The sequence below is a fragment of the Pseudonocardia nantongensis genome (assembly GCF_046546495.1).
In the GTDB taxonomy this organism is placed as follows: Bacteria; Actinomycetota; Actinomycetes; order Mycobacteriales; family Pseudonocardiaceae; genus Pseudonocardia; species Pseudonocardia nantongensis.
Genome location: NZ_JBKGXT010000024.1, coordinates 1 through 55,436 on the forward strand (window position 1 = coordinate 1; position 55,436 = coordinate 55,436).

60 protein-coding genes and 1 tRNA gene (1 of these 61 running past the window's edge) are annotated in these 55,436 nt (G+C 72.9%); 26 read left to right on the forward strand and 35 right to left on the reverse strand.

Going from position 1 to position 55,436, the window contains the following annotated elements; genetic code table 11:
• Positions 1 to 423: 423 nt before the first annotated feature.
• Positions 424 to 771, forward strand: a complete 348-nt coding sequence (locus tag ACLFMI_RS22340; RefSeq protein ID WP_410949894.1) for a tyrosine-type recombinase/integrase — start codon at positions 424 to 426, stop codon at positions 769 to 771.
• 146 nt (positions 772 to 917) lie between these two features.
• On the opposite strand, the gene ACLFMI_RS22345 is transcribed toward ACLFMI_RS22340, so the two are convergent.
• The 7 genes from ACLFMI_RS22345 to ACLFMI_RS22375 form a co-directional block, all read right to left on the reverse strand.
• Positions 918 to 1,292, reverse strand: a complete 375-nt coding sequence (locus tag ACLFMI_RS22345; RefSeq protein WP_410949895.1) for a hypothetical protein — start codon at positions 1,290 to 1,292, stop codon at positions 918 to 920.
• Between the two features lie 719 nt (positions 1,293 to 2,011).
• A complete protein-coding gene (locus tag ACLFMI_RS22350; protein ID WP_410949896.1) occupies positions 2,012 to 3,232 on the reverse strand; it encodes an APC family permease in 1,221 nt (406 codons plus the stop codon).
• A 56-nt stretch (positions 3,233 to 3,288) separates the two neighbouring features.
• Positions 3,289 to 3,693: an arsenate reductase ArsC gene (locus tag ACLFMI_RS22355; protein ID WP_410949897.1), complete on the reverse strand. Its 405-nt coding sequence runs from the start codon at positions 3,691 to 3,693 to the stop codon at positions 3,289 to 3,291.
• Positions 3,694 to 3,718: 25 nt separating this feature from the next.
• A complete protein-coding gene (gene arsB, locus ACLFMI_RS22360) occupies positions 3,719 to 4,825 on the reverse strand; it encodes an ACR3 family arsenite efflux transporter (RefSeq protein ID WP_410949898.1) in 1,107 nt (368 codons plus the stop codon).
• Between the two features lie 15 nt (positions 4,826 to 4,840).
• Positions 4,841 to 5,179 carry an ArsR/SmtB family transcription factor gene (locus ACLFMI_RS22365; RefSeq protein ID WP_410949899.1) on the reverse strand — a complete coding sequence of 113 codons (339 nt, stop codon included), beginning with the start codon at positions 5,177 to 5,179 and terminating at the stop codon, positions 4,841 to 4,843.
• A gap of 107 nt (positions 5,180 to 5,286) precedes the next feature.
• Positions 5,287 to 6,459 (reverse strand): MFS transporter, encoded by a 1,173-nt coding sequence (locus tag ACLFMI_RS22370; protein ID WP_410949984.1) that lies wholly within the window; start codon positions 6,457 to 6,459, stop codon positions 5,287 to 5,289.
• Between the two features lie 89 nt (positions 6,460 to 6,548).
• The gene (locus tag ACLFMI_RS22375; protein ID WP_410949900.1) at positions 6,549 to 7,892 is read right to left on the reverse strand and encodes an FAD-dependent oxidoreductase; all 1,344 of its coding nucleotides are present in this window, start codon (positions 7,890 to 7,892) and stop codon (positions 6,549 to 6,551) included.
• A gap of 95 nt (positions 7,893 to 7,987) precedes the next feature.
• On the opposite strand from ACLFMI_RS22375, the gene ACLFMI_RS22380 reads away from it, so the two are divergent.
• From ACLFMI_RS22380 to ACLFMI_RS22425, 10 genes are all read left to right on the forward strand, one after another.
• A complete protein-coding gene (locus ACLFMI_RS22380) occupies positions 7,988 to 8,869 on the forward strand; it encodes a helix-turn-helix domain-containing GNAT family N-acetyltransferase (protein ID WP_410949901.1) in 882 nt (293 codons plus the stop codon).
• 40 nt (positions 8,870 to 8,909) lie between these two features.
• A complete protein-coding gene (locus ACLFMI_RS22385; protein ID WP_410949902.1) occupies positions 8,910 to 10,115 on the forward strand; it encodes a helix-turn-helix domain-containing protein in 1,206 nt (401 codons plus the stop codon).
• Between the two features lie 5 nt (positions 10,116 to 10,120).
• Positions 10,121 to 10,678: a flavoprotein gene (locus ACLFMI_RS22390; RefSeq protein ID WP_410949903.1), complete on the forward strand. Its 558-nt coding sequence runs from the start codon at positions 10,121 to 10,123 to the stop codon at positions 10,676 to 10,678.
• Positions 10,679 to 10,813: 135 nt separating this feature from the next.
• The gene (locus ACLFMI_RS22395) at positions 10,814 to 11,137 is read left to right on the forward strand and encodes a hypothetical protein (protein ID WP_410949904.1); all 324 of its coding nucleotides are present in this window, start codon (positions 10,814 to 10,816) and stop codon (positions 11,135 to 11,137) included.
• A gap of 113 nt (positions 11,138 to 11,250) precedes the next feature.
• Entirely contained in the window at positions 11,251 to 12,060 is an 810-nt protein-coding gene (locus ACLFMI_RS22400; protein ID WP_410949905.1) for a hypothetical protein, read from the forward strand.
• A gap of 13 nt (positions 12,061 to 12,073) precedes the next feature.
• The gene (locus ACLFMI_RS22405; RefSeq protein ID WP_410949906.1) at positions 12,074 to 13,015 is read left to right on the forward strand and encodes an FtsK/SpoIIIE domain-containing protein; all 942 of its coding nucleotides are present in this window, start codon (positions 12,074 to 12,076) and stop codon (positions 13,013 to 13,015) included.
• Positions 13,012 to 13,344 (forward strand): hypothetical protein, encoded by a 333-nt coding sequence (locus ACLFMI_RS22410; protein ID WP_410949907.1) that lies wholly within the window; start codon positions 13,012 to 13,014, stop codon positions 13,342 to 13,344. The genes ACLFMI_RS22405 and ACLFMI_RS22410 overlap by 4 nt, the downstream gene beginning before the upstream one ends.
• Positions 13,344 to 14,876, forward strand: a complete 1,533-nt coding sequence (locus ACLFMI_RS22415; RefSeq protein WP_410949908.1) for a replication initiator — start codon at positions 13,344 to 13,346, stop codon at positions 14,874 to 14,876. Before ACLFMI_RS22410 ends, ACLFMI_RS22415 begins: the two co-directional genes overlap by 1 nt.
• A gap of 59 nt (positions 14,877 to 14,935) precedes the next feature.
• Entirely contained in the window at positions 14,936 to 15,127 is a 192-nt protein-coding gene (locus ACLFMI_RS22420; RefSeq protein WP_410949909.1) for a helix-turn-helix transcriptional regulator, read from the forward strand.
• A 56-nt stretch (positions 15,128 to 15,183) separates the two neighbouring features.
• On the forward strand, positions 15,184 to 16,335 hold the full coding sequence (locus ACLFMI_RS22425) for a tyrosine-type recombinase/integrase (protein ID WP_410949910.1): 1,152 nt from the start codon (positions 15,184 to 15,186) through the stop codon (positions 16,333 to 16,335).
• 56 nt (positions 16,336 to 16,391) lie between these two features.
• On the opposite strand, the gene ACLFMI_RS22430 is transcribed toward ACLFMI_RS22425, so the two are convergent.
• A tRNA-Asn gene (locus tag ACLFMI_RS22430) sits at positions 16,392 to 16,463 on the reverse strand.
• Between the two features lie 179 nt (positions 16,464 to 16,642).
• Here ACLFMI_RS22430 and ACLFMI_RS22435 point away from each other — a divergent pair.
• Positions 16,643 to 16,840: a hypothetical protein gene (locus ACLFMI_RS22435; protein WP_410949911.1), complete on the forward strand. Its 198-nt coding sequence runs from the start codon at positions 16,643 to 16,645 to the stop codon at positions 16,838 to 16,840.
• A gap of 3 nt (positions 16,841 to 16,843) precedes the next feature.
• On the opposite strand, the gene ACLFMI_RS22440 is transcribed toward ACLFMI_RS22435, so the two are convergent.
• The 7 genes from ACLFMI_RS22440 to ACLFMI_RS22470 all read right to left on the reverse strand — a co-directional run bounded on the left by ACLFMI_RS22440 (position 16,844) and on the right by ACLFMI_RS22470 (position 24,242).
• A complete protein-coding gene (locus tag ACLFMI_RS22440) occupies positions 16,844 to 17,617 on the reverse strand; it encodes a trans-aconitate 2-methyltransferase (RefSeq protein WP_410949985.1) in 774 nt (257 codons plus the stop codon).
• Positions 17,614 to 18,132, reverse strand: a complete 519-nt coding sequence (locus ACLFMI_RS22445; protein WP_410949912.1) for a hypothetical protein — start codon at positions 18,130 to 18,132, stop codon at positions 17,614 to 17,616. The genes ACLFMI_RS22440 and ACLFMI_RS22445 overlap by 4 nt, the downstream gene beginning before the upstream one ends.
• Positions 18,129 to 19,994 carry a DNA primase gene (gene dnaG, locus ACLFMI_RS22450; protein WP_410949913.1) on the reverse strand — a complete coding sequence of 622 codons (1,866 nt, stop codon included), beginning with the start codon at positions 19,992 to 19,994 and terminating at the stop codon, positions 18,129 to 18,131. The genes ACLFMI_RS22445 and dnaG overlap by 4 nt, the downstream gene beginning before the upstream one ends.
• Before the next feature lie 10 nt (positions 19,995 to 20,004).
• Entirely contained in the window at positions 20,005 to 20,982 is a 978-nt protein-coding gene (locus ACLFMI_RS22455) for a DMT family transporter (RefSeq protein ID WP_410949914.1), read from the reverse strand.
• Positions 20,983 to 21,184: 202 nt separating this feature from the next.
• The gene (locus ACLFMI_RS22460) at positions 21,185 to 22,486 is read right to left on the reverse strand and encodes a deoxyguanosinetriphosphate triphosphohydrolase (RefSeq protein ID WP_410949915.1); all 1,302 of its coding nucleotides are present in this window, start codon (positions 22,484 to 22,486) and stop codon (positions 21,185 to 21,187) included.
• A 14-nt stretch (positions 22,487 to 22,500) separates the two neighbouring features.
• Positions 22,501 to 23,118 (reverse strand): YdcF family protein, encoded by a 618-nt coding sequence (locus tag ACLFMI_RS22465; RefSeq protein WP_410949986.1) that lies wholly within the window; start codon positions 23,116 to 23,118, stop codon positions 22,501 to 22,503.
• 83 nt (positions 23,119 to 23,201) lie between these two features.
• Entirely contained in the window at positions 23,202 to 24,242 is a 1,041-nt protein-coding gene (locus tag ACLFMI_RS22470) for an XdhC family protein (protein WP_410949916.1), read from the reverse strand.
• A gap of 290 nt (positions 24,243 to 24,532) precedes the next feature.
• On the opposite strand from ACLFMI_RS22470, the gene ACLFMI_RS22475 reads away from it, so the two are divergent.
• The 3 genes from ACLFMI_RS22475 (at position 24,533) to ACLFMI_RS22485 (ending at position 27,257) form a co-directional block, all read left to right on the forward strand.
• Positions 24,533 to 25,975, forward strand: coding sequence for a hemolysin family protein (locus ACLFMI_RS22475; protein ID WP_410949917.1), 1,443 nt, complete (start codon positions 24,533 to 24,535; stop codon positions 25,973 to 25,975).
• A complete protein-coding gene (locus tag ACLFMI_RS22480) occupies positions 25,972 to 26,961 on the forward strand; it encodes a hemolysin family protein (protein ID WP_410949918.1) in 990 nt (329 codons plus the stop codon). The genes ACLFMI_RS22475 and ACLFMI_RS22480 overlap by 4 nt, the downstream gene beginning before the upstream one ends.
• 95 nt (positions 26,962 to 27,056) lie before the next feature.
• Positions 27,057 to 27,257 (forward strand): hypothetical protein, encoded by a 201-nt coding sequence (locus tag ACLFMI_RS22485; protein ID WP_410949919.1) that lies wholly within the window; start codon positions 27,057 to 27,059, stop codon positions 27,255 to 27,257.
• Between the two features lie 107 nt (positions 27,258 to 27,364).
• Here ACLFMI_RS22485 and ACLFMI_RS22490 read toward each other — a convergent pair whose 3' ends face one another.
• From ACLFMI_RS22490 to ACLFMI_RS22500, 3 genes are all read right to left on the reverse strand, one after another.
• Positions 27,365 to 28,771: a glycine--tRNA ligase gene (locus ACLFMI_RS22490; protein ID WP_410949920.1), complete on the reverse strand. Its 1,407-nt coding sequence runs from the start codon at positions 28,769 to 28,771 to the stop codon at positions 27,365 to 27,367.
• Positions 28,772 to 29,020: 249 nt separating this feature from the next.
• Positions 29,021 to 29,557, reverse strand: coding sequence for a hypothetical protein (locus tag ACLFMI_RS22495; RefSeq protein ID WP_410949921.1), 537 nt, complete (start codon positions 29,555 to 29,557; stop codon positions 29,021 to 29,023).
• A 550-nt stretch (positions 29,558 to 30,107) separates the two neighbouring features.
• Complete coding sequence (locus ACLFMI_RS22500; RefSeq protein ID WP_410949922.1) at positions 30,108 to 30,458, reverse strand: antibiotic biosynthesis monooxygenase; 351 nt, start codon at positions 30,456 to 30,458, stop codon at positions 30,108 to 30,110.
• Between the two features lie 81 nt (positions 30,459 to 30,539).
• Between ACLFMI_RS22500 and ACLFMI_RS22505 the strand changes: the two genes are divergently transcribed.
• Both ACLFMI_RS22505 and ACLFMI_RS22510 read left to right on the forward strand, forming a co-directional pair.
• Complete coding sequence (locus tag ACLFMI_RS22505; RefSeq protein ID WP_410949923.1) at positions 30,540 to 30,905, forward strand: ArsR/SmtB family transcription factor; 366 nt, start codon at positions 30,540 to 30,542, stop codon at positions 30,903 to 30,905.
• A gap of 11 nt (positions 30,906 to 30,916) precedes the next feature.
• The gene (locus ACLFMI_RS22510; RefSeq protein WP_410949987.1) at positions 30,917 to 31,345 is read left to right on the forward strand and encodes a Fur family transcriptional regulator; all 429 of its coding nucleotides are present in this window, start codon (positions 30,917 to 30,919) and stop codon (positions 31,343 to 31,345) included.
• Here ACLFMI_RS22510 and ACLFMI_RS22515 read toward each other — a convergent pair.
• Positions 31,279 to 31,533, reverse strand: a complete 255-nt coding sequence (locus ACLFMI_RS22515) for an aminotransferase class V-fold PLP-dependent enzyme (protein WP_410949988.1) — start codon at positions 31,531 to 31,533, stop codon at positions 31,279 to 31,281. The genes ACLFMI_RS22510 and ACLFMI_RS22515 overlap by 67 nt on opposite strands.
• Before the next feature lie 85 nt (positions 31,534 to 31,618).
• On the opposite strand from ACLFMI_RS22515, the gene ACLFMI_RS22520 reads away from it, so the two are divergent.
• Together ACLFMI_RS22520 and ACLFMI_RS22525 are read left to right on the forward strand one after the other, a co-directional pair.
• Positions 31,619 to 32,290: a hypothetical protein gene (locus ACLFMI_RS22520; protein WP_410949924.1), complete on the forward strand. Its 672-nt coding sequence runs from the start codon at positions 31,619 to 31,621 to the stop codon at positions 32,288 to 32,290.
• Between the two features lie 86 nt (positions 32,291 to 32,376).
• Entirely contained in the window at positions 32,377 to 32,712 is a 336-nt protein-coding gene (locus tag ACLFMI_RS22525; protein WP_410949925.1) for a DUF2795 domain-containing protein, read from the forward strand.
• Positions 32,713 to 32,792: 80 nt separating this feature from the next.
• Here ACLFMI_RS22525 and ACLFMI_RS22530 read toward each other — a convergent pair whose 3' ends face one another.
• The 14 genes from ACLFMI_RS22530 to hemW all read right to left on the reverse strand — a co-directional run bounded on the left by ACLFMI_RS22530 (position 32,793) and on the right by hemW (position 45,966).
• Entirely contained in the window at positions 32,793 to 33,170 is a 378-nt protein-coding gene (locus tag ACLFMI_RS22530; RefSeq protein ID WP_410949989.1) for a hypothetical protein, read from the reverse strand.
• Between the two features lie 17 nt (positions 33,171 to 33,187).
• Positions 33,188 to 33,994 (reverse strand): isoprenyl transferase, encoded by an 807-nt coding sequence (locus ACLFMI_RS22535; protein WP_410949926.1) that lies wholly within the window; start codon positions 33,992 to 33,994, stop codon positions 33,188 to 33,190.
• 70 nt (positions 33,995 to 34,064) lie between these two features.
• Positions 34,065 to 34,439 carry a hypothetical protein gene (locus ACLFMI_RS22540; protein ID WP_410949927.1) on the reverse strand — a complete coding sequence of 125 codons (375 nt, stop codon included), beginning with the start codon at positions 34,437 to 34,439 and terminating at the stop codon, positions 34,065 to 34,067.
• Between the two features lie 85 nt (positions 34,440 to 34,524).
• A complete protein-coding gene (recO, locus tag ACLFMI_RS22545; RefSeq protein WP_410949928.1) occupies positions 34,525 to 35,427 on the reverse strand; it encodes a DNA repair protein RecO in 903 nt (300 codons plus the stop codon).
• Positions 35,428 to 35,492: 65 nt separating this feature from the next.
• Positions 35,493 to 36,410 (reverse strand): GTPase Era, encoded by a 918-nt coding sequence (era, locus tag ACLFMI_RS22550; RefSeq protein WP_410949929.1) that lies wholly within the window; start codon positions 36,408 to 36,410, stop codon positions 35,493 to 35,495.
• Positions 36,407 to 37,699: an L-2-hydroxyglutarate oxidase gene (gene lhgO, locus ACLFMI_RS22555; protein WP_410949930.1), complete on the reverse strand. Its 1,293-nt coding sequence runs from the start codon at positions 37,697 to 37,699 to the stop codon at positions 36,407 to 36,409. Before lhgO ends, era begins: the two co-directional genes overlap by 4 nt.
• Positions 37,686 to 39,143 (reverse strand): hemolysin family protein, encoded by a 1,458-nt coding sequence (locus ACLFMI_RS22560; protein WP_410949931.1) that lies wholly within the window; start codon positions 39,141 to 39,143, stop codon positions 37,686 to 37,688. The genes lhgO and ACLFMI_RS22560 overlap by 14 nt, the downstream gene beginning before the upstream one ends.
• A 46-nt stretch (positions 39,144 to 39,189) precedes the next feature.
• Entirely contained in the window at positions 39,190 to 39,735 is a 546-nt protein-coding gene (gene ybeY, locus ACLFMI_RS22565) for an rRNA maturation RNase YbeY (RefSeq protein WP_410949932.1), read from the reverse strand.
• A 71-nt stretch (positions 39,736 to 39,806) separates the two neighbouring features.
• Complete coding sequence (locus tag ACLFMI_RS22570; protein ID WP_410949933.1) at positions 39,807 to 40,931, reverse strand: PhoH family protein; 1,125 nt, start codon at positions 40,929 to 40,931, stop codon at positions 39,807 to 39,809.
• Between the two features lie 176 nt (positions 40,932 to 41,107).
• Entirely contained in the window at positions 41,108 to 41,857 is a 750-nt protein-coding gene (locus ACLFMI_RS22575) for a 16S rRNA (uracil(1498)-N(3))-methyltransferase (RefSeq protein ID WP_410949934.1), read from the reverse strand.
• 112 nt (positions 41,858 to 41,969) lie between these two features.
• On the reverse strand, positions 41,970 to 43,148 hold the full coding sequence (gene dnaJ / locus ACLFMI_RS22580) for a molecular chaperone DnaJ (RefSeq protein WP_410949935.1): 1,179 nt from the start codon (positions 43,146 to 43,148) through the stop codon (positions 41,970 to 41,972).
• 120 nt (positions 43,149 to 43,268) lie between these two features.
• Positions 43,269 to 44,288 (reverse strand): heat-inducible transcriptional repressor HrcA, encoded by a 1,020-nt coding sequence (gene hrcA / locus ACLFMI_RS22585; RefSeq protein ID WP_410949936.1) that lies wholly within the window; start codon positions 44,286 to 44,288, stop codon positions 43,269 to 43,271.
• A 365-nt stretch (positions 44,289 to 44,653) separates the two neighbouring features.
• Positions 44,654 to 44,797, reverse strand: a complete 144-nt coding sequence (locus ACLFMI_RS22590) for a hypothetical protein (RefSeq protein WP_410949937.1) — start codon at positions 44,795 to 44,797, stop codon at positions 44,654 to 44,656.
• The gene (hemW, locus tag ACLFMI_RS22595; protein ID WP_410949938.1) at positions 44,794 to 45,966 is read right to left on the reverse strand and encodes a radical SAM family heme chaperone HemW; all 1,173 of its coding nucleotides are present in this window, start codon (positions 45,964 to 45,966) and stop codon (positions 44,794 to 44,796) included. The genes ACLFMI_RS22590 and hemW overlap by 4 nt, the downstream gene beginning before the upstream one ends.
• A gap of 304 nt (positions 45,967 to 46,270) precedes the next feature.
• On the opposite strand from hemW, the gene ACLFMI_RS22600 reads away from it, so the two are divergent.
• From ACLFMI_RS22600 to ACLFMI_RS22625, 6 genes are all read left to right on the forward strand, one after another.
• Positions 46,271 to 47,938 carry a nitrite/sulfite reductase gene (locus tag ACLFMI_RS22600; protein WP_410949939.1) on the forward strand — a complete coding sequence of 556 codons (1,668 nt, stop codon included), beginning with the start codon at positions 46,271 to 46,273 and terminating at the stop codon, positions 47,936 to 47,938.
• A complete protein-coding gene (locus ACLFMI_RS22605) occupies positions 47,935 to 48,114 on the forward strand; it encodes an Insertion element protein (protein ID WP_410949940.1) in 180 nt (59 codons plus the stop codon). Before ACLFMI_RS22600 ends, ACLFMI_RS22605 begins: the two co-directional genes overlap by 4 nt.
• Positions 48,111 to 48,815 carry a phosphoadenylyl-sulfate reductase gene (locus ACLFMI_RS22610; protein WP_410949941.1) on the forward strand — a complete coding sequence of 235 codons (705 nt, stop codon included), beginning with the start codon at positions 48,111 to 48,113 and terminating at the stop codon, positions 48,813 to 48,815. Before ACLFMI_RS22605 ends, ACLFMI_RS22610 begins: the two co-directional genes overlap by 4 nt.
• Positions 48,812 to 49,738, forward strand: a complete 927-nt coding sequence (cysD, locus tag ACLFMI_RS22615; protein ID WP_410949942.1) for a sulfate adenylyltransferase subunit CysD — start codon at positions 48,812 to 48,814, stop codon at positions 49,736 to 49,738. Before ACLFMI_RS22610 ends, cysD begins: the two co-directional genes overlap by 4 nt.
• Positions 49,738 to 51,051 carry a sulfate adenylyltransferase subunit 1 gene (locus ACLFMI_RS22620; RefSeq protein WP_410949943.1) on the forward strand — a complete coding sequence of 438 codons (1,314 nt, stop codon included), beginning with the start codon at positions 49,738 to 49,740 and terminating at the stop codon, positions 51,049 to 51,051. The genes cysD and ACLFMI_RS22620 overlap by 1 nt, the downstream gene beginning before the upstream one ends.
• A 602-nt stretch (positions 51,052 to 51,653) precedes the next feature.
• A complete protein-coding gene (locus ACLFMI_RS22625; protein WP_410949944.1) occupies positions 51,654 to 52,568 on the forward strand; it encodes a sulfite exporter TauE/SafE family protein in 915 nt (304 codons plus the stop codon).
• 40 nt (positions 52,569 to 52,608) lie between these two features.
• Here ACLFMI_RS22625 and ACLFMI_RS22630 read toward each other — a convergent pair whose 3' ends face one another.
• Positions 52,609 to 54,573 carry an FAD/NAD(P)-binding protein gene (locus ACLFMI_RS22630; protein ID WP_410949945.1) on the reverse strand — a complete coding sequence of 655 codons (1,965 nt, stop codon included), beginning with the start codon at positions 54,571 to 54,573 and terminating at the stop codon, positions 52,609 to 52,611.
• 497 nt (positions 54,574 to 55,070) lie between these two features.
• Here ACLFMI_RS22630 and ACLFMI_RS22635 point away from each other — a divergent pair, with 497 nt between their 5' ends.
• Positions 55,071 to 55,328: a hypothetical protein gene (locus ACLFMI_RS22635; RefSeq protein WP_410949946.1), complete on the forward strand. Its 258-nt coding sequence runs from the start codon at positions 55,071 to 55,073 to the stop codon at positions 55,326 to 55,328.
• Positions 55,329 to 55,334: 6 nt separating this feature from the next.
• Here ACLFMI_RS22635 and ACLFMI_RS22640 read toward each other — a convergent pair whose 3' ends face one another.
• Positions 55,335 to 55,436, reverse strand: the end of a protein-coding gene (locus ACLFMI_RS22640) for an LLM class F420-dependent oxidoreductase (protein WP_410949947.1). It continues 759 nt past the right edge of the window; 102 of the gene's 861 nt are visible here — the last part of the coding sequence; its start codon lies off the right edge, out of view — the gene reads right to left on this strand; the stop codon is at positions 55,335 to 55,337.

The window sequence follows — 55,436 nt, forward strand, 5'->3', positions numbered from 1 at the left end:
CCGCGCCGCCACCGACCCCGACACAACCGCTGAGGAGGCCATCTCGGCCCCGAGCATCCCGGCGCTGGGCGCCTGAACCAGAACGATCACGCGTCAGCCGTCACACACCACGCCACAGGACTTGACCAGGACCGACGTGCAGGTCGCTCGGTCCTGAACCGAATCTCCTGCACCGTTCGGGGGTATCGAAGGTGCAGGCGCGGCCGAGGCCACCCCGTGGCTCGGTCGCAGTCGAGGCGGTGAGACGGGGCGACTCCTCGGGGGAGCAGCGTCCCTCTCACCGCCCCGACGCCAGCCGCGCGCAGTGATTCGCGCGGCCCGTTGTTCCCGGACTCGCTCGGCGGCTGGCGTGACCCCTCGAACACCTCGCGGGACTTGCGCGATACGCGCGGTTCCGACGGGTTCGCGTGGGTCACGAGCCACGTGTTCCGCAAGAGCGCGGCGACCTGGATGGAACGGGCCGGCCTGTCCGCGCGGGACGTTGCCGACCAGCTCGGGCACGCCAGGGTGTCGATGACCCCGGACGTCTACTGCGGCCGTCGGATCCTCAACGATGGCGCCGCCGACGCCCTGGACGACGTCTACCAGGCCGCCCGCGGGGGCCCGAACGACGATGAGGGAGGTGCACCGGTAGGCGTTCCCGTCCACCAAACGGTGTCCGATCGTGGCCGGGCGACCTACCACGAGCCCCTGACCTGGGAAAAGTGCTCCTCCGACTGGACTCGAACCAGTAACCACCCGACTCTCTGTCCACGTTGGCAGCATTCGTGAGCGGTGGCGAAAACCAGCCATGACCTGCAGGAGAAGCATCTCGGGCCCCGTGACGGCGCGGGGCGTTCGTGGGCGTTGGCGACGGGTAGCGGGAGGTAAGCGGTGGCCGGACCAGACGATGTACGCCTGGCCGACCCGCTCGGTGCCTACAGCGCTGCGCGGTACCGGCCGAGGTCCACGAAGTCCGGACGGTGGGTTGCGACCCAGTCGACCATCGCGGCGTACTCGCACCGGACGGCCTCGGTGCGCTGATTCATAGCGCGGCCGACCTCGTCCCAGGTGGCTCCGCGGTTCCGGGCCTCAGTGATGATGTCCCAGCGCCCGGCGTGCAGGGACTCGATCAGCTCGAACGTGGTCCGCAGGACGTGGAGCGGGTCGACGGTGCGGGCGTCGCGGAACGCGCGGTGATCCTGGGCGGTGCTGTGGCGTCCCTCGGCCTCGGCGACTCGGCCGCCGTAGTCGGCCCCGTTCCAGGCGTTCCAGCTGCGCATGGTGTCGAACATCTGCGAGTAGGTGGGCATGATGCTGGCCTCCGCGACGGTCGTGGGCCTGTCGGCCCCGAGCTGAGGGGGGCGGGGTGCGTTCCCCCGCCACCGCGCGGAGCGCCTGTCATGGCCTCGGAGGCTCGATCTCAAGGGCGGCCGTCAGGCCGTCGGCGCTAGCCGATGCGCAGCACCCTTGAAATTGAGGGAGGCCGTGTGACGCTTCGGGGCCGTCAGGACCCCGCCGGAGGCGGTCCACCCGATGTCTCGGCCCGCCCCGGCCTTGAGGGGCATAGCCCCTGCGTCGTGGTAGCCGGCCCGGCTCGTTGATGGCGTTCTGCTCGGGCGCCTGGCCTCTGCTCGTGGCCGCACTTCCTGTCCCTCCCGGCGGTACGACCTTCTCACCTTCGAGCTGGTCCGCGGTGGCGGGCGTGCGCGCGCCGGTCGCCGGGCCGGAGGCAGGAGGCGGCCGGCAGCGACGCCGCCCGTCCGGCCCGTCAGGGCCGGCTTGAAGACGTAAAGAAAGTCCTCACCAACCGGACGGAGACGGCTCCATCAGGCGTGAGCGCCAACCTGGCGGTAATCCCCGCAAGCCGTGCCGAGCACCTGCGAGCGGGCCCGTCATTGACGGAACAGTCGTGGCTGGTCCTCCGAGGTGCACGGCGTAGCGAGCCGGAGCCCCTGAGGCAAGATCGAGATCGTTCGTCCGCGCCTGGCCGCGGTCGTTGAATACTGCTGCGCGCTATCGCAGGTAGACGTCACGCCTCGGACTGTCGGCGACGGTGCTCGATCACGATGCGAGTGGCCCGCAGGAGAGCTCCGCTGGCGAACACGGCCGTCCCGGCGAGTACCGACTGCCACGGCAGGGTGAGCGCCAGCACACCGCATCCGATCATGCCCACCAGTTGCAGTGCTCGCGGATAACGCCGATGGTGCCCGTCCTGCGACCACGCTGCCAGGTTCGCGACCAGGTAGTAGGCCAGGACGCCGAACGAGGAGAACCCGATCGCGTCGCGCAGATCCACGACGAGCAGGAGCCCGCAGACCATGGCGGCGACGGCGATCTCGGCGCGGTGCGGGACCCGGAACCGCTCGTGCACGGCGGCCAGAACCACCGGGAGATCACGCGCGCGTGCCATCGCCAGGGTCGTCCGCCCGACACCCGCGATCAGGGCGAGCAGTGCACCGAGTGAGGCCAGTGCCCCACCGGCCGCGACGAGCGGGACGGCCCAGCCGTGGTCACCGGCTCGCACCATGTCCGAGAGCGGCGAGACCGCCGTGGCCAGCCGGTCGGGACCGAGCACCGCCAGCACGGTCGCACCGACGACCGCGTACACCACGACCGCGCCGCCCAACGCCACGACGATCGCGCGCGGGATCGTCCGCGCCGGCTCGCGCACCTCCTCGCCCAACGTGGCGAGCCGCGCGTAACCGGCGAAGGCGAAGAACAACAACCCGGCCGACTGCAGTACCCCGTACCCCGACACCGGCCGTGCGGGCACCGCCGGCGACGATGCCCCGCCCGCAACCGCCGAGAGTCCCAACCCGACGGTGACGGCGAGGATGACCAGCACGATCACGACGAGCACCCGGGTCAGGAACGCGGTTCGCGTCACGCCGCGGTAGTTGACCGCAGCGAGGAACACGACGGCCGCGATCGCCGACGGACGCTGCCATGGCTCCGGCACCGCGTAGGTGGCGAAAGTCAACGCCATCGCGGCGCAACTCGCCGTCTTGCCGATGAGGAACCCCCAGCCGGCGAGAAAGCCCCACCACGGCCCCAGACGTTCGCGCGCGTAGACGTAGGTCCCACCCGAACGCGGGTACTGCGCGGCCAGTTGCGCCGAGGCCGTCGCATTGGCGTAGGCGACCACGGCGGCGATCACCAGCCCGACGAGCAGCCACGAACCGGCCGCTTGCGCCGCGGGGGCGAAGACGGCGAAGACTCCCGCCCCGATCATCGACCCGAGGCCGATCATGACAGCGTCCGGCGTTCCCAGACGCCGGGTCAGTCCCGGCTGGTTCACGCTTCCCCTTACCCGGCTGTCAGCTCGCCGAGCAGGGTGCGGACGCGAGCATCGATGTCATTGCGGATGGGGCGGATCTCCTCGGCGGTCTTCCCGGCGGGGTCCGCGAGGTGCCAGTCGAGGTAGCGCTTACCGGGGAAGACCGGGCACGCGTCGCCGCACCCCATCGTGATCACGACGTCGGCTGCCCCGACCGCGTCGGTGGTGAGACGTTTCGGGAATTCGGTGCCGAGGTCGAGACCGATCTCGGCCATGACCTCGCGGACCGCGGGGTTGATGCTCTCCGCCGGCGCCGATCCGGCCGAGCTGACCCGCACGGCGCCGCCTGCGTGGCGGGCGAGCAGAGCGGCAGCCATCTGGCTGCGGCCGGCGTTGTGGACGCAGACGAACAGGACTTCGGGGACCGCGGTCACGGTGGCTCCTTGGGGGTGGACGGGATCATCGCGTGCTGTGCCGACGTGCTGTGGCAGCGCCAGGGAACAGCCTGCGACGCAACCACAGCGACACGTAGACCAGCGCGACGAGCACCGGCACCTCGATCAGCGGCCCCACCACCCCGGCCAGCGCCTGCCCGGAGGTGACACCGAAGGCGCCGATCGCGACCGCGATGGCGAGCTCGAAGTTGTTGCCCGCGGCGGTGAACGCAAGCGTGGTCGTGCGTTCGTAGCCCATCCCGACCGCCCGGCCGAGCGCGTACGAGCCGGCCCACATCAGGGCAAAGTAGGCCAGCAGCGGCAGCGCGATCCGGGCGACGTCGAGCGGCTGGGAGGTGATCGCGTCGCCCTGCAGGGCGAACAGCAGCACGATGGTGAACAGCAGCCCGTAAAGCGCGAACGGCCCGATCCGCGGGAGGAACGTCTCCTCGTACCAGGCCCGGCCCTTGGCCTTCTCCCCGAACCGGCGCGTGAGATACCCGGCCAGCAGCGGGATCCCGAGGAACACCAGTACCGACGTCACGATGTCCCAGGTGGAGAACGACACGTCGGTGACGGGCAGGCCGAGCCAGCCGGGCAGCACGACGAGATAGAACCAGCCGAGCACGCCGAACATGACGACCTGGAACACCGAGTTTAGCGCGATCAGCACGGCGGCGGCCTCCCGGTCGCCGCAGGCCAGGTCGTTCCAGATGATCACCATGGCGATGCAGCGGGCCAGGCCGACGATGATCAGCCCGGTCCGGTACTCGGGCAGGTCGGGCAGCATCAGCCAGGCCAGCGCGAACATCAGTGCCGGGCCGAGGACCCAGTTGAGCACCAGCGAGGTGATCAGGAGCCTGCGGTCGCCGGTGACGGTGTCGAGGCGGTCGTAGCGGACCTTCGCCAGCACCGGGTACATCATGATCAGCAGGCCGAGCGCGATCGGCAGCGAGACACCGTCGACGGCCAGGGTGTCCAGCGCCGGGGCGAGTCCGGGGACCAGGCGGCCGAGCAGCAGTCCGGCGATCATCGCGGCGATGATCCAGACCGGGAGGAACCGGTCGAGGGTCGACAGGCGGGCGACGACGGCGCCGTCGTCCGCGTCCGTGGTGGTGTTCCGGGTGGTCACGTCGTTCCTCGTACGTCAGTTCGCGGGTGCGGTGGCCGCAGGGATGTCGTTGCCGGCGGCGGGGGTGAGCAGGCCGGCGAGGCGGCCGAGCGCGGCCGGAACGGCGCGGTAGTAGATCCAGGTCCCGCGTCGCTCGCCGGTGATGAGCCCTGCCTCGCGCAGCACCCTGAGGTGGTGGGAGATCGTCGGGCCGGACACCTCGAAGACTCCGGACAGGTCGCACACGCAGGCTTCGCCGCCGGCGTGCGAGGCGATCAGCGACAGCAGCCGCAACCGGACCGGATCGCCCATCGCCTTGAACACCCGCGCCAGCTCGACCGACTCCGGCCCGTCGAGAGGATGCTCGACAAGCATGGAGCCACAGACCGACTCTTGATTCGACACACCTCTAGTTTGACTAGCGTCGAAACTTACGTCAAATGGGCAGATCAGGGACCCACGGCCGCTCCATGGCAACGGGCTCACGACGCTCGGCGTGGCAGCGTGCCACTCGCCAGTGCGGCGGCAACCGCCGCAGCTCCGGCCAGTAGGAGAAATACTTCAGGATAGCCGCCCAGCGGACCGGCCAAGGCGCTCCCAGCCCACGGGGAGATCGCAACCGCGATCATGACGGGAGCGGACAGGATGCCGTTGAGCCGACCGTAGACACGCGGATGCCAGCGATCGGACAGAGCGGTGGCCTGCAACAGGGTGAAGATCCCGCGGGCCGCGCCGGCGAGCATCGCTCCCGCAATCAGTGCCCACACCGGGCCGGGCAGCACGGCGAGCAGGACGGTGGTCACGGCCAGCGCGGCCATCACCGCCACGGCACGGCCACGAACGGTGCTGCGTCGCACGAGTGGTCCGTAGGCGAGGCGACCGAGGACCTGACCGAGCCCGCCGAGTCCGAGAGCCCAGGCAGCGAGGTCGGTGGACATGCCGCGGTCGAGCAGCAACGGAACCTGATTGACGGTGACGGCGAACCCGGTGAACGCCCCGAGAGTGATCACGACGACCAGCAACACGAACGCCCGGCTGCGCCGGATCCGGTCCGGGTCGCCGTCGACCACCGCGGGCGAGGTGCCGTGAGGCGTGGGGTCGGCGACCGGGTCGGGCCAGGGCCCACGTAGCCCGAACAGGTGTGCCGGGATCGTGATCACGCCGAGGACGACGGCAAGCACGACGTAGGTGCCGCGCCATCCGAACGGCCCCAGCAGCGCTGCGGCCAGCGGAGCGAACACCGTGCTGGCCAGTCCAGCGACCAGGGTCAGCCCGGTCAGGGCACGGACGCGGTCGGAGCCCCACCAACGGGTCAGTGCCGCGAACGCCGGCGGGTAGAACGTCGCGGCCTGCGCGACCCCGGCCAGCAGCCACGCCGCCACGAACGCCGGGAACGAGCCGGCCGCGGCGATCAGCAGTGTCGCGGGCACGGCGACGACCGATCCGGCGGTCATCAGCCAGCGCGGGCCGTGCCGGTCCAGCAGCCGCCCGACCGGGATCCCGACCAGCGCGGAGACCACCAGCCCGGCGGAGAACGCCGCGGTGACCGCCGGGACCGACCAGCCGGTGTCGGCCGCGATCGTCGGCGCCAGCACCGGGAAGGCGTAGTAGAGCACCCCCCAGCTGGTGATCTCCGTGACGCACAGGACGACCAGGACCCGCCACCGTCCTCGTGGCGTGAGGCCTGCCGCGCCGTTCCGCCTCTCCTCGCGACAGGCGGGACGGGTACGCGGTTCGTCGGAGGTCACGACGAGGAGGCTCCCCCAGCCGGTTCCTCGCCCGGAACCGCGGGGCCGCAGCAGCCGCTGCCCGACTCCGTCTCGACGGTCGAGTCGGTGGCGTCGAACAGGCCGGCACCCCCGCAGACGCCGGTTTCGTTGAGCACCAGCTCGACCCGCGCGGCGGCCTCGTGATCACCGGTCAGGGCATCGGCGATCGAGCGGACCTGCTCGTAGCCGGTGCGGGCCAGGAACGTCGGCGCGCGCCCGTAGCTCTTCATCCCGGCCAGGTAGAAGCCCGGCTCGGGGTGGGTGAGCTCGGCCGCGCCGTGCGGGTACACGGTGCCGCAGGAGTGCACGTTCGGATCGATCAGCGGCGCCAGCCGGGCCGGGGCCTGCAGGGTCGGGTCCAGCTCGGTGCGCACCTCCGAGAGCCACCCCAGCTCGGGGCGGAAACCGGTCAGCACCAGCACCTCGTCGACGTCATCGATCTTGTGGCCCTCGTCCGAGATCAGGACCACCGGCCCGTCCGCGACCTGCTCGACGCGTTCGGTGCGGAACCCGAACACCGGCTCCACCAGACCGACCTCGACCGCCTCGGACGCCCGAACCCCCAACGCCCCACGAGCGGGGAGCTGATCGGCGTCGCCCCCGCCGAACACCTGCCCGAATCCCGACCGGCGCAGCACCCACGAGATCCGGGTGCCCGGCACCTCACGAGCCAGAGCCGCGAGCCCGGCCAGCGCGGTCAGCGCCGAATGCCCGGACCCGGCGACGACGACGTGCCGGCCGCCGTAGCGGGCCCGCTCCCCCGCATCGCTCAGATCCGGGATCGCCGCCCGCACCCGCCGCCCGGCCTGCAGCTCGCCGCTCGCGGGCAGGCCGTCGCCGCCGAGCGGGTTCGCGGTCGTCCAGGTGCCGGACGCGTCGATCACCGCCCGCGCCGTGATCCGCTCCCCGCCGTCGGTCCGCACGATCAGCGGCTCGCTGTCACGGCCGGCCTCGACCACGCGGTCCCGTCCGCGACGGGTCACCCCGACCACCCGCACGCCCGTCCGTACCCGGTTTCCCAGCGCCGCGGCCAGCGGTGCGAGGTAGTCGGCCACCCACTCCGCTCCGGTCGGATAGGCATCGGAGTCCGGGGCCGTCCAGCCGGACCGGGCGAGCAGGCGCTCCGCGGCCGGGTCGGTCAGCCAGCCCCAGGGCGAGAACAGCCGCACGTGACCCCACTGCCGCACCGACGCGGCCGGGGCCGCCCCGGCCTCCAGGACCAGTGGCTCCATCCCTCGCTCGGCCAGCTCCGCCGCGGCGGCCAAGCCCACCGGCCCGGCTCCGACCACCACGACCGGCAGCTCCACGTTCACGTCCATCATGCCTCCATCGACGTCTATCGATTGATAGAAGCCGGAATCTATCGCCCCGTATCGATGGACGCAACCATCAATCGTCGTCGATACTGAACGGCATGAGCGTGCTCGTGACCGACCCGCAGCCGGCGCAGCTCCCCGGCGACGACGCCGCCACCTACGCGCACTGGTTCGCCTGCCTCGCCGAACCGGTCCGGGTCCGACTGCTGCACGCCGTCGCCACCGCCGGACACCCGGTCCCGGTCGGCCGCCTGGCCGAGCTGGTCGGCATCAGCCAAGCCACCTGCTCCCATCACCTGCGCAAGCTCGCCGAGACCGGCTTCGTCGCCCTCCGCAAGGAGGGCACCACCACCCAGGTCACGGTCAACCCGAACTGCTGCACCGGACTCCCACACGCCGCCGACGCCGTCATGGGGCTGCTCGCACCCGGACCCTGCTGCCCCGACGACGTCCCCGAGGACGTCACCGTTCGCGCCATGACCGACGCCGACTGGGACGACGTCCTGCGCATCTACGCCGAGGGCATCGCCACCGGGCACGCGACCTTCGAGACCGAGGTCCCCGACCGCACAGACCTGGACGCCGACTGGCTACCCGGCCACCTCTGGGTCGCCGAACTCGACGGCGAGGTCGTCGGATGGGCTGCCGCCCGTCCCGTCTCGGCCCGGCCGGTCTACCGGGGCGTGGCCGAGACCTCGATCTACGTGACCGATGGTCACCGGGGTCGCGGCATCGGCCGGGCACTGATCCGCCACCAGGTCTGCGCGGCCGACGACGCAGGCCTCTGGACCCTGCAGACGTCGATCTTCCCCGAGAACCGGGCGAGTCTGGCCCTCCACCACTCAGCCGGTTTCCGCACCCTCGGCGTGCGCGAACGGATCGGACAGCACCACGGCCAGTGGCGGGACACCGTGTTCCTCGAACGACGTGCCGACGACCGCAGCCAGTCCACAATTTCCGCTAAGGCGAATCAACACTGAACGACTGAGATGATCATACACTTCGTGGGAGAATAGGTGAATGGCCGACGACTCGATAGGCAAGCGCATCGCCACCTACCGGCGCCGTCGTGGACTCAGCCAGGCCGCGCTCGCAGGGCTCGTCGGACGCTCCGAGTCCTGGCTCTCACAGGTCGAGCGTGGCGTCCGGTCGGTCGACCGAATGTCTGTGTTGCTTGATCTCTCGCGCATCCTGCATGTCGAGGTCCAGGCCCTGACCGGCGCGCCGTGGCAACTCGCTCCCAACGGTGGTCCACGTGCCGAGGGGATCGAGAACGTCCGCAGTGCGCTGAACCAGTACACCGGCCTGCTCGGCGGGGACACACCGCCGCCGAACCTCGCAGAATTGCGGGGCGAGGCGTCTGCCTCACATTTCGACTATCAGGCCGCGAAATACGCGAATGTCATCCGGGCTATTCCACAGCTCGTGACCGATGCCGACTCGGCATTGACGAATGCCGGCTCGGACGATCGCGAGGCGGCTCTGTCGTACGTCGATGCCTACGTCGTCGCCTCCAAGCTCCTGACGAAGCTGGGAGTTGGGGAGCTGGGCGCCGTGGCTGCCGACCGGGCGGCGATGGCCGCCGGCCGCGCCGATTCACCCGCGGCGCAGGGCATGGCCATCTACCAGGTAGTGACCGCGCTTCTGCGCTCCGACCAGGTCGACCAGGCCGAGCAACTCGCAATGCGGATGGCACAGCAGCTCCGCCCTCTGGCGCGCTCCGATGATCCGGCGCTCGTGTCCGTCACGGGTGCGCTGTGGCTGATCGCGGCCGTGATCGCCGCGCGCCGGACCGACAGGTGGGAGGCCGACCGGCGGCTTGCCGAAGCGTCCATACTCGCCGGGCTTCTCGGCCACGACGCGAACTACGCCTGGACGGCGTTCGGACCGACCAACGTTGCGATCCACCGGGTATCCGTTGCGGCCGAGCTGGGGGACCCGGCTGCAGCACTCGACGCGGCCGCCGAGGTGGACCTTGATGCACTTCCGGCTGGCCTGCTCTCGCGGCGGGCTCAGGTGAACCTCGACCTCGCGTGGGCGCAGGCCCAGCGTCGACGGGATGCCGAAGCCACGCTGAATCTGCTGGCCGCGGAGAAGGCAGCGCCAGAGGCTGTCGCGCAGAACGTCATGGCCCGCGAGATCATGCGGGAGATGCTGGCCCGCGCCAAGCGCGGCAACGGGAACGCACTGCAGGCGCTCGCGACCCGGGCCGGTGTGCTGGACTAGATGCCATGACGGCACCGCTCGGGTTCGTGGTCTGCGGCGCACCGCTGGCAGCCCGCGCGATCGACGTCGCTCGGGCCCTGACCGATGAGGGCTGGACTCTCTCGATCGGAGTCAGCGAGGCCGGGGCCGAGTGGGTCGATCCGGACAAGCTCGCCGTCATCGGGGAGCACGCCGTCGCGACTCGTCGACGCCATGCCACAGAGCGGCGTCGAACACCACGGCCGGAACAGGTCGTCGCATTCCCGTTGACGTTCAACACCGCCAACAAGATCGCCGCCGGCATCATGGACAATCACGTGACCGGAACTCTGTGCGATGCCCTCGGCACCGGCGCCTCCGTCCTGGCCACGCTCATGGTCAACGACCGGCTCTGGGGCCACCCGACCTGGGACGGCACTCTCGACTGGCTCACCGCGGCCGGTGTCCGGTTCCTGGACCCGCGTGTCGGCGACGTCACCCGGCCCGAGCCCCTGCCTTCTGGTATCGGTGAACAGGTCGTCGACGGCTTCGATCCACGCTGGATCGTCGACGCCGTTGCCGCCCTTCCCGGCGACGACTCCTGACCCTGGAAGCTGTGCGACCCGTACGTCTGTGCGGGTCGCATTTTTGTGCGGGTTGAGGCTCTGAACTGCGGTTTTCCTAGGTAGGCGCTCCCCGAGAGGTCGGGACGACAGGGCGCGAGTCCCAGGAGGACCGTCATGGCGATGATCAAGGTCGACACCACCGGCACCCGCTTCACGGTGGGTGCCGCTCCTCGGCCGAAGAACGATATGGAAGGCCGCCAGCGCCAGGACCGGCAGACTGGGGCGCCGCTGTTCACCACGCAGCTGGTGAAGGTCGACGACGAGGGCGCCGAGATCCTTTCGATCACCACGTCGGGCGCCCCGCAGGTGGAGCAGGGCGCCGAGGTGCGTCCGGTCGGGCTGATCGCGATCCCGTGGCAGCAGGGCCAGCGCTCCGGTGTGGCGTTCAAGGCCGACCGGATCGAGCCGGCGCACGCCCCGGCCTCCAAGGCGTCCTGACGCCTGGTCGGTGGAGAGGGCCGGGACTCACTTCCCCGGAGCCCCGGTTCTCTCCGCCGGCACTGCTCGCGCTCCCCGCCTCCCGCTGCCCTGCGCCTGGAAGGCCGATCTACATGCCTCGCAACGCCTCGCCCGCCCGGACGTTCGGCGTCGGCAAATCCCGCGTCGACTCCTTCGAGATCATCTCCGCACCGCCCCGCAACCCCGTCGTCCGTATCCTCGCGCTGCTGCTGCGGCTGCGCGCAGAGCTGTTCGTCCTCGCCCTGCTACTCACGGTGTGGGTGGCGCTCGCCCCGGACCATGCGCCCGGCCCGGACGACACCACGGTCGAAATCCCCGGCACCGGCCTGGCCACGACCACCCGCGCCGGCCTGTTCGTTGTCATCGCGCTGCTGCTCGTGGCTCTGCCGTGGACGCGCCGGTTCCTGTTCCACCGCGCCCAGTCCGTCATCACCCGCCACCGGGTCCGGCAGGCCCTTCTCGAGTGTCGCGTGCTCAACTCCCGCTCTCGCGCCTGCCCGCTCACCCTCTGGGCTCGCCCGACCCGCGTAGGCGAGGTCGTGTGGCTGTTCCTGCGTGCCGGCATCGGTCCACACACCGTGGAAGATCAGGCCGAGGAACTGGCCGCGACCTGCTTCGCCCGCGAATGCCGAATCACAGCCTGGCCCTCATCGATCAACGTCGTCCGGGTCGAGATCATCCGCCGCGACCCCCTGGCTCCGAACCTGATCCGCTCCGACTTGTTCCGCTGGGCCTCGGGCGATCCCCGCGGCGAGGGCTGGTCGATCGACAACGCCGACGTTCCGGTCGTCCCGGTCCCGCGGCCGGAGCCGGCCCGACCGGTGCTCCCGTCGGCGCCACGCTCGGCGATCGACGGCCCGCAGCCCGAGGCCCGTGATGGGGATTGGTCGGACTATGTCTGAGCACCCGCACACGATGCCCCTGCCCGTCGATCCGATCGCAGGCCCGAAGCCCGGCCGCTTGGTGCGCCCGCTGCTGGTGCTCGCCCGCTGGGCCGACGAGTACGCGGCCCGCCGCCGTGAGCGCCGCGCGACCGCAGGGCCGTCGATTTGGGAGCCGATCCACCTCGGCGTCGGCGAGGACGGCCGTCCCCTCCGCCTCCCGTTGATCTACCGCAACATGCTGCTCGCCGGGGAGCCCGGCGCCGGCAAGTCCGTCGGGTTGAACAACATCGTCGCCCACGCCGCCCTGTCGACCGACTGTCGGTTGTGGCTGTTCGACGGCAAGATCGTCGAACTCGGACTCTGGCGCTCCTGCGCAGAGCGGTTCGTCGCCAACAGCCTCGATGACGCGATCCAAGCCCTGCTGGATCTGCAGTCGGAGATGGACTCCCGGTACGCGGTCCTGGACGACGAGCGGCGCCGCAAGATCGCCCCGGACGACGGTGTCTCGCCGATCGTGGTGGTGCTCGATGAGCTGGCGTACTTCGCCGCGACCGTCGGCACCAAACGCGAGCAAGAATCCTTTTCGGTCCTGGTCCGTGACCTGGTGGCCCGCGGCCGCGCGGCCGGGATCATCGTCGTCGCGGCCACGCAGCGCCCGTCCGCGGACATCATCCCCACCTCGCTGCGGGACCTGTTCGGCTACCGGTGGGCGTTTCGCTGCACCACCGACACCAGCTCGGACATCGTCCTCGGCCACGGCTGGGCGGGTCGCGGTTACACCGCCGCGTCGGTGGCCCCGGAGGCCAAGGGGATCGGGTTCCTGCTCGCCGAGGGCGGTATTCCGCGGCGGGTCAAGGCCGCCTACCTCTCCGACGACGAGGTTTACGCTCTCGCCGACCGCGCGACCCTGCACCGCCGCGCCCATCACGGCACCGACGGCCAGGACGTCGACGACGCCCGGAGCCGGTCATGACCGCCACCGGAGACCGGCCGTCGGTGCCGGAGATGGTGGAGGCCGGGCTCGGCCGCACCGGCGCGGCGATGTGGCACGCCGACGCGCGCTACGAGCGCGGAAAGATCACTCTCGATCACCACTGGCGGATCCTGGCCGCGCTGCACGCCCGCCGGGTGCGGTGGTGGGCGGTGCTCGAACGCCACGTCCTCGACGACCGAACCACCCCGCTCGTGTTCTACCGCGCTGTGCTCGGCGCCCGCGAGAACGCTCACCGCGTCGCCCGCTACTGGCACCAGCAGGCCGCCACCGTCACCGCCGTCGCCGAGCACGAGACCGGGACCGCGTGATGAGCACGGCCGGTCGGGACCACGCCACCGTCGACGCCCTCGCGGCCCGACGGCTGTCCCGCCTGGCCGCAGACACCCCCGGAGCCGAACTCGTCGCCTCCGCCAGCCGACGGGACAACCACACGGCCTGGCTCAACCACGTCGCCCCCGCCGCCGGGTGCGCGCACCCGGTCAAGCTCTCCGGCACCGTCTACCGGCTCGAACAGTCCACCGGCCGGATCGCCAGTGAGCGGCACACCGCCGAGATGCCCGACGGGCTGATCTACACCGCCTGCGGCAACCGCCGCGCCTCGGTCTGCCCGTCCTGTGCCGAGACGTATCGGGCGGACACGTTCCAGCTCGTCACCGCCGGCTTGGTGGGCGGCAAGGGCACCCCCGTCACGGTCGCCGGGCACCCGTGCGTGTTCCTGACCGTCACCGCGCCCTCCTTCGGCCCGGTCCACGCCCACCGCACCGACTCCCGCGGCCGGCTTCTCCCCTGCCGCCCGCGCCGGGACGAGACGGTGTGCGCGCACGACGTGCCGCACGCCTGCTGGGAGCGCCACCCGGAGGACGACCCGCGGGCCGGGCAGCCGCTGTGCCTGGACTGCTACGACCACCCGCACCAGGCGGTGTGGAACATGCACGTCGGCGAACTCTGGCGCCGCACGATGATCGCCGCCAACCGCGGACTGCGCCATCTCGAAAAGCTCACCAAAGCGAAGCTGCGCCTGAGCTACACCAAGGTCGCCGAGTTCCAAGCCCGTGGAGCCGTGCACCTACACGCCCTGGTCCGGCTCGACGGCCGCGACCCGGATCCGAACCTGTCCCACCTGACCCTGCCGCCACCGCCCGGCGTCTCCGCCGCACAGGTGGCACTGCTGCTGCGCTCCGCAGTGTCCGGGACCGGGTTCCTGACCGAGCCGCACCCCTACCGGCCCTCGGGCTGGTGGATCGAGTGGGGCGCCCAGGTCGACCCCCGCCCCGTCCGGCTCGCACCGACCGATCTCGACAACCGCGCCGAGATCACCACGACCGCCGTCGCCGCCTACCTCGCCAAGTACGCCACCAAGGCCACCGAGACCGCCGGGCACCTCTCCACCCGGCTACGGCCGGACACAGTCCGCTCGTACACGAACCTGGCCACGCACACCGGCCGTCAGATCGATGCCTGCTGGCGTCTCGGCCAGCGTCCCGGCGGCTGGGATCCCGAGGAGTGGGCGACGTCCTGGGGCCGGCTGTGGCGGTGGGCGCACATGCTCGGCTTCGCCGGCCACTTCTCCACCCGCTCCCGGCGGTACTCGACGACGCTGACCGCGCTCCGGCAGGCTCGCCGCGACTGGCAGCGTCAACACTCGACGGCAGGACCCGTACCCGACGATGGGGAACGACTCGACGACGACGAGGACACCACCGAGGTCGTCATCTCCTCGCTGCAGTACGCGGGTATCGGCTGGCACACCACCGCTGACGCGCTCCTGGCGAACACCGCTGCGGCCCAGGCCAGAGCCAGGAGGCGGACCGCGCGTGAGGAGCTGACCACCGCCATCTGAGAGGCATACCGATGAAGGGCACCAGCGCTACGCAGGACGAGATCCACGGAGGGACCGCGATGGAGCGAGCTGCAGGACGGCTGTGGGGTGTGCAGGACGTCGCGACGTACCTGGGCGTTCCCGTGATGACGATCTACCACTGGCGCCGGACCGGCTACGGGCCCAAGGGCACCCGCGTCGGCCGGTACGTCCGGTACCGCCCGGACGACGTGCGCGCCTGGTTCGATCAGCAGTACAGGGAGGCCGGCTGATGCCTCGCCCTCCTCTGCCGATCGGCACCTACGGTGCAATCCACACGACCACGCTCGTGACCAGCGAGATCCGCGCCTCGACCCGGTTCCGGGACCTCGACGGCGTCACCCGCAAAGTCGAACGCACCGGACCGACCGCGGCCATCGCCAAGAACCGGCTGCGGGAGCACCTGCGGGACCGCGCGCAGCAGGGACCGCGTGAGGGCCTGAACGGCGATTCCCGGCTCCGTGAGGCTGCCGAGCTGTGGATGACCCGGGTCGACCAGCTCGTCACCACCGGGCAGCGCTCGCCGAACACCGCCCAGCTCTACCGGCTCACGCTGGACACCCATGTCCTGCCGGCGCTCGGTGAGCTGCGGCTGCGTGAGGTCACCGTCCCGCGCCTGGATCACGTCATCCAGACCATGCAGCTCCACAAAGGCACCGGGACGGCGAAGGTCTCGCGGACGGTGCTGTCCGGGCTGCTCGGCCTGGCGGTGCGCTACGGCGCGATCCCGAGCAACCCGGCCCGTGACGTCGGGCGGATCAGCGGACCGGCCCGCCGGTCGCCGCGGGCGCTCACGGTGGAGGAGCGGCAGCGCTGGGTGCGCCGGCTGGCCGCCGATCCAGCCGCCCACCGTAAGGACCTGCCGGACCTGTGCGAGTTCATGCTGGCGACCGGAGTCCGGATCGGCGAGGCTCTGGCCGTCACCTGGGACGACGTCGATCTGACCGAGCGCCTGGTCGTCGTCGAGCACACGATCATCCGCCGCAAAGGGGTCGGCCTGATCCGCAAGGCGACCAAGACCGAGTCCGGGGAAAGGACGCTGCGGCTCCCGCGATTCGCTGTTGCGATGCTGCGCCGGCGGAAGCTGGAAGCGGGCTCGCACGGCCCGTTGTTCCCGGACTCGTTCGGTGGCTGGCGCGATCCGTCGAACACCTCGCGGGATCTGCGCACCGCGCGCGGGTCTGACGAGTTCGGCTGGGTCACGAGCCACGTGTTCCGCAAGAGCGCGGCGACCTGGATGGAGCGGGCGGGCCTCTCGGCGCGGGACGTTGCCGATCAGCTCGGGCACGCGCGGGTGTCGATGACGCAGGACGTCTACTTCGGCCGTCGCATTCTCAACGAGGACGCCGCGGATGCCCTGGACGAGGCCTACCGCTCGGCCCGCGAGGATGACACAGGCGATGACGACGGAGGGCCGCCGATGGACGTTTCCGCCGGGTAAGCGCCGGGTGATCGTGAAATGGAAATCCCGATCATGTTTCTGACCTGGGGAATGTGCTCCTCCGACTGGACTCGAACCAGTAACCACCCGATTAACAGTCGGGTGCTCTGCCATTGAGCTACGGAGGACTGTTCACGCTGCCCAGACCGTCGGCCCGGCAACAAGAAAAACTCTACAACACCCTCCGGAGCGCTGCGGCAACCCCCCGTTCGGACGCCGTCCGTGCTGGTCGCGGCGGTGCACGGGTGCCGGAGGGCGGGCCGCGGCCACCCGGTACGGTCGGCCTCGGACCGAGGAGGTGAGGGGCATGGTCAGGTTCCTCGTGGGTGTCGCCGTCGGGTACGTGCTCGGCACCCGGGCCGGGCACGAGCGATACGAGCAGCTGGTGCGGGCCTACCACCGTGCCGTGGACCATCCGGCGGTGCAGGGCGCGGCCGGTGTCGCGCAGGCCGGTGTGGAGAACGTGATCGGCCGGGCCCGGGGCGAGCGCTCCCGCGGCGCCTAGCCTTCAGCGCTTGCGGGCGACCGCGAACACCCGGCGGAACGGGAACCAGGTGCTGCCGTCCGCGGACGGCGGGTACGCGGCCCGCAGCCGCGGCGCCAGCTCGGCCACGAACGCGGCGTGGGCGTCGTCGTCGAGCGCGTCGCGGACCGGGCGCAGCGCGGTGCCGGAGATCCAGCGCAGGACCGGGTCGTCGCCGTCGAGCCGCTGCAGGTAGGTCGTCGCCCAGGCGTCGACCTCGGCCCCGGCCGTGGTCAGCAGGTCGGCGTAGCCGAGCGGATCGAGCACGCTCTCGGTGCCGCGCAGCAGGATCCGCTCGCGCCACCGCGGCTGGGCCGCGACCTCGCGGGTGAGCACGTGCGACGGCGCGTCGAAGTTCCCGGGCACCTGAACCGCCAGCCACGCGCCCGGCGCCAGCGACGCCATCCAGCGGCGCAGCAGGCCGGGGTGCTCAGGGACCCAGTGCAGCACCGCATTGCTGACGACGACACCGGTGTTCCGCGGCGGCGTCCAGTCCCGGATGTCGGCCTGCGCGGCGTCCACCCCGGCGGCCCGGGCCGTGGCGACCATGTCCGGGGACGAGTCGAACGCCTCGACCGTCGCGGCAGGCCAGCGCCGTGCCAGCAGCCCGGTGAGGTGCCCGGGGCCGCAGCCGGCGTCGACCACCCGCGGCAGCTCCGGCGCCGGCTCCCCGATCCGGGCGAGCAGGTCGAGGAACGGGCGGGTGCGGTGGTCGTCGAACGCCCGGTACAGCACCGGATCCCAGCTCGGCACCCTCAGTTCTCCGGCAGCCGGGCCGCGATCCCCTCGGCCAGCCGGCGGGCGGCGATCGGGTCGGTGCCGACGTCCGGCCGGACCTGGACGACCAGGCCGTCCCGGCCGGGCACCTTGCGCTGCAGCACCCAGGCCCCGCCGCCGGGCAGCTCACGGTGATTGCGGGACCGGATCGACCCGGTCACCCGTTCCTGCACGGCCTGCGGCACCTTCCCCGGTTCGGCCAGCCGAAACCGGCGCGGCCCGGCATCGGCCAGCAGCTCGGTGCCGGGGGCGATCTCCTCGGCGACGGTCGGGATCACCACGAGGGCGGACTTGTCCCAGGCGGCCTTGCCGATCTCGTGCCAGCCGACCCGCTCGGGCGGTTCGCCGGGCGGCCAGATCCCCCACGACGTGACGACCAGGATCCCGCCACCGTTGGCGGTCGCCGTCGCGACGACCGCCTCCTCGGCGGCGAGGTGCTCGGCCACCGTCGCCGGCACGGGATCGCGGCCCAGCAGCCGCCCGAGGAAGCCCTTCATCCGGCCGTCCCGGCGGCCTGCTGCCGCAACTGGATCTTGTACTGCTCCAGCGGGACCAGCACGCCGAAGAGCTCGTTGTACTCCTCGAAGTCGGTGGTCATGTTGGTCCGCTGCAGCTGCGACTTCAGGTCGGCGATCTCGCGCTCCACCAGCGCGAGCCGGACCCCGGCGAGCACGCCACCGACGTAGGAGACCTCGTCGGGATTGCGCCTCGGCAGCTCCAGTCCCTCCACCGCCAGCTCGCTGACCAGGCGCTTCGCCTCGTCCCCGGCGACCTCGGCGGCGACGGCGTCCAGCCACTCCGGGCCCTCCAGCCCGGCCTGCACCCCGCCGGCGACCATGATCGCGCGCCGGACCGCGGCGAACTGCGGGTGCGTGAACCCGGACTCGGGCAGCTCGTCGAACCCGGGCCCGGCGACGCCGGGGATCTGCAGCGCGGCCTTGAGCGCCTCCCGCTGCAGGTGCAGCCGGGCGTCGTCGCGGGGCGGCGCGGGCGGGGCCGCGCGGCGCCGGGACCGGCCCTCGACCGGCGCACCCGCGGTCTCCCGCACCCGGCGGACGACGACCGCGATGTCCTCCCATCCGACCCAGCCGGCGAGCCGGCGGGCGTACTCGTCACGCAGGTCCTCGCGCTTGATCCGGGCCACCAGCGGCACCGTGCGCTGCAGCGCCGCCACCCGGCCCTCCGCGGACTCCAGCCGGTGGTTGCGCAGCTCGGTCCGGATCGCGAACTCGAACAGCGGCTCGCGGCGGGCGACCAGGTCGCGCACGGCGGCGTCACCGTGGTTGTTCCGCAGGTCGCAGGGGTCCTGGTTGTCCGGCGCGATCGCGACGTAGGTCTGGGTCGCGAAGCTCTGGTCGCCCTCGAACGCCTTCTGCGCGGCCTTCTGGCCTGCGTCGTCACCGTCGAAGGTGAAGATCACCTCGCCGCGGTCGAACGAGTCGTCGCCGATCAGCCGGCGGATCACCGAGATGTGCTCGGAACCGAACGCCGTGCCGCAGGAGGCCACCGCCGTCGTCACCCCGGCCAGGTGCATCGCCATCACGTCGGTGTACCCCTCGACGACGACGACCTGGCGGGTCCTCGCGATCTCCCGCTTGGCCTGGTCCAGGCCGAACAGCACGTGCGTCTTGCGGTAGACCGGCGTCTCGGAGGTGTTGAGGTACTTGGCCTCGATGCCGTCGTCGTCGAACAGCCGGCGCGCGCCGAACCCGACGACGTCGCCGCCCAGGTCCCGGATCGGCCACATCAGCCGGCGGTGGAACCGGTCGATCGCGCCGCGCCTGCCCTCCTTGGCGATCCCGGACTTGATCAGCTCGTCGAGCTGGTAGCCCAGCCCGAGCAGGTGCTTGGTGACGGTGTCCCAGCCCGCGGGCGCGTAACCGCAGCCGAACTTCTCGGCCGCGGCCTCGTCGAACCCGCGGTCGGCGAGGAACTGCGCGGCGGGCCGCCCGGCCGGCGTGCGGAGCTGCTCGGCGTAGAACTCGGCGGCGCGTCTGTTGATCTCCAGCAACCGGGAGCGGGTGCCGCGGTCGCGCTGCACCGAGGAGCCGCCGCCCTCGTAGGTCAACCGGACGCCGACCCGCTCGGCGAGGCGCTCGACCGCCTCCGGGAAGCCGATGACCTCCATCTTCATCACGAAGTCGATGACACTGCCGTGCTCGCCGCAGCCGAAGCAGTGGAACGTGCCGTGCGAGGGCCGGACGTTGAACGACGGGGTCTTCTCGTCGTGGAACGGGCAGAGCCCCTTCAGCGAGCCCGCGCCGGCGCGGCGCAGCGCCACGTACTCCTCGACGATCTCCTCGATGCGGCAGCGGTCACGGACCTCGGTGATGTCCGCGTCCCGGATCCGTCCCGCCACGGGGCCCAGTCTAGGTCTCGCGACCGACGGCGCCGACGGCCGCGTCCGGCGGGGCTCCGGCCGGGCCGTCCGGCGGCTCCGCCGGACGACGGCGCCGGCGCACCAGGCCGAGGCCGACGTACATGCCGACCAGCGCGATCCCCAGGCCGAGCAGCGCCTGCACGGTCAGCGGCTCGCCGAGCACCGGGACCGCGACCAGCGCGGTCGTCGCGGGGACCAGGTTCAGCAGCGCCGAGACGTGCACGGTGTGCCGCCAGCGCAGCAGCAGGAACATCAGCGCGAACGCGGCCGCCGAGTTGAAGATCCCCAGCCAGCCGACGGCGAGCCAGCCGCCGAACCCGGACGGCCACGGGCTCGCCCCCAGGAACGGCCACGCCGCCAGGGTGGCGACCAGCGACGTCGCCATCTGCACGATCACGCTCGTGACGACGGGCGTCTCGTCGTTGAACCGCTTCTGGTAGAGCGTGCCGGCCGTCAGCGAGACCATGCCCAGCACCGGGAGGACGACCGCGGCGCCGAACCCGCCGCCCAGCTCGTCGGAGAGCACCACGTAGACGCCGACCGCCCCGATCAGCAGGCCGAACACCGGTGCCGGGCCGAGCCGGGCCTTCAGCAGCAGCGGGGTGAGCAATCCGACCAGCAGCGGCGCCATGCCCAGGATCAGGCTGGACAGCCCGGCCGGGACGCCCGCGGACAGTCCGGTGTAGACGAAGGTGAACTGCCCGACCTGCAGCAGCAGCGCGGTCACCGCCAGGTGCAGCCAGGCCCGCCCGCGGGGCAGCGCCGGTCGCAGGACCGCCGCCACGGCGAGCATCGCGACCAGCGCGACGACGAACCGCCACAGCAGGACCGCGGGCACGTCCAGGTACCCGGTGGCGATCTTGCCGACGATGAAGCCGGATGCCCACAGCGGCACGAACAGCACGCTCAGGACCGGCACGAGCAGGAACCCCCACCGGGATCCGGCGGGGGGCACGCGGTCGCTCATGCCCGGCAGTCCATCGCAGTGCTAACGACTGCGGCAACCGCACGTGGGTCATCCCTCACCCGTCCTACGGTACTGACGTGACGCAGCACGCCGAGGACTTCGCCGCCCTGCGCGGGTACCTGCTCGGCGTCGGGTACCGGATCACGGGCAGCCACGCCGGGGACGCGGTCCAGGACGCCCGGTTGCGGGCCGGTGCTGCCGATCAGGCCGGGCGGAGCCGCTCGTGCCAGGCTCGCGCCTGCGTGTCGGTGAGCACCGCGATCTGGTCGATCACCACCCGCAGCCGCGCCCGGTCGTCGCCGGCGGCCGCCCAGTCCTCGGCCCGGGCCGGGTCGAGCACCTCCGGCGCCCGTTCCGACAGCACCGCGGCCAGGTCGTGCAGCACCTCGCGCTGGTGCGCCTGCATCGCCAGGTGCCGCGGATCGCTCATCACGTACCGGGTGGCGAGGGCCTTCAGCAGCACCACCTCGGCGCCCGCCGGGACCGGGACCACCAGGTCGGCGCGGTGCCGGGCGAGCGCGGCGTCGCTGTGGGCGTCCAGGGTGGCGTCGGTGGCGGCGTGCGCGAACCGCCCGACGAGCTCGCTGGTCATCCGCTTCATCGCGACCAGGTCGTCACCGCCGGCGACCGCGACGTCGAAACCGCGCACCGCCCGCACCGCCGGCAGCCGGTCCAGCCGGGCGGCGGCCTCCGCGCACGCCCCGGCGTCCGCCCCGAACCGCTGCGCGGCCTCGGTGGCCAGCGCCTCGCGCTCGGCCGGCGAGGAGAGCACCGCCAGGTCCATCCGGCCGGCGAGCACCGCGTCCTCGACGTCGTGCACCGAGTAGGCCACGTCGTCGGCCCAGTCCATGACCTGGGCCTCCATGCTGCGCTGCCCCGGCCGGCCGCCGAGCCGGATCCACTCCAGCGCCGGGAGGTCGTCGGGGTAGGCACCGAACTTGCGCTCGGCACCGCGCCGCGGCCACGGGTACTTCGTCGCCGCGTCCAGGGTCGCCCGGGTCAGGTTGAGCCCGCCGGGCTCGCACCCGTCCAGCGAGCGGGCCTTCGGCTCGAGCCGGGTCAGGATCCGCAGGGTCTGGGCGTTGCCCTCGAAGCCGCCGCACCCGGCCGCGGCCGCGGACAGTGCGCGCTCGCCGTTGTGCCCGAACGGCGGGTGCCCGATGTCGTGCGCGAGTCCCGCGGCGTCCACGACGTCCGGGTCCAGGCCCAGTTCCTCGGCCATCCCGCGACCGATCTGGGCGACCTCCAGCGAGTGCGTCAGCCGGGTCCGCGGGATGCCGGTGACCTCGGCGCCCTCGCCAGGGCCGACGACCTGGGTCTTCCCGGCCAGCCGGCGCAGCGCGGCGGAGTGCAGCACCCGCGCCCGGTCCCGGGAGAACGGGCTGCGCCGCTCCACCCGTCCGCGCTCCCCCAGCCCGGAGCCCTTCGGCGGCTCCGGGTGCCTGCGCTCGGCGTCGGCGGGGGTGTAGCCGGGGTCGACCGGGGCGGGGGCGGTGGTGGACACGGCGGGCCGGCTCCTCAGCCCAGCCTGCTCGCCGCGGTGTCCACCGAGGCGTGCGTGAGCTCGTAGAACAGCAGCGCACCGGTCTCCCGGTAGATGTACTGGAACTGCGTCTGTCGGGTCTGGACCATCGGCCCGGAGCGGGTCGGCGAGGTCCACGCCTCCAGGCCCGCGTCCCGGGCCATGGTGCGGGCCCGGAGACTGTGCCACGGATCGGACACCAGCAGCGCCGACTCCCAGCCCTGCTCGCGGGCGGCCACGGCGACGGCCTCCAGGCTGCCCAGCGTGTCCTCGCCCTCGGCGACGGCCTGCACCCCACCGGCCGGCACGCCCTGCCCGAGCAGCCAGTCCCGGCTCGCCTCGGCCTCGGTGTAGCGGTCGCCGGACCGGCCGCCGCCGACCGTCACGATCCGGGGGGCCACGCCGTCCCGATAGAGCTGCTCGGCGTGCTTGAGCCGGGCACGCAGCACCGCGCTCGGCTCGCCGTTGTACTGCGCCGCGCCGAGCACGACGACCGCATCCACCGACCGCTGGTCGTCGATCCGGGCCACCTGCCAGACGCGCAGCGCGGTCACGCCGACGACGGCGACCAGCATCACCAGTCCGCCGACCAGGAGCCGGGCGCCCCAGGTCATGCCGATCCGGACCCGGCCCCGGGCCGGGGCGGGCCGGTCCGGCGGCGGGGCGGCGCCGCGGCCGCGCCGTGACGAGGGCGCGGTCATCCGCCGATCCGTCCCGCGGAACCGGCCAGCGCGGACGCCGAGCGCCCGGCCCGCAACGCGATCACCTGGGCGACGATCGACACCGCCGTCTCGGCCGGGGTGCGGGCGCCGAGGTCCAGCCCGACCGGGCCGTGGATCGCGGCGAGTCCCTCCTCGCCGACGCCGGCGGCGATCAGCCGTTCCCGGCGCGCGGCCTGGGTGCGGCGCGACCCGAGTGCGCCCAGGAAGCCGCGGCCGTGCCCGAGACCCTCGAGCAGGATCGCGTCGAACGCCGGATCGTGGTCGAGCAGGACGAGCACGTCGGCGTCGGTGAAGGCGGCGACGGCGGCGTGGGCCTCGTCGAGCCCGGTCACCGTGCGGGCGTCCCAGCCGAGTAGCCCGGCCTGCGCGTGCAGCGCGGCGCCGAGCGCGCCCTCGCCGACGACCAGCATCGACGGGACCGGCACCCAGACGTCGACCAGCACCTCCGCACCCCCCGCGGTGACCCGCTCGGTGCTGGTGGCGCCGCGGCGCAGCAGCCCGCGCGCGGCGTCCGCGGCCTCGGCGGTGACCGCCGGGTCGCCCAGGTCGCCGTGCTCGACCGACAGGTCGGCGCCGGTCAGGACGAGGGCCGCCGCGCCGTCGACGGTGGACAGCAGCGCGGCGGGCCGGGCGGCCTCCAGCGCCTCGCCGAGCGCGGCCGCGGCGGTGGCCGGCAGCGGGTGCCCGACCAGCGTCGCGCCGCCGGCGCAGGCGAGCCCGGCCGCCAGCGCGGAGGGCTCGGTCACGTGCGCCTCCCGGACGGTCGCGCGCCCGCCGGCGGCCTCGGCGGCCAGCGGGCGGGCCGTGTCGTCCAGGGCGCCGAGGTAGATCAGGCCCTGCACCTCGCCATCGGGGGTGCCGGCGAGCAGCTGGCCGGACTCGACCGAGCCGAACCCGTGCCGCTGCAGGACCCGCACCACACCGATCCCGGCAGCGGTGCCACCGGCACTCCAGCGGCGCAGCGCGGCACCCAGCTCGCGGTACGGGTCGGCGGTCGGGGGCGTGGTGGTGCTCACGGGCGCCAGGGTAGCGACGGGGACCGACAGGTCGGCGGCCCCCGGGAAGGGTGGCCGGCCCCGGGGCCGGTCGCGCGCACCGGTTACCGCCCTCCGGGCGAATCGAGGATGGCGCGGAACCGTACGATCGCCGCACGCGTTGTCCGTGTCGACACACCATCCGATCGCGAGTCAGGAGTCATGGACCCCAGCGACAGTCCCGGCGCCGTCCGAGTCCCACCCGGACGGCGACCCCGCACCGCCCCTCGTCCCGCCCCTTCCGGGCCTGATCGCCGGGTGGTGGCGCTCCGGTGATCGGCACGATCGCAGGCATCCTGCTCGGCATCCTCGTGGTCCTCGCGATCACGGCGCTGACCGGCTACTTCGTGGCCCAGGAATTCGGCTACATGGCCGTCGACCGGTCCCGGCTCAAGGCGCGAGCCGCCGAGGGCGACTCCGGCGCCGCCCGCGCGCTGGACATCACCCGCCGCACCTCGTTCATGCTCTCCGGCGCGCAGCTGGGTATCACCGTCACCGGCCTGCTGGTCGGTTACGTGGCCGAGCCGCTGATCGGTAACGGCATCGGCGAGCTGCTCGGTCTGACCGGCGTCCCGACCGGCGTCGGTGTGGCGATCGGCACGGTGTTCGCGCTGCTGCTCTCCACCGTCGTGCAGATGGTCTTCGGTGAGCTGTTCCCGAAGAACCTGGCGATCGCCAGGCCGGAACCGGTGGCGCGCCGGCTTGCACTGTCGACGAAGACCTACCTGGCCCTGTTCGGCTGGATCATCAAGCTGTTCGACGCCGCATCGAACCTGCTGCTCAAGGCGCTGCGGATCGAACCGGTGCACGATGTCGAGCACTCCGCGACCCCGCGCGACCTCGAAGCGATCATCGACGACTCGAAGGACTCCGGGGACCTGCGTCCCGAGCTGGCGGCGCTGCTGGACCGGGCGGTCGACTTCACCGACCGCACCGCGCGCGCGGCGATGATCCCGCGGCCGCGGATGTCCTGGGTGCGCTCGGACGCGACCGTCGAGAGCCTGGTCGGTCAGATGGCGGTGCAGCACTCCCGATATCCGGTGCTCGGCAGCCCGCCGGACGTCGAGCACCAGGACGGCCCGGACACGGCGCTGGAGCTGGTCGGCGTCATCTGCCTGAAGGACGTGCTGGCCCTGGCGGACCGGACCGACCTCGATGGTCGCACCGCGGCCGCGATCCGAGTGTCGGAACTGATGCGGGCACCGGTGCTGGTGCCCTCGTCGCTGCCGCTGCCGCAGGTGCTCGCCCAGCTGCGGGCCGACGGCGAGGAGCTGGCCTGCGTGCTCGACGAGTACGGCGGGCTGGCCGGCGTGATCACCGTCGAGGACGTAGCCGAGGAACTGGTCGGTGAGATCACCGACGAGCACGACTCCGTCGGGACCGACCAGGCCAGGGCGTCCGGCGACGGCTGGGTGGTCCCGGGCGACCGGCACGTCGACGAGGTCGGCCGGCTGATCGACGCCGAGCTGCCCGGGGGCGACTACCAGACCGTCGGCGGTCTGGTGATGGCCGAGCTGCAGCGGCTGCCCGAGACCGGGGACGCCGTCTCGGTCGGCATCCCGGGCGACGGTCCGGACGACCCGGAGCGGACGCTCACGCTGACCGTGCACGAGGTGGACCGCCGGGTCCCGTCCTCGGTGCACCTGATGTGGACCGGGGACACCGACCCGAGCGCTCCGGACGGCGCCCGGCAGGACGAGGAGGCCCGGGCATGAGCGCCGTCGAGATCGTTGCGTCGATCCTGCTGATCGCCGCGAGCGCGTTCTTCGTGGCGGTCGAGTTCGCCCTCGTCGCCGCCCGCAACTACCGGCTCGAGGAGGCCGCGCAGACCTCGGCGTCCGCGCGGGCGGCGCTGCGCAGCGCCAAGGACATCTCGCTGCTGCTCGCCGGTTCCCAGCTCGGCATCACGCTCTGCGTGCTCGGCCTGGGTGCCGTCACCAAGCCGGCCGTCGACCACGCCGTGGCGCCCCTGCTGACGGGCTGGGGCCTGCCCGCCGGGGCCGCGGGCGTGCTGTCGTTCGTGCTCTCGCTGATCGCGGTCACCTTCCTGCACCTGGTCGTCGGCGAGATGGCCCCGAAGTCCTGGGCGATCTCGCACCCGGAGCGTTCGGCGATCCTGCTGGCACTCCCGATGCGCGGGTTCATGATCGCGGCGCGACCGGTGCTGGTGCTGCTCAACGGGATGGCCAACCGCTGCCTGCGCGCCGTCGGCGTCGAACCGGTGGACGAGATGGCCTCCGGCCGCAACGCCGAGGACCTGCGCGAGCTGGTGGATCACTCGGCGAAGACCGGGGCGCTGGACCAGGAGCGGCGGGACCAGCTGGTCATCGCGCTGGAGCTGGAGCGCACGCCGGTGCGCGAGCTGGCGCACGAGCCGTCCGGGGTCGCCGCGGACGACGACGTCGAGTCGGTCCAGGCGACCGCGCGCCGGACCGGGCACCTGCGGCTGATCGTCCGCGACGGCGACCGGCCGATCGGATACGTGCACGTGCGGGACACGCTGACCCGGGAGCCGGGCACCCCGGCCCGGGAGGTGTCACGCCCGGTGCTCACCCTGCCGGGTGACACCGCCTACCACGTCGCGGTGAACACGATGCGTGACCAGCGGGCACACCTGGCGCTGATCGAGCAAGACGGCCGCACCATCGGCATCGTCACCCTCTCCGACCTGGTGGAACGGCTGCTGCCCACGGCCGCGTGAGGTGTCGGCCGGACCCGGTCCCCGAGCTGCGCCCGGCCCGGGGCCGCCCTACCCTGGGCCACCTTTCCGACACGACGCCTGGGAGAGGACCACCGATGACCGCACCGTCCCTGCGTCCGGCTGAGCTGGACGATTCCGCGATGTCCCGGGTCAAGCAGCTGGAGGACCGGATCGGTGGGCCGCTGGTGGCCTACCGCCCCGAATCCCCCTACGCGGCGCTCGGCGAGGAGCAGGTCGAGGAGCTCCGCCGCACCGAGGCCGAGCTCGGCGTGCAGCTGCTGGCCTACCGACGCTGAACGCAGCACCGCCCCCGTCCGGTCGTCCGGGCGGGGGCGGTGTGCGCTCAGCTGATGTTCGCTCCGCAAGCTCCGCTCAGCGCCGATGTTCGCTCCGCAAGCTCCGCTCAGCAGCCGAGCAGCCGGGTCGCCAGCCAGGTCTCGACCTGGTCGAGCGCGACCCGCTCCTGGGCCATCGTGTCCCGCTCGCGGATCGTCACCGCCTGGTCGGTGAGGGTGTCGAAGTCGACCGTGATGCAGAACGGCGTGCCGATCTCGTCCTGGCGACGGTAGCGGCGGCCGATGGCACCGGCGTCGTCGAAGTCGACGTTCCAGTTCTGCCGCAACCGCGCGGCCAGGTCCTTCGCCTTCGGCGACAGGTCGGCGTTGCGCGACAGCGGCAGCACCGCCGCCTTGACCGGGGCGAGCCGGCGGTCCAGCTTCAGCACGACCCGCTTGTCGACGCCGCCCTTGGCGTTCGGGGCCTCGTCCTCGGTGTAGGCCTCGATCAGGAACGCCATCATCGACCGCCCGACGCCGGCCGCCGGCTCGATCACGTACGGCTTGTACCGGGTGTCGGTGGCCTGGTCGTAGAACGACAGGTCCACACCCGAGTGGTTCGAGTGCGTCGTCAGGTCGAAGTCGGTGCGGTTGGCGACGCCCTCCAGCTCGCCCCACTCCTGGCCGGTGAAGTTGAACTTGTACTCGATGTCGACGGTGCGCTTCGAGTAGTGGGAGAGCTTGTCCTTCGGGTGCTCGTAGTGCCGCAGGTTCGCACGCTCGATGCCCAGGTCGGTGTACCAGCGGGTGCGCTCGTCGATCCAGTACTGGTGCAGCTCCTCGTCACTGCCCGGCTCGACGAAGTACTCCATCTCCATCTGCTCGAACTCGCGGGTCCGGAAGATGAAGTTGCCAGGGGTGATCTCGTTGCGGAAGCTCTTGCCGATCTGGCCGATGCCGAACGGCGGCTTCTTCCGGGACGTGGTCTGCACGTTCAGGAAGTTCACGAAGATGCCCTGGGCGGTCTCCGGGCGCAGGTACGCCATGCCCTCCTCGGACTCCACCGGGCCGAGGAAGGTCTTGAGCATCATGTTGAACTCGCGCGGCGCGGTGAACTGGCCGCGGGTGCCGCAGTTCGGACAGGGAACCTCGGCGAGGTCGTTCGGGTCCGCCTGCTCGGGGTCGCGGCCCTTGCGCTCGGCGAACTCCTCGGCCAGCTGGTCGGCGCGGAAGCGCTTGTGGCACGAGGTGCACTCGACCAGCGGGTCGGTGAAGGCGTTGACGTGGCCGGACGCGACCCAGGTCTGGCGGGGAAGGATGACCGACGAGTCGAGGCCGACGACGTCGTCGCGGCCGGTGACCATCGACTTCCACCACTGCCGTTTGATGTTGTCCTTCAGCTCGACGCCGAGGGGACCGTAGTCCCACGCCGAGCGGGTACCGCCGTAGATCTCCCCGGAGGCGAAGACGAATCCGCGCCGCTTGGTCAGCGCGACGATGGTCTCGATCTTGGCGGAGGTGGGCTTGCTGGCCACAGCGGTACTCCAGGAACGTGGTTCGGACTGTCCCCACGGACGGACGGCCCGGCGGGGCATCCCAGATTACCGACCCCCGCCGCTCCCCCACCCGGCAGCACCCCCGCACCTCCCCGCGCCCGGCAACGCCTCCCGCCCGCAGCGCCTCCCCGCGGCGGCAGCTGGACGCGCACGGGATCGGAGAACGCGCACCCGATCGGGCGCGCGTCCGCCGAATCGGTGCGCGTTCGGCTCGCGAGGGGGTGGGTGTCACCAGGGTGCCTGTGGGCGGAGGCGGGCCGCGACGGCGCCGAAGCCGGTCAGGTCGTCCCAGGTCCAGCGGACCACCGTCCGCACGCACGGCTGGGCCCGCAACGCGTCCTCGCGACGCTTCTCGCGCAGCACCGCGTCGGCCGGGCTCTCCCCGGGGCGCCGCGAACGGCCGTACTTCTCCATCCCGTCGAACTCGCCGACGACACCGGTGCCCGGCCACCAGAAGTCGACCTGCCCGACGTGGCGGCCCGCGGGATCGCAGATCACGTGCTGCAACACCGGGGCCGGAACCCCGAGCCTGGCCATCCGGACACGGCTGCGGGACTCCCCCGGCCCGTCCGCGCGGGCGTCGGCGAAGGCCAGGACGGCCCGGGCACCTGCGACGTTCCGCCGCCCGGCCGCCGCGTCCACGGCTGCCGCGAGCTCCTCCTCGGCCACCGTCCCGGCGAACAGCGCGGCGTCGGCGACCGCGACGGCGGCTTCGAAGCGGCAGGTCCGGGCCACGTCGACGACGGTCCGGGCGATCGACGTCACCGGCCGGCAACGGCGCGGCGTGCAACTGCACGTGCCGGGTCGAGCGCCCACGGGATCGCAGACCCCTGATGACGTGCATCCGCTGCAGCCCGATCCCCCAGGACGGCAGACCGTGCAGCACGACCGCCGACGCGTGGCTGGCCACCGAGCCCGGAGCGAGCCGCGGCACCGTCGCCTCGACGAGCCTGCGGTGCCGGGCGTCGGTATCCCGGTGGGGTGCATCGTCCGGCTCGACGTAGGCGCCGGGCCGCACCCGGATCAGCCTGCCCGCACGGACCGCGGCGCGGACGGTCTCGTCGGTGTGTCCCTCGTCCAGCAGCGCGCGGCGCAGATGCAGTCCCTTCACCCCGACGACGATCCCGGCCGGTGCACCCCGCCACACCGCGTCCGACCAACCTGTGGATGGTTCGGCCGGTCGGGGACAACTCGCCGGACGCGCACCGAATCCGCCGACGCGCGCCCGATCGGGTGCGCGTTCTCCGAACCCGTGCGCGTTCAGCGGGCCGTGCGCGTTCAGCGGGCCGTGCGCGTTCGGCGGAGCCGTGCGCGGTCAGGCCAGGATCGAGGGGTGGTGCCGGGGGGCGGCGCCGGGGGTGACGCTGACGAGGGTCTCGTGGGTGGCGGGGACGGTGGTGTCGGCCTCGGCGAGGAGGGGGTGGACGTGCTCCCGGATCTCGAACGGGCTCAGGGCGCGGCGGTAGGCGTCGATCGAGTCGAAGCGGACGGTCAGGACCCATTGCGCCGGGTCGTCCACCGCGCGGCCGGCCTCGCCGCCGCGGCACCCGGGCCGGGCGGCCAGGAGTTCCAGCGCCCGGGCGGCCCGCGCGGTGAAGTCGGGCTCCTGCCCGGGGGGCACGGTGAAGCGGCAGACCAGCAGCACGTCGGCGACCGTATCGAACACGCTTATCATGTCGGTTGCGGCCGGCACGGCATGCGAACCGCCGGGGGTGTGGCCGCCGCCCCCGGAGACGGGACTGGACACATGTCGACCGCTGCGGACGCCTCCCGCGCCACCGGACCCGGCGGGGGACACCATCCCCCGCCCAGCCCGGGCCCCGTCCGTGACCAGCGCACGCTGGCCGCGGCCGGTGACCTGCTGCGGGCCCTGGCCGCCCCGGTGCGGATCGCGATCGTCCTGCAGTTGCTGGAACACGCGCGCTGCGTGCACGACCTCGTGGACGCACTCGGTGTCACCCAGCCGCTGATCAGCCAGCACCTGCGGGTGTTGAAGGCGGCCGGGGTGGTCGAGGGCGAGCGCAAGGGACGCGAGGTGCTGTACTCCCTGGTGGACGACCACCTCGCGCACATCGTCGTGGACGCCGTGGCGCACGTGGAGGAGGACTCGTGACCGAGCAGGTGATGCAGGCCGGGGCGAACCGGTCGACGGCCGGGCCGCGCGGTATCCGGGCGACCCGGCAGCGTGCCGCGGTGACCGCGCTGCTCGACCGGCTCGACGACTTCCGCTCCGCGCAGGAGATCCACGAGGAGCTCCGCCGCACCGGCGAGGGCATCGGCCTCACCACGGTGTACCGGACCCTGCAGACCCTCGCCGACGGCGGTGAGGTCGACGTGCTGCGGGTCGCCTCCGGCGAGGCCGTCTACCGGCGGTGCGCCAGCGCGCACCACCACCATCACCTGGTGTGCCGCCGGTGCGGCGCGGCCGTCGAGATCGAGGGCCCCGCGGTCGAGTCCTGGGCCCAGTCGGTCGCCGAGCAGCACGGCTACACCGAGCTCTCGCACACGTGCGAGATCTTCGGGCTGTGCGGGCGCTGCACCCGCGGGTCCTGAACTACCGGTCGGAGCCGGGCAGGCCCGCCCGGTCGCCGTGGCGCGGCGTCCAGCCGGTCCCGGCGCCCGACGAGGACCCCGGCCCCGTACGGCGCGTAGATCTTGTGCCCGGACAGCGCGACGTAGTCGGCGCCCCATCCGGCCAGGGCGATCCGGCGGTGCGGGCGAGCTGGGCGGCGTCCACGCAGACCCGGGCACCGGCCGCCGTCTCATAACGCGACACCGTGCCGATCGTCACAGCACTAGCGTGCCCGAGGAGGAGGTGGGCCGACGATGACCGAAACCCAGCAGGGCAGTGCCCCCGCACCCACGACGGTGCGGAAGATCGACATCCCGGAGTCCGGTGAACTCGCGCAGCTCGCCGGCGTGTTCGACGACCTGCAGTACGTGTTGCGGTGCTGCGAGCACCTGGTCACCGCCCTCGGCGGCCCGGAGGCCGGCCCGGTGCAGGTAGACAGCGACCCCGCCCTGGTCGAGGCACTGTGGACCGGTGCGGTGATCGGCTACGTGCGGTGCTTCTCCGGCCGCGCCGCAGTGCTGACCAGGGACGACCTGGGCTCCCTCGAGCTCGAGGGTGACGTCGGGGAGTTCCACGAGATGGTGTCCAAGCTCCGCGACCACTACGCCTCCCGGCACGTGAACCCGCGCGAGTCGTACTCGATCGGCGTCGCCCAGTCCAACGACGGCGAGCCGCGCGGGGTCGCCGTCGTCTCCACCCCGCGCCCGCTGGTCGACGAGACCACGGTGCGGTTGCTCGGCCGGGTCGCCTACGCGCTGTCCGGGCTGGTCGACGCGCGGATGCAGAAGGCGCAGAACGACGTCCTCGGCGTCGCGCACGAGATGACCCCGGCTCAGCTGGCCCAGCTGCCGCTCGTGCACCTGGCCGACGACGCCGAGGCCACCGGGGAGGATCGCGCGGACGGGCCCGGGGACACGGCCGGCTGATCGGGGACGCCGAGCGTGCATGGAACGGCGCGCAGCGGCAACCCTCCGATGACCGACATACCCGTGTCCGAGGAGGAACACCGACGATGGCATCCCGCACGACCACCGACGATGCCGTGCACCGCGCCCTGGACGGCGTGGCGTTCCCGGCCGGCAAGGACGAGCTCGCCGCCGGGGCGGAGCGCAACAGCGCCGACGCGAGGACCGTCGAGGCGCTGCGCGCGGTGCCCGCGACGGACTACGAGTCCGTCGCGGACGTACTGGCGGCCGTCGACACGGCCGACGAGTCCGATGAGGAGACCGAGCAGCTGCGTAAGCAGCGTCGTTCGGAGCACAACCACGGCGGGCTCTCCGAGGCGACCAAGGACGTCGACCCGGTGAACCCGATCGCCGAGGAGCTCGGCACCAACCGGAAGAAGTAGCGGCCGGGCCGGGGCGGAGCGGCCGCCCCGGCCGGCACCGAGACCGGGGCCGTCGACGGCGGCTCGACGCCGGCCGGTCCTCAGCCGGCCACCAGCTCCGCACGCATGCTCGACGCCGAGGACACCACGAGCATCAACAGGGTGCCCATCGGCTGCTCGGCCAGCCCGGCGGCCGGGAAGGCGTAGCGCAGGGTCACGTCCCAGCCGTGCTCGCCGTGCACCACCCGCGGGGTTCCGAACAGGCCCTCACCGACGCCGAGTCCCACCCGGGACGGGATGTCGTCGTCGGGCAGGTCCCAGGCGACGACGCAGGTCAGGTTGAGCACCGGCAGGCCCTCCTCCAGCTCGGTGCCCTGCACCACGCACAGCACGCCACCGTGCGCGAAGGTCAGCGCGCCGTCGTCGTCGACCTGGACGTCGTGGAAGCGCTCCAGCGCACCGCGCGCGGTCCGCAGCATCCCGTCGAGCACCTCGTTCACGACGCCCCCGCCGTGTCGGTGTCGACGCCCGCTGGGGGCAGGTCGACGGCCCCGCCGAACCGGCGGTCCCGTCGTGCGTAGATCTCGATCGCCTCCCAGATGTGCCGGCGGTCGAAGTCCGGGAACAGCGTGTCCAGGAAGACCATCTCGGCGTACGCGCTCTGCCAGAGCAGGAAGTTCGACGTCCGCTGCTCCCCCGACGAGCGGACGAACAGGTCCACGTCGGGCATGTCCGGCTCGTCGAGGTAGCGGGCCAGCATCTTCTCGTTGATCTTGTCCGGGTTGATCCGGCCCTCGGCGGCGAGCCTCGCGACCTGCCGGACCGAGTCGACGATCTCGGCGCGGCCCCCGTAGTTCACGCACATCGTGAGGTTGAGGACGTCGTTGTCGCGGGTCTTCTCCTCGGCGACCTCGAGCTCCTTGATCACCGAACGCCAGAGCCGCGGCCGACGCCCGGCCCAGCGGACCCGGACGCCCATCGCGTGCATCTCGTCGACCCGGCGGCGGATGACGTCCCGGTTGAAGCCCATCAGGAAGCGGACCTCGTCCGGGCTGCGCCGCCAGTTCTCGGTGGAGAACGCGTAGGCCGACAGCCACGTCACACCGAGGTCGATGCACCCGCGGGCGACGTCCATCAGCGACGCCTCGCCCCGCTTGTGGCCCTCGGTGCGGGGCAGGCCGCGGGCGTTGGCCCAGCGGCCGTTGCCGTCCATCACCAGGGCGACGTGCCGGGGCACCAGTTCCTTCGGGATCGCCGGGGGCCGCACGCCCGAGGGGTGCGGCGGTGGAGGCTGGAACGGCACGTCCCGCACCTTACGTGCGCGCCCCGGAGGGCCGCCCGTGGAGCCCCGGGCGGGCCGTCGGGGCGCGCGGTCAGATCCGGAACTCCTCGTCCGGCTCCTCGCGCTCCGGCCAGGCGGGCACGTCCGGGTCCTCGAGGCGTTCGAGGGTCTCGCGCAGGTCACGCATGCCGCGGTGGCCGCGGACCCGGTCGGCCTCCGACTGCGGGTCGCCCTCGTCGGGACGGATCACCGGCAGCATCGGGATGGCCGGCCAGGCGCCCTCCTCGGTGCGGGCACGGACCTGCCGCATCGCCCGGGTCGGACCGTCCTGGGGGGACTCGGGCAGCCGCTCGGTCGAGGCCGGCAGCTGCTGGGTCGGCGGCATCGGGATGCGTTGCGTCGCGGCAGGCAGCCGGCGGGTCCGTGCGGTCCGGCCGTCGTCCCGTGGGTCCTGGGGTCGGGTCACGAGCACCTCTCCGTCACCGGGGCAATCCCCTCGATCACGGGAGCGTAACGAGGCCCGCCGGGCGGTTGCATCGGGAAGGGGTGATTCATCCGGTGGAGTCGGCGGATGCCCACGGGGGCGCGACCGGCGGCGGTTCCCCGGCTGCCGCGGGCGCACCGGAGCCGCCCGGCGCGCCGTCGGGACCGGCCGGCGTCGGATCGGTGGGTGTCGGATCGGTGGGTGTCGGGGCGGCGGGGCCGGTGGGCCGGGCCCGCATCCGGCGGTCGACCAGCGGCAGCGAGCGCAGCTGCCGTTCCAGGTGCCACTGCAGGTGGGCGGCGACCAGCCCGCTGGCCTCCCGCCGCGTCGGGTCGGTGGCGGCATCGGCGGTGTCCCAGTCGCCGTGCAGCAGGGCCTCCAGCAGCAGCGGAGTCTCCGGGGCGGGGGTGACCGAGCCGGGCGGACGGCAGCGCGGGCAGATCGCCCCGCCGCCGGCGACGCTGAACGCCCGGTGCGGGCCGGGCGTCGCGCAGCGGGCGCACTCGGACAACGCCGGCGCCCAGCCGGCGTGGCTCATCGCGCGCAGCAGGAACGCGTCGAGCACCAGCGCGGGATCCCGGACACCGTCGGCCAGCGCCCGGGTCGCGCCGAGCAGCAACAGGTACACCCGCAGGCTCGGCTCGCCCTCCTCGGAGACCAGCCGGTCGGCGGTCTCCAGGATCGCGCAGCCGCAGCTGTAGGCCGACCAGTCCGCGACGACGGCCGGGGCGAACGCGTCCACCGTCTGGGCCTGGGTGACGACGTCGAGCGTGCGGCCGACATAGCACTGCACGTCGACGTGGTTGAACGGCTCCAGCCGGGCCCCCCACCGGGAGCGGGTGCGGCGCACGCCCTTGGCCACCACCCGGATCTTGCCCCGCTGCCTGGTCAGCAGCGTGACGATCCGGTCGGCCTCGCCCAGCTTCTGCACACGCAACACGATCCCGGTGTCGCGGTACAGCTGAGCCATGCCTCCAGCCTAACCAGTGTCTCCAGCGTGATCAGTGCCTCGTCAGGAACCGGTCGGAGCGCCGCTCAGAAGCCCAGCTTGCGAAGCTGCCTGGGGTCCCGCTGCCAGTTGTCCGCGATCTTGACGTGCAGGTCCAGGTGCACCCGGGTGCCGAGCAGCCTCTCGATCTGCCGGCGGGCGTCGGTGCCGACCTGCTTGAGCCGGGCCCCGCCGCGGCCGATCACGATGCCCTTCTGGCTCTGCCGCTCGACGTAGATCAGGGCATGGATCTCCAGCAGGCCGTCCCGCTCGATCGTCTCCTCGACGCCGACCGCGATCGAGTGCGGCAGCTCGTCGCGCACGCCCTCCAGCGCGGCCTCCCGGATGAGCTCGGCCACCAGGGTGTCCTCCGGCTGGTCGGTGAGGTCGCCGTCCGGGTAGAGCTGCGGGCCCTCGGGCAGCCGGGCGACCAGCAGGTCGGCCAGCAACGCGACCTGGAAGCCGGACTGCGCACTGGTCGGCACCACCTCGGCGAACTCCATGAGCTCCGAAACCTCGGCCAGCCGCTCCGCGACCTGCGCCGGCGGGGCCAGGTCGGTCTTGGTGACGACCGCGACCACCGGGGTGTGCGTGGCGACCTTCCGGAGCTCCTCGGCGATGAACCGGTCGCCGCGGCCGACCTTCTCGTTCGCCGGCACGCAGAACCCGACGACGTCGACCTCGGCCCAGGTCTCGCGGACCAGGTCGTTGAGCCGGGACCCGAGCAGGGTGCGCGGCCGGTGCAGGCCGGGGGTGTCGACCAGCACGATCTGGGCGTCGTCGCGGTGCACGATGCCGCGGATGGTGTGCCGGGTGGTCTGCGGCCGTGACGAGGTGATCGCGACCTTCTGCCCGACCAGGGCGTTGGTCAGCGTCGACTTGCCGGCGTTGGGCCGCCCGACGAAGCAGGCGAACCCGGACCGGAACCCCGCCGTGTCGCCTGCCGGGGGCTGCGGGACGGTCACGCGGACGCGCCCAGCCGGTCGAGGATCTCCCGGCCGATCGGCAGCGCCGCGGTCGCCGCCGGGGACGGCGCGTTGAGCACGTGCAGGATCGACCCCGCGGCGCCCGCCCCGTCCGGGCCGGGCTGGTCGAGGAACAGGAAGTCGTCGACCAGGGTGCCGTCGGCCTTGACCGCCTGCGCGCGCACGCCGGCCCCGGCCGGGTGCAGGTCCTCGGCCGTCACCCCGGGCAGCATCCGCTGGATCTGGCGGACCATCGCCCGCTTCGACAGCGACCGCTCGACCTCGCCGATGCCGTACCGCCAGTGCTTGCGGGCCACCTTGATCATGCCCGGGTAGCTGAGCGTGCCGAGCAGCTCCTTCGGCTTGATCGTGCGCCAGTCGTAGCCCTCGCGGGCCATCGCCAGCACGGCGTTCGGGCCGGCGTGCACCTCGCCGTCGATGCCGCGGGTGGCGTGCACCCCGAGGAACGGGAACGCCGGGTCCGGCACCGGGTAGATCAGACCCCGGACCAGTGACGCGGCCCGCTCGGAGAACCCGGTGTACTCGCCGCGGAACGGGATGATCCGCACACCCGGCTCGGCGCCGGCGAGGCGCGCGAGCTCGTCGCAGCGCAGGCCGCCGCACACCACGACCCGGTTGCCCAGCAGGTCGCCACGGTCGGTCCGGACGACGACGTCGCCCGGGCGCCGGGCGAAGCCGGTGACGCTGCGGCCCAGGTGCATCTCGCCGCCGTTCTTCTCGACGAGCTCGGCCAGCTTCTCGGCGATCGCGCGGTAGTCGGTGATGCCGGTGGAGGGGACCCACAGCGCGGCGAGGCCGCGGACGTCCGGTTCGTACTCGCGGATGGCGTGCTCGTCGAGCCGGTGGTGCTCCACACCGTTGGCGTCACCGCGCCGGGCCAGCTCGTCGAGCCGGGGCAGCTCCTCGGGCTCGGTGGCCACGACGAGCTTGCCGCACACCTGGTGCGGCAGGTCGTGCTCGCGGCAGAACGCGACGGTCTCCGCACAGCCGGCCACCGCCAGGCGCGCCTTGTAACCGCCCGGGGCGTAGTACAGCCCGGAGTGGATGACGTTGGAGTTGTTGCCGGTCTGGTGGTCTGCCGGTCGCGGCTCCCGCTCGACGACCGCGACGCTGAGCCCGTTGCGGGTCGCGGCGTAGGCGGTGGCCAGCCCGACGATGCCGCCGCCGACCACCACCAGGTCGTACGCAGGCGTCGCGGGGAGCCCGGCCTCCGGGACGGCCCCGCCGCGGTCCGCGCCGCGCTCGGGTGCGGGGTCAGTTCCTGCCATCGGTTCCTCCTTCGGCGCCCGCGGTCGACGTCGGGGCCGGTTCGGTCGGGTCACCCGCGACCGGGTCGGGAGCGTCGTCGTCCCGGCCGTTCCGGTCGCGGCTCGTCTCGTCGGGGTCGTCGGCCTCGGCCGGTGCCAGCGGGCTGACCAGTACAGAGATGATCCGGATCCGGCCACGGGAGTCCTTGCCGCCCTCGCCGTGCAGCCGCAGCAGCTCCGCGACGTCGGCCTCGGCACCGGGCAGCGGCACCTTGCCCAGCCGCTGGGCCAGCAGCCCGCCGACGGTGTCGACGTCCGCGGACTCCAGGGCCTCGCGCAGCTCGTCCTCCCGCGGGGTGCCGCGGAACCGGCCGGCGAAAAGCTCCTCCAGGTCCTCCACCGGCAGCCGCGCGGCCACCCGGAACGCACCGTCGGCGACCTCGGCGACCTCGGGGACCTCCTCGGTGTCGTACTCGTCAGTGATCTCGCCGACGATCTCCTCCAGGATGTCCTCGATCGTCACCACACCGGCGGTGCCGCCGTACTCGTCGACGACGACGGCCATGTGGTTGCGGGTGCGCTGCATCTCGCGCATCAGCTCGTCGCTGCGCTTGGAGTCCGGCACGAACGCGGCCGGCCGGATGATCTCCACCAGGCTCTTCTGCGGGGCGGTGCCGCGCTGGGCGTCGTCGCGGGCCCGGACCAGGTCCTTCAGGTAGGCCACGCCGATGACGTCGTCGATGCCCTCACCGAGCACCGGGATCCGCGAGTATCCGCTCTTGAGCGCCAGGCGCAGCACCTTCTCCACCGGGGTGTCGCGCTCCGCCCAGATCACGTCGGGGCGCGGGACCATGATCTCCCGGACCGGGGTCTCGCCCAGCTCGAACACCGAGTGGATCATCTTGCGCTCGCCCTCGTCGACCACGCCGCGGTTGCTGGCCATGTCGACGAGCTCGCGCAGCTCGACCTCGGTGGAGAACGGGCCCTCCCGGAAACCGGGGCCCGGTGTGATCGCGTTACCGACCAGGATCAGCAGCGACGCCAGCGGGGAGAGCACGGTGCCCAGCGCACGGATCAGCGCGGCGAGCAGCAGCCCGACCCGGTACGGGTGCTGGCGGCCGAGCGTGCGCGGGCCGACGCCGATCAGCACGTAGCTGACCAGCACCATGATCACGCCGGTGAGCAGCAGCCCGATCCACGGTGCGGAGAAGAGCGGGGCCAGCGCGACGGCCAGCAGCACGACCGCGGAGATCTCGGCCGTCACCCGCAGCAGCATCAGCAGGTTGACGTGCCTGGGCCGGTCGGCGACGACGGCGGCGAGGGCCCGCCCGCCGGCCCGCCCGGCCCGGACCACCTCGTCCACCCGCGCCCGGGAGATCGACATCAGGGCCGAGTCGGCGGCGGCGAACACCCCGGCCAGCAGGACCAGCCCGACCGCGGTGACGGTCAGCCAGACGGCGCTCACGTCTCCTCCGCAACGGCCGTGCCCCGGCCGGTCTCGATCTTGGCGGTCACCGGCCCGATTCGTCCTCGAAACCGGCCGCACCGAGTAGCCGGTCGTCGCTGCGACGCCGGGCGTCCTCGGCCCGGGCCTTCGCCCGGTCCTCCCGCCAGCGCACCAGCAGCCGGTTCTGCAACGCGAACATCTCGCGCTCGTCGTCCGGTTCGAGGTGGTCGTAGCCGAGCAGGTGCAGGATCCCGTGCACGGTGAGCAGGTGCAGCTCGTCGGCGAGGGTGTGTCCGGCCTTGCGCGCCTGGTCCCGGGCGAACGGCGGGCACAGCACGACGTCACCCAGCAGGGCGGGGCCGAGATCCGGGGCGTCCGGACGGCGGGTGTCCTCGGCCAGCGAGTCCATCGGGAACGCCATCACGTCGGTGGGGCCCGGCTCGTCCATCCAGCGGACGTGCAGTTCCTCCATCGCGTCCAGTCCGATGGCCGTGACGGCCAGTTCGGCGGACGGGTTCACCTTCATCGCGTCCAGCGCGTACCGGGCGACCGACACGACCTGTGCCTCGTCGATCGCGATCCCGGACTCGTTGACGACCTCGATGCTCACGCCGGCGCCGACCTGCCCCTGCTCTGCCGCTGTACTGCTGACGTCGGACAGCGTAGTCGGGGGTACCGACGCTAGCGGCGGCGCCCGCCGTGCCTGGTCGGTGGCCCGTTGCGCGGCGCGCCGTTCCCGCCGGCGACGGCGGGGCGGCGCTCGGTCGCGGCGTCGAACCGGGCGTAGGCGTCGACGATGTCGGAGACCAGCTTGTGCCGGACGACGTCGGCGCTGTCGAGGTGCGAGAAGTGCACGTCGTCGACCCCGTCCAGGATCCCCTGCACGACGGTGAGCCCGGACTGTGAGTTGCCGGGCAGGTCGACCTGGGTGACGTCGCCGGTCACCACGATCTTCGAGCCGAAGCCGAGCCGGGTGAGGAACATCTTCATCTGCTCGGGCGTGGTGTTCTGCGCCTCGTCCAGGATGATGAAGGCGTCGTTCAGGGTGCGGCCGCGCATGTAGGCCAGCGGGGCCACCTCGATCGTCCCGGCGGCCATCAGCTTCGGGATCGACTCCGGGTCGATCATGTCGTGCAGCGCGTCGTAGAGCGGGCGCAGGTACGGGTCGATCTTCTCGAACAGCGTGCCCGGCAGGTAGCCCAGCCGCTCCCCCGCCTCGACCGCGGGCCGGGTCAGGATGATCCGGTTGACCTGCTTGGCCTGCAGCGCCTGCACGGCCTTGGCCATCGCCAGGTAGGTCTTGCCGGTACCGGCCGGTCCGATCCCGAACACCACGGTGTGCGAGTCGATGGCGTCGACGTAGCGCTTCTGGTTCAGCGTCTTGGGCCGGATGGTCTTGCCGCGCCGGGACAGGATGTCCAGGCTGAGCACCTCGGCCGGGGACTCGCCGTACCGGTCGCGGTCGGTGGAACCCTCGTCCGAGAGCATCTGCACGGTCCGCCGCACGGTGTCTGCGCCGACCAGCTGGCCGCGCTCGGCCAGCTGGATGAGCTCGGAGAACACCCGCTCGGCGAACGCCACGTCACCCGGGTCGCCGGACAGCGTCAGCTCGTTGCCGCGGACGTGCACGTCCGCCGTGAGCTCGTCCTCGGCGGCACGCAGGCTGTCGTCCCGGGAGCCGAGCAGCGCGAGCAGGGCGGAGTCCGGCACGGTCATCGTGGACCGGACCGTCCCACCGGCCGGTCCTGGCGCGTCGGGCGCCAGATCGGCGCTCCGGGGGGTGGGGCCGGGTTCGGTGCCGGTCAAGAGTGTGATCGCCTGCCTCGTGGTCGGGTCGGGAGGACGTGTCGCGATGGTACCGATCCGACGCCGCCGCGCGCCCGCGCATTCCGCACCGTCGGCGAGCGGTCGCCCGCTCCGATGGTCATCGTCCGGGTGTCGATCGGCGCCATCGGTGGCACCGATCGACACCGGATCCGCGATCAGGACCAGCGGCCGGTGCGGACGGCGAGGGCGCCCAGGGCGACGCAGGCCGCGGTCGAGGCGCGCAGCACCTCGGGACCCAGCCGGACCGGGACGGCCCCGGCGGCGGTGAGGAGCTCCAGCTCGCGGTCGTCGACCCCGCCCTCGGGGCCGACCGCGAGCAGCACCTCGCCCGCGTCCGGGAGCGGGACATCGGCCAGCCCGGTGCCTGCGGATCCGTGCAACACGAGCGCGGCGCCGGACGACCGCACCCGCTCGGTCAGCTGCCGGGTGGTGACCGGCTCGCCCACCGCCGGCTGCCACGGCCGGCGGGCCTGCTTCGCGGCTTCCCGGGCGGCGCCGCGCCAGCGGCCGAGCTGCTTGTCGCCGCGCGGACCGTCGTCCCAGCGGGCGACGCAGCGGGCCGCCTTCCACGGTAGGAACGCGTCCGCGCCGGCCTCGGTGGCGGTCTCCACCGCCAGCTCACCCCGGTCGCCCTTGACCAGTGCCTGCGCCACCGTCACCCGCACCGCCGGGGCGGGGACGTGCTCGACGGCGGCCAGCCGCACGGTCAGTGCCTCCTTCCCGGCGGCGACGGCCTCGGCGCGGGCCAGCCCACCGCGGCCGTCGGCGAGCACCAGCGCCTCGCCGGGCCGGATCCGGCGCACGGTCGCGGCGTGCCGTCCCTCGGCGCCGCCGAGCTCGATCTCGGCGCCCGGCCCGGGCAGCGCGGTGACGTCGTCGACCAGGAACAGCGGCGCGGTCGTCACGACGCGGGGTCCGGCGGGGGCCCCGTTCCGGCGTGGCGTTCCGGCGCAGTCGAGAACCGGCAGCCGCGGACATTCACCCAGACGGCCGCACCCGGCCGCGGGTCCCGCCCGTTCAGCGCCCGCCCCAGGTGTCGCGCAGCCGGGAGAACAGCCCGTGCCCGTTACGAGCGCCGCCGACCAGGTCGGGCTGCTCCTCACCGCGCAGCTTGGCCAGCTGGCGCAACAGGTCGGTCTGCTCCTTGTCCAGCTTCGTCGGGACCCCGACCTCGACGTGCACCAGGAGGTCGCCCTGCCCGTCCACCCGGCCGGTGGAACGCAGCCGGGGCATGCCCTTGCCGCGCAGGGTGCGGACCGTGCCGTGCTGGGTGCCGCCCTCGATGTCGAGCTCCTGCACCTCGCCGTCGAGCAGGGCCAGCGGCAGCGTGGTCCCCAGGGCGGCCGCGGTCATCGGCAGCGGCAGCGTGCAGTGCAGGTCCGAACCGTCCCGGGTGAAGATCTCGTGCGGGACCTCCTCGACCTCCACGTAGAGGTCACCGGCCGGGCCGCCACCCGCACCGACCTCACCCTGCCCGGAGAGTCGCACCCGCATCCCCTCGGCGACCCCGGCCGGGATCTTCACCGAGACCGTGCGGCGCGATCGGACCCGGCCGTCACCGCCGCACTGCCGGCACGGGTCCGGGATGACCTCGCCGAACCCGCGGCAGGTCGGGCACGGACGCGCCGTGACGACCTGGCCGAGGAACGAGCGCTGCACGCTCTGGATCTCGCCGGAACCGCCGCAGGTGTCGCAGGCGCTGGGGTGGGTGCCCTCCGCGCAACCGGAGCCGGTGCACTGCGAGCACAGCACCGCGGTGTCCACGGTCAGGTCGCGGTGCACGCCGGCGGCACAGTCCTCCAGCGTCAGCTCCATCCGAATCAGCGCGTCCGCGCCGGGCTGCACCCGGCTGCGCGGTCCGCGCCCGCGGCCGCCCGCGGCGGAGCCGCCGAAGAAGGCGTCCATGATGTCGCTGAAGCCGCCGAACCCGGCGAACGGGTCACCGCCGCCACCGGCGCCGCCCCCGCCGCCGCCGCGCGGGTTCAGCGGGTCGCCGCCGAGATCGACGATGCGTCGCTTCTCCGGATCGGTCAGTACCTCGTACGCGTCGCTCACCTCGCGGAAGCGCTCCTGCGCGGCCGCGTCGGGGTTGACGTCTGGGTGCAGTTCGCGGGCGAGCCTGCGATAGGCCCGCTTGATCTCGCCCGCGTCGGCGCCCTGCTCGACGCCCAGGATCCCGTAGTAGTCGCGTGCCACCTGGCTTCTCGTCCTCTTGGTCCCTCGTCGGTGCCGCCCGGGGTCGTCACGGGCGGCGGATCTTCGTTCGGTCGCGGTGCGGCGTCGACGTGATGCCGACGTCCGGAGGCCGCAGTTCGTCTAGCGCCCCGCCAGGATGTCACCCACGTAGCGGGCGACGGCATGCACCGCCGAGATCGTGCCCGGGTAGTCCATCCGGGTCGGCCCGACGACGCCCATCCCACCCAGCGGAGTACCCGCTCCGTACCCGACGGTCACCACCGACGCGGCACGCAGGTCCTCGGCCTCGTTCTCCTCCCCGATCCGGACCGTCACCAGCCGGGAGTCCTGGGAGGCGGCCAGCAGCCGCAGCACCACCACCTGCTCCTCCAGCGCCTCGAGCACCTGGCGCATGGAGCCGGGGAAGTCGGCGTGGCTGCGGGTCAAATTCGCGGTGCCGCCCAGCACCAGCCGCTCCTCTGGGTGCTCGACCAGCGTCTCGATCAGCACCGTGGCCAGCTGGGTGAGCGGCACCCGCAGGTCGTCCGGCCCGGTCTCGGGCAGCTCGGCCACCGCGACCGAGGCCTCGGCGAGCTTCTGTCCGGCCAGGGCGTTGCCGAGGATCTCGCGCAGCCGGGCGACGTCGGTCTCGTCGAGGGTGTCGCCCAGGTCGACCACCCGCTGGTCCACCCGGCCGGAGTCGGTGATCAGCACCAGCATCAGCCGGGCCGGCGTGAGCTGGACGACCTCCAGGTGACGGACCGTGGAGCGGGTCAGCGTCGGGTACTGGACGACGGCGACCTGCCGGGTCAGCTGGGCCAGCAGCCGGACGCTGCGGCGCAGCACGTCGTCCAGGTCGACCGCGCCCTCCAGGAACGTCTGCACGGCCCGCTTCTCGGCCGACGACAGCGGTTTGACCTGCGAGATCCGGTCGACGAACTGGCGGTAGCCCTTGTCGGTGGGGATCCGGCCGGCGCTGGTGTGCGGCTGCGCGATCAGCCCGTCCTCCTCCAGCACCGTCATGTCGTTGCGCACGGTGGCGCTGGAGACCCCCAGGTTGTGCCGGTCCACGAGCGCCTTGGAACCGACCGGCTCCTCGGTGGCCACGTAGTCGGCCACGATCGCGCGCAGCACCGCGAACCGGCGCTCGTCGGCGTTCACGTCGTCGCACCTCCCCGGTGGTCGCGCGGTCGCCTCCCGGCATACCTGACGTACCGCAACCATTCTAGGCGTGACGCGGGCGCCGGCGTCGGATCCGCGGGCCCGGACCGGGGCGTCCGGCGGAGCTCCGCGCGCCGTGCGCGGGGTCTGGTGGCGTCGACGGACGGCGGCCGCGAACCGCGTCGATCGCCGCGCCCTGCTGGTCGGCGCCGGTACACCCGCCATCGGGACCGGACGCCCCGGCGCCGTTCCGCGGGCCGGATCCGGCGCGGTGTCATCCCGCACATCGGGGTGCCGAGCGTCACCGCCGGGTCGACCTACCGGACGTGCCGCTGCCCCGGGCCGGCCACCCGCCCTGATCGGGCTCAGCCCGCGGAGTACCCGACCAGGTCTGGGTCTCCGGTGCCGTCAACGTCGAGGGGCAGCACGGTCGCCTCGCGGCCCCGGGCGCGCAACGTCCCGGCCAGGACGCCCGCTGCGACCAGCAGCCGGCGGCGCCGCGGGCTCACCGGCGCCCGGCCCCCGGTGCGGCCGGTTCCTCGGCGACCAGCAGGTCGGTCACCACCCGGTCGGCCAGCAGGCGTCCGCGGTCGGTGAGCACCGCCCGGCCGGCGGCCAGCGCGGCGTCGTCGAGCAGGCCGTCGCCGGCGGCGCGGGCCGCGGCGGCCCGGCCGGCGTCGTCGAGCAGGTCCAGGGTCATGCCCTCGGCCAGCCGGAGCCGCAGCATCACCCGCTCGGTGTGCTGCTCGTCCGCGGTGAGCTGCTCGCTCCCGGCCTCCGGGCTCCCACCGGCCTCGAGCTGCGCGGCCCACCGCGCCGGGTGCTTGACGTTCCACCAGCGCCGCCCGGCCAGGTGCGAGTGCGCGCCGGGACCGACGCCCCACCAGTCGCCGTCCCGCCAGTAGCCCAGGTTGTGCCGGCACTCGGCGCCGGGGACCGACCAGTTGGACACCTCGTACCAGCGCATCCCGGCCGCCCGCAGCCGCGTGTCGAGCAGCTCGTAGCGGGTGGCGGCGACGTCGTCGTCCGGGGCGGGAAGCTCGCCACGGCGGACCCGCCGGGCCAGTGCCGTACCGTCCTCGACGATCAGCGCGTAGGCCGAGACGTGATCGACGCCGGCCTCGAGCACGGCATCTGCGGAGCGCCGCAGGTCGTCGTCGGTCTCCCCCGGCGTCGCGTAGATCAGGTCCAGGTTGACGTGGCCGAACCCCGCGGCGCGGGCCTCCCGGGCGGCCTCGACGGCGCGGCCGGGGGTGTGCGTCCGGTCGAGCACGGCGAGCACGTGCCGGGCCGCCGACTGCATGCCGAGCGAGACCCGCGTGTAGCCGCCGGCGCGCAGGCCTGCGAAGAACTCCGGCGACGTCGACTCGGGGTTGGACTCGGTGCTGACCTCGCAGTCCGGCGCCACCCGGAACTCGGACCGGATCGCGGCCATGACCGCGGCGAGCCGCTCGGCCCCGAGCAGCGACGGGGTGCCCCCGCCGACGAACACCGTTTCCACCGTGCGGTCGCCGACCGTCCGGGCGGCGAGGGCGATCTCGCGGCGGGCGGCCGCCAGCCAGCCGTCCGGCGACGAGGCGTCCCCGGACAGCTCGGAGGCGGTGTAGGTGTTGAAGTCGCAGTAGCCGCACCGGCTCGCGCAGAACGGGACGTGCACGTAGATGCCGAACGGGATCACGGCTCCACGGTAGCCGCCGGTCACGCGGCCGTACGAACGTCCGGACCTATCCGGGTCCGGTCCCAGGATGCGAGCATCACGTTGGCTCCGGTCCGGACACCGTGGCAGGCTGGAACCGTGCCCGCGCTTCGCCTCCGCCTCGTGGCCCGCCGCCACGTGGACCTGAACCGGACTCGCAGCGCGCTCTGTCGCCGTCCCGTCTGACGGCCCACGCATCATCCTCGAACCCCGGGCCGCGGTGTGTCCTGTCCGGGGCACGACCGTGTGCCACGGAGGCACCGACCCCCCTCGGAGCACCCACCACATGGCGCCCTCGAAGACTGCTCCTGCCCGCCCGCGCGGCCAGGGCCAGTGGAAGCTCGGCCACCGCGAGCCGCTGAACCCGAACGAGCGGAGCAAGCGCGACGACAACCCGCTGAACGTCCGCGCCCGGATCGAGAACATCTACGCCAGGGGCGGATTCGACTCGATCGACCCGGCGGACCTGCGCGGTCGGTTCCGCTGGATGGGCCTCTACACCCAGCGCAAGCCCGGGATCGACGGCGGCCGCACCGCGGCGCTGGACCCCGAGGAGCTCGACGACCGCTACTTCATGATGCGCGTGCGGCTCGACGGCGGTGCCGTCAGCGCCGCGCAGCTGCGCGCACTCGGTGAGGTGTCGCGGGACTACGCCCGCGACACCGCCGACGTCACCGACCGGGAGAACATCCAGTACCACTGGATCCGCGTCGAGGACGTCCCGGCGATCTGGGACAAGCTCGAGGGCCTGGGCATGCAGACCACCGAGGCCTGCGGCGACTGCCCGCGGGTGGTGCTGGGCTCGCCGGTGGCCGGCGTCGCGGCCGACGAGGTGCTCGACCCGACCCCGGCGATCGACGAGATCGTCCGCCGCTTCATCGGGGACCGGGAGCTCTCGAACCTGCCGCGCAAGTTCAAGACCGCGGTCTCCTGGCAGCAGGACGTCGCGCACGAGGTCAACGACGTCTCGTTCGTCGGCGTCGAGCACCCGGAGCACGGGCCGGGCTTCGACCTGTGGGTCGGCGGCGGCCTGTCCACCAACCCGCGGCTGGCGGAGCGGCTGGCGGTCTGGGTGCCGCTCGACGAGGTGCCCGACGTGTGGCACGGCGTCGTCCAGGTCTTCCGGGACTACGGCTACCGGCGGCTGCGGCACCGCGCCCGGATCAAGTTCCTGATCGCCGACTGGGGCCCCGAGAAGTTCCGCCAGGTGCTGGAGGACGAGTACCTGGGCCGGACGCTGGCCGACGGCCCGGCCCCGGCGGTCCCGGACCGCCCGATCGACCACGTCGGCGTCCACAAGCAGCAGGACGGCCGCAACTACGTCGGCGTCGCGCCGCCGTCCGGCCGGGTCTCGGGCAGCACGCTGGTCGCCGTCGCCGACGCCGCCGCCCGCGCCGGGTCGGACCGGGTGCGGTTCACGCCGTACCAGAAGATCGTCGTGCTGGACGTGGCCGACGACCGGCTGCCCGGCCTGATCTCCGAGCTCAACCGGCTGGGGCTGCCGGCCGAGCCGTCCACCTGGCGCCGCTCCACGATGGCCTGCACCGGCATCGAGTTCTGCAAGCTCGCGATCGTCGAGACCAAGGAGCGGGCGATCCGCCTGGTCGAGGACCTGGAGAAGCGCCTCGCCGAGGTCGTCCCGGACGTCCCGATCTCGCTGCACCTCAACGGCTGCCCGAACGCCTGCGCCCGCACCCAGGTCGCCGACATCGGTCTCAAGGGCCAGATCGTCACCGACACCGAGGGCAACCAGGTCGAGGGCTTCCAGGTGCACCTGGGCGGCGGACTCGGCCTCGACTCCGGGTTCGGCCGCAAGGTGCGCGGGCTCAAGGTCACCAGCGCCGAGCTGGGCGACTACGTCGAGCGGATCGTGCGGAACTTCGCCGCCCAGCGCACCGAGGGCGAGCGGTTCGCCCAGTGGGTGCTGCGGGCCGACCAGGCGGACCTCGCATGAGCGAGCGCGCCGCACCGTTCTACTGCCCGTACTGCGGCGAGGAGGACCTCCGGCCTTCCGAGGGAACCGCGAACGTGCCCGGTGCCGCCTGGTGGTGCGCGGACTGCCTGCGCACCTTCGTCGTCACCTTCGTCGGGATCGGCGTCCCCGAGACCACCACCGGAGCGGAGTCATGAGCACAGCTCTCGAACAGGACCTGCGGCGGACCGCCGAGCAGGGCGCCGAGGACCTCGGTCCGGACGCGAGCGCCGGGCAGCTGCTGGCCTGGGCCGCGCGGACCTTCGGCGACAAGCTGATCGTCGCCTCCAACATGCAGGACGCGGTGCTGGTCGACCTCACCACGAGGGCCAAACCGGACGTGGACGTGCTGTTCCTGGAGACCGGCTACCACTTCGCCGAGACCCTCGGCACCCGCGACGCCGTCGACTCGATCTACCCGGAGCTGACGATCGTCAACGCGACGGCCGATCGGACCGTCGCCGAGCAGGACGCGGCCGAGGGCAAGGACCTCTTCGCCCGGGAGCCGGACCGCTGCTGCGCGATGCGCAAGCTCGCCCCGCTGCAGCGCACGCTGTCCGGCTACGACGCCTGGGTCACCGGCGTCCGCCGGGTGGAGGCCCCGACCCGGGCGAACACCCCGCTGATCACCTACGACGACAAGTTCGGGCTGGTCAAGATCAACCCGATTGCCGCCTGGAGCGACGACGACATGCAGCGCTACATCGACGACCACGGAATCCTGGTGAACCCGCTGGTGGACGCCGGGTACCCGAGCATCGGCTGCGCGCCGTGCACGGCGAAGCCGCAGCCGGGCGAGGACCCGCGCGCGGGCCGCTGGGCGGGCCGGGCCAAGACCGAGTGCGGGCTGCACGCATGACCGCCGACGCACTCGCCCCCGTCGCGGGCCCCGCGCTGGACGCGCTGGACGCGCTGGAGTCCGAGGCGATCCACGTCTTCCGCGAGGTGGCCGGCGAGTTCGACCGGCCGGTGATCCTGTTCTCCGGCGGCAAGGACTCCACGCTGCTGGTGCACCTGGCGATCAAGGCGTTCGCCCCGGCGCCGGTGCCGTTCCCGTTACTGCACGTCGACACCGGGCACAACTACCCCGAGGTCATCACGTTCCGGGACGAGCTCGCCGCCCGGTACGACCTGCGCCTGGAGGTCGCCCGCGTCGAGGACTACCTCGCCGACGGCCGGCTCACCGAGCGGGCCGACGGCACCCGCAACCCGCTGCAGACCCAGCCGCTGCTCGACGCGATCACCGAGCACCGCTTCGACGCCGTGTTCGGTGGCGGGCGCCGGGACGAGGAGCGGGCCCGGGCCAAGGAACGGATCATGTCGCTGCGCGACGCGTTCGGCCGCTGGGATCCGCGCAAGCAGCGCCCGGAGCTGTGGAACCTCTACAACGGACGGCACGCCCCGGGCGAGCACGTCCGGGTGTTCCCGATCTCCAACTGGACCGAGCTGGACGTCTGGCGCTACATCCAGCGGGAGAACATCGAACTGCCGCCGATCTACTTCGCGCACGAGCGCCCGGTGTTCAGCCGGGACGGGATGTGGCTGGCGGAGGGCCCGTGGGGCGGGCCACGCGACGGCGAGACGCTGGAGACCCGCAGCGTGCGCTACCGGACCGTCGGCGACGGGTCCTGCACCGGCGCCGTCGAGTCCACCGCGGCCACCCTCGACGAGGTGATCGCCGAGGTGACCGCGTCCCGGCTGACCGAGCGCGGCGCCACCCGGGCCGACGACCGGATGTCCGAGGCCGCCATGGAGGACCGCAAGAAGGAGGGCTACTTCTGATGAGCCGGGATCTTCTTCGCTTCGCTACGGCGGGTTCCGTGGACGACGGCAAGTCCACGCTCGTCGGGCGGCTGCTCTACGACACCAAGTCGGTGCTCGCCGACCAGATCGAGGCCGTCGAGCGGGCCTCGGTCGACCGCGGCATGTCGGCACCGGACGTGTCGTTGCTGGTCGACGGCCTGCGCGCGGAGCGTGAGCAGGGCATCACGATCGACGTCGCGTACCGCTACTTCGGCACCCCGAACCGGGAGTTCGTCCTCGCCGACACCCCGGGCCACGTGCAGTACACCCGCAACACCGTCACCGGGGCCTCCACCGCCGAACTGGCGGTGCTGCTGGTCGACGCCCGCAACGGCGTCGTCGCGCAGACCCGGCGGCACGCCGCGGTGCTGGCGCTGCTGCGGGTGCCGCGGCTGGTGCTGGCGATCAACAAGATCGACCTCATCGACTACGACGAGGCCAAGATCGCCGGGATCGTCGAGGAGTTCACCGGGCTCACGCGCTCGCTGGGCTTCACCGACGACGCCGTCCAGGTGATCCCGGTGTCCGCGCTGGTCGGCGACAACGTCGCGACGCGCAGTTCCGCGACGCCGTGGTACGAGGGGCCGACCCTGCTCGAGCACCTGGAGTCGGTGCCGGTCGAGGGGCCGGACTCCGGTGCGCCGTTCCGGATGCCGGTGCAGTACGTGATCCGCCCCCGGAACGGTGCCGATGCGCGCTCCGCTACCGCTGCGCACGGTGCGCTGCACGACTACCGCGGCTACGCCGGGCAGGTCGCGTCGGGCACCGTCCGGGCCGGGGACGAGGTCGTCGTGCTGCCGGAGGGGCACCGCACCACGGTCTCCGAGGTCCGCACCGCCGACGGCCCGCTGGACGCCGCCGTCGCCGGCCTCTCGGTCACCGTCCTGCTGGCCGACGACATCGACGCCCCGCGCGGCGCGATGATCGCGGCCGCGGCCGGCGCCCCCGAGGTCGGTACCGAGCTCGACGCGACGCTGTGCTGGCTGGCCGAGAAGCCACTGGTGCCGGGGGCCCGGCTGCTGCTCAAGCACGGCACCCGGACCACCCAGGTGATCGTCGGCGGGCTGAGGGCCCGGCTGGACACCGACACCGTGTCCTACACGGACGCCCCGGAGCAGCTGGAGATCAACGACATCGGGCGGGTGGCCCTGCGCACCGCCGATCCGCTGCCGGTGGACCCCTACGCGCGGGTCCGCACCACGGGCGGGTTCCTGCTCATCGACCCCGGCACCGGCAACACGCTGGCCGCAGGGTTGGTCGGTGACCCGCTCGCGGCGATCTCCGCCGGCTGACTCCCCGGCTCGCGTGTCCCGAGGGGCACCCTGGTCCCTACCGGGCCCCGAGGGTGCCCCCGGGAGCGCGTCCCGCCACCACTACCGGCGCCCGGCGTCGGCACGCCGTCGCGATCGTCGTCACCGGCCGGCGCCGGTCCTGGGCACGGTGTCCGCCCAGTGGACGGATCAGCCGTTCGGAGCAACGACATTCTCGCAGGTCACGCGCATGCCCGTGGAAGGTGTCCGGACATCTCCGGCGGCGTCCCGCACACCGGACGATCGCTTGTCCCGACCGGCCCGGCGGCCCACGATGGAACGGTGAACGCGCCGCGGACCCGCGCCGACCGGACCCCGAGGTCCGGCCGTTCGGCGTCCGACCCGGCGGTCTCCTGGCATCTCGTCGCGCATCTCGAGCGTTTCTGGCCGTCGCGCCGGCTCGATGCCTTCGACGAGTTCTGTCGACCCTGCTGAGCAGGCTCTCCGATATCCCGGCGCGGCCTTCGTCGCGCCCACGCCCCTGACGCACCGCTGCGCTGCCGGGCGGCTCCGATCTGTACGGGCACCCCCGCGGATCCGTCCTGCGCGCCCGAGCGCCCCCACCAACGAGAGAGATCACCCACGTGCGCACGCTCATCGTCTTCGCCCTGGTCGGGCTGGTCGCCCAGATGGTCGACGGCGCCCTCGGCATGGCTTACGGCGTCACCTCGACCTCGCTGCTGCTGATCGCCGGGATCAACCCGGCCACCGCCAGTGCCTCGGTGCACCTCGCCGAGGTCGGCACCACGCTGGCCTCCGGGGCCGCCCACTGGCGGTTCGGCAACGTCGACTGGAAGCTCGTCGCCAAGCTCGGGGTCCCGGGGGCGGTCGGCGCGTTCCTCGGCGCGACCGCGCTCTCGGCGCTGTCCACCGAGGACGCCGCCCCGTACATGTCCGGCATCCTGCTGGCGCTGGGCGTCTACATCCTGTTGCGCTTCTCGGTCCGCCCGCCGAAGGTCGCGACGGCCCGGCGCTCCCCGCACGGCGCGAAGTTCCTGTCCCCGCTCGGCCTGGTCGCCGGCTTCGTCGACGCCTCCGGTGGCGGTGGCTGGGGGCCGGTCTCCACCCCGGCGCTGCTGGGCGCGGGGAAGACCGCGCCGCGCACGGTCATCGGTTCGGTGGACACCTCGGAGTTCCTGGTCGCCATCGCGGCCAGCCTCGGCTTCCTGGTCGGCCTGGGCCACGAGGTGCTCGACCCCTTCACGATCGGCGGGCTGCTGATCGGTGGTGTGGTCGCGGCCCCGCTGGCCGCATGGCTGGTCACCAAGATCCCGGCGCCGGTACTGGGAACCGCGGTCGGCGGGATCATCGTGCTGACCAACTCCCGGACCCTGCTCAACGCCGTCGACGCCGGCACCGCGACGACGGTGAGTGTCTACGTCGTGATCGTCACCGCGTGGGCGGTCGCGGTCGGCACGGCCGTGAACCGGCTGCGGCGCAGCCAGGCGACCGGCGCCGCTCTCCCGGAGCACGGCGATCCCGTGGCCGCCCGGGACTGACGCGCCGGGGGCGGGCGCCCACGCCGCACCCCGCGGCCGATCAGGCCGCGGGGGTGGCGCGGGCGGCGGGGCCGGGCAGCGACGCCAGCACCGCGCGGGCGACGGCGTCGTTGTAGCGCAGGCTCTGCGCGTTCATCCCGGGCCGGGTGAAGGCCCCCGCCACCTTGACCGTGGTGTGCGGCCCGACGGCGAACCGGCGCTCGTGCACCTCGCCGCCGGCGGTGTGCAGAGCGCCGTCGGCCGGGCGCACCGAGAGCAGTCCGGTGTTGCGCAGCACGGTGCCGTCCTCGTCGTGCAGCATCTCCTCGACGGCCTCGCCGCGCTCGAGCAGCCCGGCCAGCAGCCGGTCCGCCGTCCGCGACAGGCTCGGGTCCGGCAGCCGGGCGTCCACCAGGACCGGCGCGGTGACCCGGTCGCCGGACTCCAGTGTGGAGCTGGTGGCGTGGAACCCGTCGTCGTCCAGCGAGACCTGCATGCCCGCGCCCAGGAACTGGACGTGACCGTCCCGGGCGAGGGCGAGCAGCTGGCGTACCCGGAACCCGGGCGGGCCGGAGGCGACCGCGTTGAAGAAGCCCTGCCACCAGGGCAGGTCGACCGCCCGCGAGCGCGCGGTCAGCGCACCGGACCCGGCGAGCCGGGTGGTCTCGGTGTAGACCGACAGCATCGCCACGAACGCGCCCAGATACGGCGTGTACCGATCGTCGACGTGCCGGCGCAGGTCCTCCGCGATCCGTTCGCGCACCAGCGGCTGCAGGCTCGCCAGGTCAGAGGCGTGCAGCCCCTCCAGCGGCCGGTCGAGCGCGGCCAGATCGAGCCGGTCGACCGGATCCGGCACGGCCGAGGCGATCAGCGCGGCCTCCTGCGGCGAGTCGTGCCCGGTCGCGGCGAACGCCTCGGCGAACTCGTCCCAGCCACACCGCACCCGGTCCGGGTGACCGTGGAACAGCTCGTGGTACCAGCCCCAGCCGATCTCCTTGGCCATCAGCGGCCAGACCCGGGTGCGGACGTCGACCGGGCCGTCGGCGATCAGCTCGTCGGTGGTCTCCGGCGGGAGGAACCGCGGCAGCGGCGGGCGGCCGCCGCGCAGCTGGTAGTGCGTCTTGGAGTGATAGGTCGCGCCCCGCGGCGAGCCACCGATCAGCACCGGCTCGCGCCCGGAGGGCAGGTAACGCAACGCGTCCGGATCGTCGGGGTCGGGCACGAACCGCCCGCCGCGGCCCTCGAACAGCAGCGCGACCAGGTCGATGAACGCCAGCCCGAGCCCACGGGCCAGCACCGTCTCCCCCGGCTCGATCACCGAGAGGTCCGAGTCCGACGTCTGTTCCGGGGGCAGGTACCGCAGCCCGGCCGCGGCCGCCCGGTCGGCCAGCGCGCGCTCGTCGTCGGTGGGGGTGGCGTCCAGGTGCCCGGAGGCGAGCACGACGGCGTCGGCGCGCAGGGTCGTGCCGTCGGCCAGCCCGACCATCTGATCGTCGCCCTCCTCGGTGAGCGCGACGGCGCTCGTGCGGTGCAGGTGCACCCGCATCCCGGCCGGGGCGCGGTCGATCACCTCGCGCAGCACGGCACCGAGGTAGTGGCTCTGCAGCCGCCGGGACGGGAACGTCGACGCCGTCACCGCGCGCAGCTCGGCGGCCACCTCGGGCTCCATCTCGGCATCCGGGTCGCCGTGCTCGCGCAGGTCCTGCGCCCACTCCCAGAACGACGGCCCGGGCGCGACCGGGCCCGCACAGACCACCGAGTCGTCGGTGTACATCGTGACGTCGGCGGCCATCGAGTTCATCGCCAGCAGCGGCGACTGCTCGTGCCGCCAGATCCGCCCGGCCCCCGCCGGGAACGGGTCGACGAGGTGGACGTCCAGGCCGGGCCCGGCCAGGGCGTCGGCGTAGAGCTCGGGGGCGCTGGCCGCCATCCGTTCCAGGATGCCGGTGCCGCGCGGCCCGGCCCCCACCACGACGACGGCCGGGGCGTGGCGGTGCGACTCGAGCGGGACGGTGGTTCGGGGCATCGGAGATCTCCTCCTGCGCGGGCGGACGCGTGAGATCCGCCCCTACAGGAATGCCCGGAGCCGGCACAGGTCCACGTGCCTGCGGCTGACCAGCCGGAGCTCCATGTCCCCACGGTAGGTGACCGACCCGTCGGGGGCCACCCGCCACCGGTCACACCGTCTCACCCGGAGGGCGCGCATACCTCTCCGGAGGGTGGCGCCCGATCGGGTACGCCACGGCTAGCGGTCGCCGATCCGTTCGATCACCCACAGTGGTCCGGACGGGGTGTCGCCGTCGTCGACGACCCGTGTCCGCTCACCCGCCGGTCGCATGATCACTGAGCGCTGTCGTGCCGATCACGACCGGTCACCGACGTGTCGCGCCCGGTCACAGTGTCCTGTGTCCCAACCTGGCGCATCCCGCGCATCACGCACGTTGATCGGGGGTACAACGGAATCGACCCGGACGGAACCGGATGCCCGAGCCCGACCCCGACACGTTCAACGGAGAACGTCGCATGACCGCAGAACTGATCGAACACCAGCCGATCCCCGACGCCGCGCCGACCTCCGACGCCCCGGCCGGTGACGTCGCCGTGCCCGCGCGGTCGACCGTGCACCGGCTGCTCGATTCGATCGACGACCTGGTCCGCCGGCACCGCGCGCTGGCCGGCCAGGACGGCGCGGCCGAGACGTTGCACGCCGAGCTGATCGCCGCGGAGCTGGACCAGCAGGTCGCCGTGCTGCGCAGGCTGCCCCGCCAGTCCCGCTCCTGACCGCCGTCACATCTCCGCGGCAGCGGGGATGATCTCCGATCCGAACACCCGCAGCGGCTCGATCTCCGAGACGCCCGGAACGACCGTGTGCACGTGCTGCACGCCCAG

Coding starts and splice junctions, on each gene's coding strand:
- ACLFMI_RS22345 (WP_410949895.1), bottom strand. CDS start 1,292: ATGCCCACCTACTCGCAGATGTTCGACACCATGCGCAGCTGGAACGCC.
- ACLFMI_RS22350 (WP_410949896.1), bottom strand. CDS start 3,232: ATGATCGGCCTCGGGTCGATGATCGGGGCGGGAGTCTTCGCCGTCTTC.
- ACLFMI_RS22365 (WP_410949899.1), bottom strand. CDS start 5,179: ATGCTTGTCGAGCATCCTCTCGACGGGCCGGAGTCGGTCGAGCTGGCG.
- ACLFMI_RS22375 (WP_410949900.1), bottom strand. CDS start 7,892: ATGGACGTGAACGTGGAGCTGCCGGTCGTGGTGGTCGGAGCCGGGCCG.
- ACLFMI_RS22380 (WP_410949901.1), top strand. CDS start 7,988: ATGAGCGTGCTCGTGACCGACCCGCAGCCGGCGCAGCTCCCCGGCGAC.
- ACLFMI_RS22385 (WP_410949902.1), top strand. CDS start 8,910: ATGGCCGACGACTCGATAGGCAAGCGCATCGCCACCTACCGGCGCCGT.
- ACLFMI_RS22390 (WP_410949903.1), top strand. CDS start 10,121: ATGACGGCACCGCTCGGGTTCGTGGTCTGCGGCGCACCGCTGGCAGCC.
- ACLFMI_RS22395 (WP_410949904.1), top strand. CDS start 10,814: ATGGCGATGATCAAGGTCGACACCACCGGCACCCGCTTCACGGTGGGT.
- ACLFMI_RS22400 (WP_410949905.1), top strand. CDS start 11,251: ATGCCTCGCAACGCCTCGCCCGCCCGGACGTTCGGCGTCGGCAAATCC.
- ACLFMI_RS22405 (WP_410949906.1), top strand. CDS start 12,074: ATGCCCCTGCCCGTCGATCCGATCGCAGGCCCGAAGCCCGGCCGCTTG.
- ACLFMI_RS22410 (WP_410949907.1), top strand. CDS start 13,012: ATGACCGCCACCGGAGACCGGCCGTCGGTGCCGGAGATGGTGGAGGCC.
- ACLFMI_RS22415 (WP_410949908.1), top strand. CDS start 13,344: ATGAGCACGGCCGGTCGGGACCACGCCACCGTCGACGCCCTCGCGGCC.
- ACLFMI_RS22420 (WP_410949909.1), top strand. CDS start 14,936: ATGGAGCGAGCTGCAGGACGGCTGTGGGGTGTGCAGGACGTCGCGACG.
- ACLFMI_RS22435 (WP_410949911.1), top strand. CDS start 16,643: ATGGTCAGGTTCCTCGTGGGTGTCGCCGTCGGGTACGTGCTCGGCACC.
- ACLFMI_RS22445 (WP_410949912.1), bottom strand. CDS start 18,132: ATGAAGGGCTTCCTCGGGCGGCTGCTGGGCCGCGATCCCGTGCCGGCG.
- ACLFMI_RS22455 (WP_410949914.1), bottom strand. CDS start 20,982: ATGAGCGACCGCGTGCCCCCCGCCGGATCCCGGTGGGGGTTCCTGCTC.
- ACLFMI_RS22465 (WP_410949986.1), bottom strand. CDS start 23,118: ATGACCTGGGGCGCCCGGCTCCTGGTCGGCGGACTGGTGATGCTGGTC.
- ACLFMI_RS22480 (WP_410949918.1), top strand. CDS start 25,972: ATGAGCGCCGTCGAGATCGTTGCGTCGATCCTGCTGATCGCCGCGAGC.
- ACLFMI_RS22485 (WP_410949919.1), top strand. CDS start 27,057: ATGACCGCACCGTCCCTGCGTCCGGCTGAGCTGGACGATTCCGCGATG.
- ACLFMI_RS22505 (WP_410949923.1), top strand. CDS start 30,540: ATGTCGACCGCTGCGGACGCCTCCCGCGCCACCGGACCCGGCGGGGGA.
- ACLFMI_RS22510 (WP_410949987.1), top strand. CDS start 30,917: ATGCAGGCCGGGGCGAACCGGTCGACGGCCGGGCCGCGCGGTATCCGG.
- ACLFMI_RS22520 (WP_410949924.1), top strand. CDS start 31,619: ATGACCGAAACCCAGCAGGGCAGTGCCCCCGCACCCACGACGGTGCGG.
- ACLFMI_RS22525 (WP_410949925.1), top strand. CDS start 32,377: ATGGCATCCCGCACGACCACCGACGATGCCGTGCACCGCGCCCTGGAC.
- ACLFMI_RS22530 (WP_410949989.1), bottom strand. CDS start 33,170: ATGCTGCGGACCGCGCGCGGTGCGCTGGAGCGCTTCCACGACGTCCAG.
- recO (WP_410949928.1), bottom strand. CDS start 35,427: ATGGCTCAGCTGTACCGCGACACCGGGATCGTGTTGCGTGTGCAGAAG.
- lhgO (WP_410949930.1), bottom strand. CDS start 37,699: ATGGCAGGAACTGACCCCGCACCCGAGCGCGGCGCGGACCGCGGCGGG.
- ACLFMI_RS22600 (WP_410949939.1), top strand. CDS start 46,271: ATGGCGCCCTCGAAGACTGCTCCTGCCCGCCCGCGCGGCCAGGGCCAG.
- ACLFMI_RS22605 (WP_410949940.1), top strand. CDS start 47,935: ATGAGCGAGCGCGCCGCACCGTTCTACTGCCCGTACTGCGGCGAGGAG.
- ACLFMI_RS22610 (WP_410949941.1), top strand. CDS start 48,111: ATGAGCACAGCTCTCGAACAGGACCTGCGGCGGACCGCCGAGCAGGGC.
- cysD (WP_410949942.1), top strand. CDS start 48,812: ATGACCGCCGACGCACTCGCCCCCGTCGCGGGCCCCGCGCTGGACGCG.
- ACLFMI_RS22620 (WP_410949943.1), top strand. CDS start 49,738: ATGAGCCGGGATCTTCTTCGCTTCGCTACGGCGGGTTCCGTGGACGAC.
- ACLFMI_RS22630 (WP_410949945.1), bottom strand. CDS start 54,573: ATGCCCCGAACCACCGTCCCGCTCGAGTCGCACCGCCACGCCCCGGCC.
- ACLFMI_RS22635 (WP_410949946.1), top strand. CDS start 55,071: ATGACCGCAGAACTGATCGAACACCAGCCGATCCCCGACGCCGCGCCG.